A 48,319-nucleotide genomic window follows, 5' to 3' on the forward strand; every position below is an offset into this window, starting at 1 on the left:
AGCGGTCGCACGTCTGCGCCGCCGCAAGCACCGCGAGGCGAAGGCACTCGCCGTGATGGCGGGGAGCTGCGCGGCAGTGCGCGCTCTCTGTCTCCTGTCGGCGGAGGAGGAGCGCCTCCTCACGTCCCCTGCGGCGCCGATTGTGCTCCTCGCGCGGCGCGTGGATGCGGTCCGCCCTGCGGCAGAGAGTGTCGCACCCGGGAATCCGTACCTCGGCGTGATGCTGCCGTATGCGCCCGTGCATCTCCTCCTGCTCGGGGCAGATGATCTCTGGGTGATGACGAGCGCGAATCTCAGCGGTGAGCCGATCCTCTATCGGGATGCGGCGGCAGAGGAGGGACTGGCGGGGATCGCGGATGCGATCCTCGTGCACAACCGTGAGATCGTGCACCGCGTGGACGACTCCGTCGTGCGCATCGGGGCGGGCGGGCCGCAGATCCTGCGCCGCAGCCGCGGCTATGCACCCGCGCCGCTCGCCCTGCCATTTGCGGATGGGCAGAGCGTTCTCACGGGCGGTGCAGAGCTGAAGAATACGTTCTGCCTGACGCGCAGCGGAGAGGCGTTCCTCAGTGAGCACATCGGCGATCTGACGAATGCGGCGGTGCTCGCGTCATACGCAGAGACGATGGCGCAGTATGAGCAGTTCTTTGAGGTAACACCGGAGGTGCTCGCCGTCGATCTGCATCCTGCGTATCTCTCGGGGCGGCATCTGGCGGCGCGCGCGGCGCGGGACGGCCTGCCGCTCGTGCGCGTCCAGCATCATCACGCGCATATCGCGGCGGTGCTCGCGGAGCACGGCTGCCATGCGCGCGTGCTCGGCGTCGCGCTCGACGGGACGGGCTGGGGCGACGATGGGACGGCATGGGGCGGGGAGTTCCTCGCGGCCGATCTCGCGGGCTATGAGCGGCTCGCACATTTTGCCCCCATGCCGCTCCCGGGCGGCGACCGCGCGGCCGAGGAGCCGTGGCGGCTTGCCCTCTGTGTGCTCTATCGGCGCGACGGCGCGGGCTTTGCGGCGCAGTTTCCGCAGTTTGCGGCGCAGCTGCCGACGGGCTGGGAGCTCCTGATGCAGGCAACGGCGGCGGGGCTGTCCGCGCCGCTCACGTCGAGTGCGGGGCGGCTCTTCGATGCGGCGGCGGCGCTGCTCGGCGTCGCGTATCGCAGTGCCTACGAGGGGCAGGCGCCGATCGAGCTGGAGCGTCTCGCGCGCACGGCGCGGCGGGCAGGACGCGTCCTGCCGTACACTGTGGCGGAGGGCGCGCGGCTGACGGTGGACGTTCTGCCCGCGCTCTATGCGCTCGCGGATGGGGCGGAGGCGCTGACCGTGGAGGAGCGTGCGGGACGCGCGCTGGACTTTCACGTGACGATGGCGGCGGCGGTCGCCGAGGTGCTTGGCACTCTTTCGGTGCGGACGGGGCTGCGCACGGTCGCCCTCGCGGGCGGCGTGTTCCAGAACGCGCTTCTCCTGGAGGAGCTTCTGCCGCGCATCGGCGGCTATCATGTGCTCCTGCCGCACCGCGTTCCGCCGAACGACGGCGGCATTGCCTACGGGCAGGCGGCTGTGGCGCTCGCGCAGATGAGGTGCTCCTAGGGGCGCGCAGCACGCACAGCGTGACTTGCGGCAGACCAAAGCCTCCCCGCCTCGGACGGGGGAAGCTGCATGCCGTAAACCAAAAGCCTCCCCTGCCGCAGCGGGGGAGGTGGCACGCGCTAGCGTGACGGAGGGGCGCCTTGGACGCTATCGGTGTTCTATCGTGAGAAATGTGTATGAGCAACGAGCGCCCCTATCGCCTCACGCTGCTCGGCACTTCCCCTGTCTTGGACGGGGGAAGCTGCATGCCGTAAACCGAAAGCCTCCCCTGCCACAGCGGGGGAGGTGGCACGCGCTAGCGTGACGGAGGGGCGCCTTGGACGCGCAGGGATACGTTTTGATTGAGATGGAATCGAACAATTTATAATATAGAGGAGAAACTATGTGTTTAGCAGTTCCGGCGAAAGTCGTTGCCATAGAGGATCAGCTTGCTTCGGTGGAGGTGCAGGGGGTACGCCGTGCGGCGAGCCTCATGCTCCTGCCCGAGGCGAAGGTGGGAGACTTCGTGCTCGTTCATGCGGGCTTTGCGATGCAGATCGTCGATCCCGCGGAGATGGAGCGCATTGAGGCACTGCGCGCGGAGATGAACGGCGCGCCGCGCACGGTGACGCATATCGACACGCCGCGCATGGAGCACATGGCATGACCCGCGCACAGGAGATGCAGGCAGAGAGCCGGGCGATCCTCGATGAGATGCGGCAGCTCCTTCACGGGCGGCATATCCGCATCATGGAGGTCTGCGGGACACATACCGTCGCGATCTTTCGCGCGGGGCTGCGCCAGATCCTTCCGCCCGAGGTCGAGCTGGTCTCAGGGCCGGGCTGTCCCGTCTGCGTGACGCCCGACAGCTACATCGACGCGGCGATTGCCTATGCGGAGATGGAGGATGTCATCATCACGACGTTCGGCGATATGCTGAAAGTCCCGGGGACAACGTCGAGCCTTGCCGCCGCGCAGGCAGCAGGGGCGGATGTGCGCATCGTCTACTCGCCGCTCGACGCGCTCCCGATTGCGGCGGAGCATCCGGAGAAAAAGGTGATCTTCCTCGCCGTCGGATTTGAGACGACCGCGCCGACCGAGGCAGCGGCAGTGCTCGCGGCAGAGCAGCAGGGCCTTTCGAACTTCTTCCTGCTATCGGCGCAGAAACTCGTGCCGCCCGTCATGCGCGCCCTGCTCGACGGCGGTGAGACGCACGTGGACGGATTTCTCCTGCCGGGGCACGTCGCCGTTGTGACGGGGACGGAGGCGTTCTCCTTTCTCGCGGAGGACTACCATGTGCCCGGTGTGGTCGGCGGCTTTGCGCCGCTGGAGATTCTCACCGCCCTGCAGATGCTTGTCCGCCAGATCGCGGACGGCGCGGCACGCATCGAGAACGCCTACCCGTCCGTCGTGCAGCCTGCGGGGAATCCGGCAGCGCGCGCGGCGATGGAGCGCGTCTATGAGCCGGCGGAGACGGCATGGCGCGGACTCGGCATGATCCCTGCCTCGGGACTTGCTATGCGCGAGGCGTACCATGCCTATGACTTTGCCGCTGTGCGCCCGCTCACGATCGAGACGCGCATCGAGGGGCGGCGCGGCTGCCGCTGCGGCGAGGTGCTGCGCGGGGCGATCCTGCCGAAGGAGTGTGCGCTCTTTGGCAAAGCATGTGTGCCGGAGCACGCCGTCGGCCCCTGCATGGTGTCGGTCGAGGGGACGTGTGCCGCGTGGTACAAGTACGGCGGAGGGAGGTTCCACTATGGAGCATGATGTGATTACCATGGCACATGGGGCGGGCGGACAGCTCTCCCATGCGCTCATGGAGGAGGTCGTTCTGCCCGCGCTCGGCAATACGCTGCTGAACGTTCTGCACGACGGTGCGGTACTGCCGCTCACGGGCCGCACGGCGTTTACGACGGACTCCTATGTTGTACAGCCGCATTTCTTCCCCGGAGGGAGCATCGGGCGGCTCGCCGTCTGCGGGACGGTCAACGATCTCTCTATGACGGGAGCGGCGCCCGCGTATCTCTCGCTCGCCGTCATCCTTGAGGAGGGCTTTCCCATCGCCGCGCTGCGCCGCATCGTGGCGGACATTGCGGCGGCGGCAGAGGAGGCGGGCGTCTCCATCGTGACGGGCGATACGAAGGTCGTGCCGCGCGGCTGCGGCGACGGCATCTACATCAATACGGCAGGCGTCGGGACGATGCTCGCGGGGGCGGATATCGCGCCGACGAACATCACGGCGGACATGGACATCATCGTCTCGGGCACGCTTGGCGACCATGCGGCGACCGTGATGGCGGCGCGCCACGGTCTCACCCTGCCGCCCGAGATACAGAGCGACTGTGCGCCGCTCTGTCACCTGACGGCGGCAATGATCGCGGCGGCAGGCGACGGCATCGCCGTCCTGCGCGACCCGACGCGCGGCGGTGTGGCGGCGTCGCTGAACGAGCTGGCGGGCGCGGCGGGCGTCGGCGTCTTGCTCGATGAGGAGCAGATCCCCGTGCGTCCCGCCGTGCAGGGCGTCTGCGAGATGCTCGGGTTCGACCCGCTGACGCTCGCGAACGAAGGCAAACTCCTTGCCTTCGTCCGTCCCGAGCTCACGGCGCGTGTTCTCGATGTGATGCACGAGAACACCTACGGACGCGAGGCGTGCGTGATCGGACACACGACGGCCGATGCGCCCGGTACGGTGGGGCTCAGGACGGCACTCGGCGGCATCCGCGTCGTGGATTTGCCGCTTGGGGAACTGGTGCCGCGCATTTGCTAGGATACGGCAGGAGCACCCACCTCCATGGATGATGTTTGCATGATTTTTACTGACATGATTTTTTACGAACAAAAAAGCGAGCGGATCGTCCGCTCGCTTTTTATAAAAATGTGGAAACCCCTTACTTCGTCAGATGTACGTCGGGAATCTCGACCGTATCATGATGCGTGTCCGGGTCGACGTTGGCATACACGCCCGGCTTCGTCTCATACGCCTTCAGATTGTCCTCGTTCGCCTTGAGCATATCCTCGACAAAACGCTCCACTGCATCTGCACAATATACCTTCATCGTAAAACCCCTTCCTATGACCGTTGATGGTGATCTTTATTTCGAACCGAGCATATCATTTTTTGGGACTTGTGGAAAATATTTCTTTCTGATAAAATAATAGTGTAACTTTATTAAAAAAATCTATTGGACAAATGTGATATTTGAAATATTGTCCCGGTTTTTTATATAGTAGACTAATGATGATATAGGAATACACTACGTTCTGCCGCCGCAGAGGCGCGGAAGGAGATGATCGGATGACGCTGGTTCAGATGCGGTATTTCTACGAGGTATGCCAATGGCAAAACATCACAAAGGCCGCAGAGCATCTGCACGTCTCACAGCCGACCGTCACCGTCGCCATGCAGGCGCTCGAGGCGGAGACGGGGCTGAACCTCTTTCACCGCGAGGGACGCAAGATCACCGTAACGGCGGATGGGGCAAAGCTCCTCAGCAAGGTCTCCTACATCCTCACGGAGGTCGCGCGGCTCGACGATGAGATCCGCGACATGGCGCACCGCCACGCAAAGGTGCGCGTTGCCATGCCGCTGCAGCTCGGCGTCGTCTTTCTGCCGCACATCTTCGGTGAGTTCCGCGCAGAGCACCCCGAGATCGAGCTCGAGATCATCGAGACGGGCGGCGTGAGCGCCCTGCAGATGGTTGAGGAGGAGAAACTCGACTTTGCCCTGACGAACTATACGGCGGATTTCAGCGCGCGGCTCTCCTATGCGAAACTCTTTGACTGCGAGTGCACCTTTGTCACGCGCCCCGATCATCCGCTCGCCGCGCGGCATGCGCTCAGCATCAGCGAACTCAAGGACGAGCCGCTCATCATGCTCGACAGCAAATTCTTCGTCGATCGCCTCGTGCAGGACGCGTACGGGCGTGCTGGCGAAAAGCCGAACGTCGTCCACTACTCGCCCTACCTCCACACCGTCAAAAATCTCGTTCACGCGGGCATCGGCTCGACCTTCCTCGCGCGTCCGTCCGTCCTCCCGACCGACGGCTTCGTCCAGATCCCCCTCATCGACCCCCTCTTCATCAACAGCGGCCTCGTCACGAAAAAGGGACGGCAGGCATTCGACGACGTCCGCCTCGTCATGAACTACCTGCGCGCACTGACGAAGAAACTGCTGGGCGACGACAAGAAAGACGAATAAATAAACCCTGTGGGTGTCATGGCCCACAGGGTTTTTCTATCCTTCTATAGTTTTCCCATGATATTCAGGAGACTCTGGTAGCTGTCCACCTCATGATACACTACGTCATCATCGGTGAGCCTGGCAAAGAGTTTTTTGGCGCATTTGATTTTTGCCTGCTCGATGGGTTTTAAATTCAGGCTCTCCATCGTCCCTTTGGTCTCTGCGATAAAGAAAATGTGTTTCACTGCCCCCTTATTGAAGGCAATCGCCCAGTCCGGGGAGTAATTTCCCATCGGCGTCGGGATATAGAACCCCTTGGGCAGCTTCGCGTAGACGCACACCTCCTCGGCGACGTCCACGTCCTCCGCCATGCGACGCTCGACACTTAGGCCATCCTTTGCATAGCCATCGGCGAAGAGGTAGTTCTGCACATTCTTCTTCGCACGGTAGGCACGGGCGTAATCTCGGTTCTTCTCATCGGTGAAAATGGAGCTCTCGAAAACCTCATTCGTCCGATTATAGGTAATCTCCTCCACAACCATCGCAGCCTTTTCCTCATTGATCAATCGGATCGCCTTGACGATAAATTCCTCTGGGTTGTTCTGGAGCATCGCAAAGACAGGTCGCTTTATCCCCGCCACAATTTTTGCAGCACTGCGGCGGGTCAATTTCGCACCTTCGGCGATCTTGCCGATCACATCATACTTCACGCTAGAGCCTCCACTACGCTCGAGCGTAAGAGTCTGACGTCGCTCTTCCTTAAAGGCGGTTCCATTTTTGAGATCGTCTGCCGTAAGGTGTTCCTCCTGCTGCCCGCTTGTCACCGTGTACTGGAGGCGGGTCACGAACATTTTTTCGTCAATGTGTGCAATGGCCTTTTGGATCAGCTCCTCGTCATCAAACTCCACCGTATAGGCGTACTTGTGATGGATCAGCTCCCACAGACGTTTGAACTCTGCCTTGTAGAAATTATCATTGAGCGGGTTCTCCATCACCGTCGTCTCGCGTCCGTCTCGGATCATGCCATCCAGTGCATGCGGATCGAAAATACTGCCGATCAGGGCGTGCACCCCGTCACTGATGTCCTCGACGGATTCCGGCAGAGGGACGAGCGTATTCGCTTCCTTATCATTTCTGTACTTGTCGGTGATATGCCCGTCATCGTCTACGTAGTCATTGCGAACGAGATAATTGTATATGCTGCGTCCTTGTTTTTCACTGATCGTTACATCTTGGCCATTCAGTATCAGCGTCTTGCCGATAAAATACTCTGCGGTCGCCTCGGTGGGACGGTCGTAGAGATCCTCTCGAATACCGCGCTGCAAATCCGCGACGAACTCCTTGTACCCGTCGGCGGCGATGACCGTCAAATGGTTCACCCTCTGCACCTGGCTGCCCAAAACATGGACGTCCTGTCGATCGCCGTTTTGATTGACACACAGCCGCAGCCCGCGTCCGACCTCCTGTCGCTTTTGCGTGGCACTGCTGCCGCCGTGTTTCAGCGTACAGATCTGGAACACATTGGGCTTGTCCCAGCCCTCGCGGAGTGCCGAGTGCGAAAAGATAAACCGCACGGGATTTTCAAAGGAGAGCAGTCGTTCCTTGTCCTTCATAATGAGATCGTAGGCAGAAATATCGGTACTTTCGTCGCTCTCATTTTTCAGCGTGCTGTTTACCTTAGGGCTTTTTTGTCGATGGCGAAATAGCCGGCGTGCGTCTTCGCCACTTCGATATCCCTCAGGTATTCCTCGTAGGGGGAAGAAAAAAGAGTCAGGTATTCATTGAGGATCGCCGTGTATTCTTCCTCGAAAATATCGCCGTACAATGCGTTGATCTCGTTGCCGTCCTCGTCATACTTCCGATACTTTGCCACCTCGTCGATGAAGAATAGAGACAGACACTTGATGCCCGTGCCGAACAGCTCCTTCTCCTTCTCAAAATGAGAGCGGATGGTCTCCCTGATCTGCACGCGGCGAAGCGTCTCCTCCGATACATCCCCCTGCACCTGCCCAACATGGATTTCCTCACCATTGGTAAAAGAGAGCATTCTCCCGATGGGATCGATCTGATTGATGCGGTAGCCACGGTACTGTTCCATGTTTTCCGACATCGCAAAAATATCGTCGCCTGCTGTCACGAGACGTGTTTCTCGCTTGATGGCCTTATGATGCTTGATCTCAAACTCGAGACGCGCCGTGGGCGGCTTGTCCCCCGCGATGACGATGCTCTCTAAAAACAGGTAGCGGTTCATCCCGCCGAGATTCTTGATGTCAAATCCCTTGACCTCGATCTGCTTGACCAGTTTCTTTTGGTAGGCGTCCAGAGCATCCAATACATAGACCAGATTATGACAATCCTTGTGCGTCGCGGAATAGTTCAGGCAAAAGAGCGGATCAAACTCCTTGAGGCTCTTCTGCGTAGCTTTTCCGCTTATTTTTTGCGGCTCATCCAATATCACAATCGGACGGCATTTTTTGATTACATCAATGGGACGACGGCTGCCGAACTCATCCCGCTCGGACGTAAGAGATTGACTTGGTTGTCGGTCGCAAAGGGACAAAGCCGGTAATTTTAACATTGGTCGAACGGCAGACGAGGAAATCACTCTATGTTCTGATAAAGAACAAGAGCCAAAAAGAAGTACTGCAAGCACTTCGTCGGTTGCAGCGGCGCGTCAAAGGAGACTTTACGCACGTATTCAAGAGTATCACGGCGGACAACGGGTCAGAGTTTTTGGATAGCGAAGGAATGAAGCGTGCCGCCAAATGCGGCGAGGTGTATTACGCGCATCCGTACAGCAGCTGGGAGCGTGGAAGCAACGAAAACGGAAATCGGATGCTGCGCAGGTTTCTTCCCAAGGGAACGGACTTCAGCAAATTGAAGCCGAAGGAACTGCAGCGGATCGAAGATTGGGTTAACAACTATCCGCGCAAGATTTTCGGATATAAGTCAGCAAATGATATGTATGCTGCGATGATATAACTCGCTAAAAGTTTAACGAGACCTTGCGACAATTAAACTTGCAATTTGCCCACGAACGGGGGCTCTTGAAGATTTCTTGTGCAAAGACGTTACCGTGTGCTATAATGAAACGAATACTGTCTTTCAATCGGTTTATGGTGACCAGCAGCACAGGAGTGTGAAATATTTGTTCGGCATATCTTCGATTCTCAAGCGATTCCTCGGCGACAACAACGACAAGGAGATCGCGCGCTACCGCGGCATCGTGGAGCAAATCAATGCGCTCGAGCCGTCGATGGTGAACCTCACGGATGACAAACTGACGGGCTATACGCAGAAATTCCGTGAGCGGCTCGCGCAGGGGGGGACGATGGAGGAGATCCTCCCCGAGGCGTTTGCGGTCGTGCGCGAAGGCTCGCGCCGCGTGCTCGGCATGCGGCATTTTGACGTACAGCTGATCGGCGGCATCTGCCTCCACGAGGGGCGCATCGCCGAGATGCGTACCGGCGAGGGCAAGACGCTCGTCGCGACGACGGCGGTCTACCTCAACGCACTCGCGGGCAAGGGCGTCCACATGGTCACGGTCAACGACTACCTTGCACGCCGCGACAGCGAGTGGATGGGCAAACTCTACCGCTACCTCGGGCTGACGGTTGGCCTCATCGCACATAACATGGACTTCCCCGAGCGCAAGGCGGCGTATGCCGCCGACGTGACGTTCGGCACGAACAACGAGTTCGGCTTTGACTATCTGCGCGACAACATGGTGCTCTCCGAGAGCCAGATGGTGCAGCGTCATCTGCACTATGCGATCGTCGACGAGGTGGACTCCATCCTCATCGACGAGGCGCGCACGCCGCTCATCATCTCGGGCCCCGGCACGAAGTCGACGGACAACTACCGCGTCATGGCGGAGGCCGTCCGCCACCTGAAGGAGGGCGAGGACTACACCGTCGATGAGAAGGCCAAGACCGTCGCACCGACGGACTCCGCCGTTCCGAAGATCGAGAAGATCGTCGGCATCTCGAACCTCTACGCCCCCGAGAACATCGAGCTCTCGCACTGCTTTACGGCAGCACTGCGCGCCAAGGCACTCATGCACCGCGACCGCGACTACGTTGTGAAGGGCGATGAGATCATCATCGTCGATGAGTTCACGGGCCGCCTCATGGAGGGGCGCCGCTACTCCGACGGTCTCCATCAGGCGATCGAGGCGAAGGAGGGCGTCAAGATCCAGCGCGAGTCGCAGACGCTCGCGAGCATCACATTCCAGAACTATTTCCGCATGTATGACAAACTTGCGGGCATGACGGGCACGGCAAAGACGGAGGAAAACGAGTTCCTCAAGATCTACAAGCTGCCAGTCATCGTCATCCCGACGAATAAGCCCATCCGTCGCGTCGACGAGCCGGACGTCATCTACAAGACCAAGGCGGGCAAGTACCGCGCCGTCGGACAGGCGGTCAAGGAGATCCACGAGACGGGGCAGCCCGTCCTCATCGGTACGACCTCCATCGTGCAGTCCGAGGAGATGTCGCACGTCCTGAAGAAAAACGGCATCCCGCACGTCGTGCTGAACGCGAAGTTCCATGAAAAGGAAGCCGAGATCGTCGCCAATGCAGGACAAAAGGGCGCGGTCACGATCGCGACCAACATGGCGGGCCGCGGCACGGACATCAAGCTCGGCGAGGGCGTCGAGGAGCTCGGCGGCCTCTACATCATCGGCACGGAGCGGCATGAGTCGCGGCGCATCGACAACCAGCTGCGCGGCCGCTCGGGCCGTCAGGGCGACCCCGGTGCGTCGAAGTTCTTCCTCTCACTGGAGGACGATCTCATGCGCCTCTTTGCCTCCGACCGCATCGCGGGCATCATGGATCGCCTCGGCATGGACGAGGACGAGCCGATCGAGCATGCGATCATCACGCGCTCGGTGGAGCACGCGCAGAAAAAGGTCGAGGCACGCAATTTCGACATCCGCAAACACGTCCTCGAGTACGACGACGTCATGAATCAGCAGCGCGAGGTCATTTACGGCGAGCGCAAGAAGATCCTGCTCGGTGAGAACCTGCGCGACAACATCCTCGCGATGGTCAAACACATCATCAAGGACGAGATGGCGCAGTACGCGAACGAGAAACTCTATCCCGAGGAATGGCAGCTCGACGCCCTCATCGAGGACGCGGAGAAGGTCTACGCCCCGAAGGGACGCCTCAAGAAGGCGGAGCTCGAGGCGCTCGCGCGCGACGAGATCCAAGAGGAACTGGAGAAGGTCGCCGAGGAGGGCTACAAGAACCGCGAGCTGATGTTCGGCGAGGAGAATATGCGCGAGCTCGAAAAGGTCGTCATGCTCCGCGTCGTCGATCAGAAGTGGATGGATCACCTCGATCACATGGACATGCTGCGCGAGGGCATCAACCTGCGCGCCTACGGCCAGCGCAACCCTCTCGTCGAGTACAAGATTGAGGCACTCACGATGTTCGAGGAGATGGAGGCGGCGATCATGGATCAGATCGCCTCGCTCATGTACCATGTGAGCATCGTCACGCCGGTTGGGCCCGCACAGGAGGGCACGGTGGACGGCAGTGCGCCGGCTGCGGCGGAGGGGGCAGCGCCCCTGCCCGCGCCCGTCGTGGATGCGGCGGCACAGCAGCGCGCCGAGCAGCTGCTCGCACGCGAGCGCTCGAAGCTCGAGAACCATCTCATGAACGCACGTGTCTCGCACGGCGATGAGTCTGCGCCTGCCGAGGCAAAGGCGGAGAAGAATGAGGACGGCAAAAAGATCGGGCGCAACGATCCGTGTCCCTGCGGCAGCGGCAAGAAGTACAAGAACTGCCACGGGAAGGATAAATGATGATTAGGCTTTGCGACGGATGCTCAACGCAAACGCCTCGTTGCGCAAGTGATCGCGTGCTCGTTCGCCTAAATACCGGCGCACTTCTTAAACGCGCTGCGCTTGAACGAAAGAAGTACGCCGGGGGCGAGTCGCCCGAGCGGTCAACGTCATCCAATCACACTTCGCTGACGCTTGTGTTCTTGGGACGTTTTCCCATACGACCTGTTTCCCAATCAGCTTCGTCCTACGGACTTGCTTCTTGGACAGGTCAGTATTTACTCACTTGCTCCACTAGGGTTTGCTTATGAGCATCCTGCCGCATTCTACTAAATACGAAAGCCTCCCCCCGTCGGTACGGGGGAGGTGGCGAACGGAGTGAGCCGGTGGGGGCGCTTTGCACGGTCCGTTGTTATATCACGTTGAACTTACATTTTAAGGAATAAACTATGCTGGAAGATCTGAAACCGACACTGAATGATCTGGGCGAAAAGCTCGATCAGATGCGCATCTCGCTCGAGATCCCCGCGAAGGAGGAGAAGATCGCCGAGCTCGAGTACAAGATGGGCGAGCCGTCCTTTTGGGATGACGCGGCGGCGGCGCAGAAGCTGAATCAGGAACTCGCCGCGCTGAAGGGCGGCGTCGATACCTACAAGGGGCTTATGGCAAAGTACGAGGATGCCGAGACGCTCTACGAGATGGGCATCGAGGAGGGGGATGCGTCCATGGAGGACGATATCCGCGCCGAGCTCGACCTCATCACGGAGGGGCTTGAGACGCTGCAGCTTGAGGTGCTGCTCTCGGGCGACTACGATGCAAACAATGCCATCCTGACGCTCCATGCGGGCGCGGGCGGAACGGAGGCGCAGGACTGGACGCAGATGCTCCTCCGCATGTACGGACGCTGGGCGGAGCGGCATGGCTTTACAGTGGAGACGGCTGACCTGCAGCCGGGCGATGAGGCGGGCGTCAAGTCCGCGACGCTCTTTATCAAGGGGCACAACGCCTACGGCTTTTTGAAGTCGGAGAAGGGTGTTCACCGTCTCGTGCGCATCTCACCGTTTGACTCGCAGGCGCGGCGGCACACGTCGTTCTCTGCGTGCGATGTCATGCCCGAGATCGACGACGCGGTCGAGGTGCCGATCAACATGGACGATGTGCGCGTCGACTACTATCGCGCGAGCGGCGCGGGCGGACAGCACATCAACAAGACCTCGTCCGCCGTGCGCATGACGCATGAGCCGACGGGCATCGTTGTGCAGTGCCAGAACGAGCGCTCACAGCTCCAGAACAAGGAGCAGTGCATGAAGATGCTCCGCGCGAAGCTCTTTGAGCTCGAACAGGAGAAAAAGGAAGAGGAGATCGCAAAGCTCGAGGGCGTCCAGCAGAAGATCGAGTGGGGCAGCCAGATCCGCTCCTACGTGTTCCAGCCCTATACGATGGTGAAGGACGTGCGCACGAACGCCGAGACGGGCAACGTGCAGGCGGTCATGGACGGCGAGCTCGACCCGTTCATCCGCGCGTATCTCAACGCCAAGGCGAATCACGAGTTTTAAGAGAAGTTTGGCTTCCCCCATCGCAATGGGGGAGCGGTCAACGTCGACCAATCGTATTTCGCTATCGCTTATACTCTTGGGACGTTTTCCCGTACGACCTGTTACCCGAATCGGCTGCGTCCGATGGACTTGCCTCTCGGACAGGTCAGTATGTGGCACGCTTCGCGTGCCGATAGGGGCGCCGGTGCCTGAGGAACATCTGCATCGATGCAGACGCATCATTGCAGTCGTCTGAGGTGCCCCTTCCACCGCTTGCGCGGTTCCCCTCCCCCGCTGTGGCAGGGGAGGCGATTATTGACAGGAGGGTTCATCATGTGGAAGGCAGTCACGGCCATTCTCATCCTCGCGCTGATTGCGGCGGGAGCGGTATTCGTCCTGCCGACCGTCGTCGAGGAGCACATCGTCGATGCGCTGAAGCAGCAGACGGCGGCGGAGGATGTGCAGATCTCCATTACGGACAGCCCGCGTCTTGTCTTCGGCGAGATCGGCGCCGTCGACGGCGTCATGCGGCAGGGGCGCGTCGGTAAGCTCTTCGTGCGAGAGCTGACCGTCAGCGGCACGGGACTCAAGGTGGATATGATGACCCTCCTGCGCGAGCACAAGGTGGAACTCACCTCCGCCGACAGCGTCCAGATGCGCGGCGTCGTCGATGCCGATGCCGTGCGCGAGCTGATCGGCAGCTCCTCGGGCAAGTTCGAGGGCGTCGAGGTGAAGGTGGAGCCCGGCAAGGTGCTCGCAACGGCAGAGACGAAGGCGCTCGGGCAGACGTTTGACGTGACCATCGACGGCGCGTTCAGCGTCGCGGACGGCGATCTCTACTACAAGGCACGCCGCATCTCCGCGCGCGGGCTCGGACTGAATGCACTGAGCCTCGACAGCATCCTCCCCGACATTCTTGTCGCGCGTGCCAACAGTCTGCCTCTCGGGCTCGCCTTTGAGAGCGTCGAGGCGCGGGACGGCGTGGTGGTGCTGACGGCTGGAAAGTAAGGCTTCGGTGCGGTAACATCGCAAACGCCTCGTTGCACGAGCGATCACGTGCTTGTACACTTAAATACCGACGAATTTCTAAACGCGCTTCGCTTGGACGAAGAAATTCGTCGGGGTGTACCGCACGTTTTCCTCGCTCGTTCCACTAGGGTTTGCTGCTGTCACCGCAGCCTGCGTGGGAATAGATACCATTATTTTTCACCCTCATTTTCACACTTATTTGATACAGAGCGCGCAGCATGGACGCTGCATTATATCGAAGGACTTATTTTAGATGAAGAAATTTTACTATCATCCGATTCTGCTGGCGGCGATTCTCATCGGCTTTGTCGCGAGCGTTGTGATCGGCTTCCAGCGGCACGCCGTCGAGGTGAACTCGCGCACGGTGGAGCTCGCCATCGACTACGAGGGGCTTTTGGAGCTCGCACAGCGCGAGGGGCTCCCCGCCGATGAGGTGCTCGCTCAGGCAAAGGAGGCGGGCATCACCTCGCTCGCCGTCTATGAGACGACGTTCAAGAAGTTCAACGCGAACGGCAAGGCGGCCGTCCTCTCGGGCGCGGACATCCTCGCGCGCTATCACAGCGGGATGCTCATGGATCCGCGCTGGCGCGCGCTGGTGGACGAGGGGAAGATCGTCGGCACGGAGGTCTACGTCGTGGGGAGCGACCCCGAGACCTACGCACAGCTAAAGGATGACCTCCTGCGCCGCTTCGGTGCGGATCGCGTCACCGTCGATACGGTCGGCGACGAGGAGGTCATCGCGGTCAAGGCGTTCTACGAGGGGTTCCTGAAACAGAACATTGGGATGCCGGCAGACGAGATGCGCGCCGTCAACGCAGCAGGTTTTGACGTACTCGCGCGCCCGTCGAACTACCACGACTGCACGCCGGACGATGTGCGCGCCGTCTTTGACCGCATGGAGGGCATCCGCATCTCTGCCATTGTCTTCTCGGGACAGGAGACGCTCGGTGCGCCGAAGACACTGCAGACGACCATCGACGAGATGAAGGAGCGTCGCCTGACGCTCGGCCTGATCGAGGGCATCACGCAGCTGCAGTTCTACCGTCAGCAGGGCATGGACGAGATCGCAAAGGGGCTCGGAGAGGAGCACGTCGCGCGTCTCTACGCCATCCCGCCCGATGAGCAGAAAAAACTCAAGATCGCCGAGGCGGTCGAGCGCTGGGTGACGACGGATGAGGAGCGCAACATCCGCATCAATCTCCTGCGCATCTATGATACGCCTGCGCCCAATATGTCTCTCCTTGAGACGAATATGCAGTACTTCACCGATACGCGCAAGGCACTTGAGGCACACGGCTTTGCCATTGGCCATGCGGGGACGTTTGTGGACTACGCGCCGTCCCGCCTCCTGCGCGCACTCGTCATCATGGGTGTCGCCGCGGCGGGCGTGCTCTATCTCTCGCTCGTCATTCCGGCGCTGAACCGCCGCCGTCGCGTGGTGCTCCTCGCCTTCGTCGTGCTCGCGCTCATCGGTATGATGCCCGTCCTGCTCGGCGCGGGGAGCAAGATCCGCGTGCTCGCGGCGCTGGCAAGCGCAAACCTCTTTCCGGCACTCGCCATCACGGGGCTGCTCGATCTCCTCGGCGGACGGCGTTTCGCAAAGGATACGCCCACATGGCGCATCATCGTCGCGGGCTGGGTGCTCCTCGGCATCACGAGTGCGCTCTCCCTCGTCGGCGCGGGCTATCTCTCAGGCTCACTCGTCGATACGCGCTATCTCCTCGAGTTCGACATCTTCCGCGGGATCAAGCTGACCTTTGTCCTGCCGATGGTGCTCGTGGCGATTGCGTTCATGCAGCGCTTTGATATCTTTGATGGGCAGTTCGACGCGTCGGCGGGCGTCCTCGGACAGGTGCGCGAGATACTCGCGACCCCCGTGCGCATCGGCTCGCTCCTCGGCGGCCTTGTCCTCATCGGCGCGCTCATCGTCCTCGTCCTGCGTAGTGGGCACACCTCAGGAATGCCCGTGCCCGGGATCGAGCTGAAAATGCGTGCGGCGCTCGAGCAGCTCTTCTACGCACGTCCGCGCACGAAGGAGTTCATGATCGGACACCCCGCCTTCCTGCTCGCACTCTGCGCGGCGGTACGGCGGTGGCGGACGTGGATCATCTTTGCCCTCGTCCTCGTGGCAACCATCGGACAGGGCTCCATGGTCGAGACGTTCGCACACATGCGCACGCCGATCGAGATGTCGCTCGTGCGCGGCATCGGCGGCATTTTCCTCGGCGGCGCGATTGGCGCTGTGCTCGTGGCACTTGTTGCGGCATGGAATCATCTCTTGGAGCGGGTGAAGCGGGCTGGTTGAACTGCTGCCGTAAACGAAGCCTCCCCTGCCACAGCGGGGGAGGTGGCGAACATTGTGAGCCGGTGGGAGCGCCATGAGCGGCAGATGCGATTCTATGCTGACCGCTCCCCCGTAGCGACGGAGGAAGCTAGTTGCCGTAGACGCAGCCTCCCCCGTGCGACACGGGGGAGGGGGACCATGCGGAGCATGGTGGAAGGGGCGCCATGAGCGGCGCAGGAAATTGTCATAGGAATGGGAAACGGAGGGCGCTTTACCTGATGAAGCGGATCGTTGTATCCGGGTACTACGGTGCGAAGAACGCGGGCGATGAGGCCATGCTCGCGGCGATGCTCGAGGTGCTCGGAGATTTGGACCCGGAACTTCATATCACGGTCATCTCAGCCAACCCTGCCGACACTGAGCGGCGCCACGGCGTCCATGCGGTCGGCTCGCTTGACGCGCGCGGAATCTTCCGCGCCATGCGGCACGCCGACCTCCTCATCAGCGGCGGCGGCAGCCTGCTCCAGAACGTCACGAGCCGCCGCAGTCTCTACTACTATATGGCGGTCATCCTGCTTGCCCTCCTCCTCGGCAAACGCACGATGCTCTACGCGCAGGGCATCGGTCCCGTCACGGGAAAATTCGCCTGCCGCTGCATGCGCTGGCTCGGCAACCGCGTCTCCCTCATTACCGTGCGCGACGAGGGCTCCATGGCAGAGCTGCGCCGCCTCGGCATCCGCCGTCCGCCGATGGAGTGCACCGCCGACCCCGTACTCGGCATCCATCCCGTCGGGCGCGAGGCAGGGCGCGCCATCCTCGCTGCCTGCGGAGCGGACGGCGCGCGCCCCGTCGTTGGCATCTCCGTACGCGACTGGCAGGGCTGGCAGCACTACAAGGAAATCCTTGCCGAGATCAGCGACGCCATCGTCCGCGAGCTCGATGCACGCGTCATCTTTCTCCCCATGCAGTACCCCGAAGACGTGCGGACGGCGGAGACCGTCGCCGCATGGACAAAGGAGGACTGCACCGTCCTCACGGGCGAATACACGACCGCAGAGCTCCTCTCCCTCGTCGCGAACATGGACCTCATGATCGGCGTGCGCCTGCACGCCCTCATCTTTGCGGGCGTCATGGGCGTCCCCATGATCGGCATCTCCTACGATCCGAAGGTCGACCGCTTCCTGCGCTCCATCGGGGAAAAACCCGTCAACGACCTGCAGGACATCACCACCGCGAGCGTCCTCAAGGAAGTCCGCCGCAAATGGGCGGCACGCAGCGAATTTACGGCGGCGAACGCCGACCTCCTCGCACAGATGCGCAGCCTCGCCGCACGCAACGCCGAGCTCGCATTGGGACTAATTCACGGGAAAAAGTAATGTTTCATTTTCTGCTTGTCAATGGGGGAGACTATTGCTATAATAAGAAAAGAAAGAACGCCCCGGCGGCGCCTTTCCAAGCATAACGAATTATTTTTTAAGATAACCGCACGACTTGTCAGGGACGGCGGTTATTTCTTTTGGGTTATTGCGAGTATATAGCCAGTCGCTGCGACAAGCAATACGATAGCGTCAGCTTCCGTCATCTCACTCACCCCCTTTCGGGGGAAAGACACCGCCTCTTTGCTGGGACGTTCCAACCTGATTATAAATAAAATCACATGGAAAAGCAAACAAAACTTCTTATATTAAAAGAGCACTGCACGGGTGATTCGCCAATGCAATGCTCTTTTTTTATTCCCGTAGTGTCCGCATCAGAGCTTCCTTATTCTCCGTCGGCGTTGTTGTCGGACGGCCGAGGTCAGCGCGCGAGCCGATGGCGGTGCGCACCTCGAGGAAGGTGAGTGCATCACTCCTCCCTACCGCAGGGAGTATCTGCGCAAGCTCTGCCGCATCCGCTGCCGTCTGCACTAGGCGGTAGCCGACGGCACGCGCGACGGCGGGGAAGTCTACGGTATGTGCCGCTGTCGGCGCGCCGCCGACGCTCTCATGTGCCTCATTGTTGAGGAGGACGTGGACGATATTCGCCGGTGCAGCGGCACCGATGGTGGCCATCGCGCCCATGTGCATGAGGGCTGCCCCGTCTCCGTCGAGGAGAAAGACGCGCTGTGACGGGCGGTGGAGGGCGATGCCGAGAGCAATCGCCCCCGCGTGCCCCATCGAGCCGACGGTGAGAAAGTCATGGGCGTGATCCTCACCGCGTGCCGCGCGCAGCTCAAATAGCTCACGCCCCGTCTTCCCCGTGGTTGCGACGACGACAGCGCCCTGTGCCGCATCGAGGATCCGTGCGATGGCATCCTCGCGCCGCAGGGGATTTTCATTTGCGTATTTGTGTTTCGGATGCGTGAGCGCTCCCTTGCGGACGAGGAGCGCGCACTGTCCGCCGGCAGCGAGATGCGGGCGGATCTGCTCCATCCACGCGGAGACATCCTCCGGCTGGGACGCCTCCGTGAGCACCATCGTCTTGACGCCTATCGTCTCGAGGAGCGGCAGCGTGAGGCGCCCCTGTACGAGATGCTGCGGCTCGTCGTGGAGGTCTGGCTCGCCGCGCCAGCCGATGACAAAGATGCACGGGATGCCGTAGACCTCCGCATGGAGGAGGGAGAGCAGGGGATTGACGATGTTGCCGAGCCCGCTGTTCTGCAGGTAGACGAGCGGCACCTTGCCCGCTGCGAGATGATAGCCCGCCGCGAGTGCCGCCGCATTCCCCTCATTCGCCGCGATGATGTGTGACGGGCTGTTCGCCCCATAGGTATCCATCAGGCAGTCGACGAGGGGGCGCAGCTTCGAGTCGGGCACGCCTGTGAAGAACTCTGCCCCAAGGGCGGCAATGAGATCGTTCGCGTTCATAGATGCTCCTTTGTACTGCTTCCAAACCACTCAGGTCTCGCCTCGCGCATCGCGGGCCAGAACTCCCCGTTGTTTGCGATCGCGCGGGCAATGCTGCGCGCACGCGGGTAGAAGAATGCGCGCAGTTCCGCGCTGTCGACGGCGCAGTCCTCCTCGAGCTCGTGGGTGCGCGGATAGATCCCTACACGCGCATCTGCAAAATTCACCGTACCGTCCTCGTCGACCTTCTCCTGCGTCTCAAGGCGCAGCGCAAAGTCATGGGTGCGTACGGCGAGCTTATACGTCTGTCCCGGGAACATCGACATACTATATACAGCGTCGCGTTCTTTTCCGCCAAAGACCGCCGGCAGATTGCCGTCGATGTCGTCTGCCGCGGGGAAACCGCAGAGCGCACCGAGTGTCGGATAGAGATCCGCCGAGCTGGTCAGCTCGTTTACGATGCGCCCCTCGGGGACACCGGCACCGCGCATCATCCAGAGGGCACGCGTTGAGTTCTCGGCGATCACGTCCATCACGCCGTTCACGGGGGCGCTGAAGATCGAGTTGCCGTGGTCGGAGTAGACACTGACAAGATATTCTTCCTCCGCGTAGTGCTCCTCGATGTAGGTGAGGAGCTGCGCCAGATTGCGGTCTGCGCGGCGAAGACTCTGCCAGAACTGCTCCTGATAGATCTTGAGCTTGGGCAGGCGTACACTGGCGATATGCTCATCAGTATCAAACAGGCGCTCTGAGAGCGGCAAATGCGTTTCCACCGCAGGGTGAAATTTGAACCCCTTGGCATTCCACGGATGCACGTCCGCGACGTGCAGATGGAGGAACTGATCTGTCTCATCGAACGCCTCGAGCTGCATGATGGTGCGGTCAACTGCCTCAGCAGAAAGGAGCTTCCACCCGGTGGTATTCAGCTGATCGTAGCCGCGCAGTGTGCCGCTGTAGATGGGGTCCGCTGCCCCCATCGGGGCGGCGGCATAGTAGCCGAGATCCGTCATGCACTCCGAGAGGGTCATCATATCGAGCGGAAGCTCGTGGCTGTTCCTCTCGTTGAATACCTGTGTATGGGTCGGATAGCGTCCCGTCTCGATCACGGGGAGGGATGGATAGGTGCACTCCGATGTGGAGAAATGCTGGTCGAAGATTGTGCCGCGCGCGAAGAAGTGTGCGATGTTCGGCATCGCATCGGGAAAGTGCGTGCGCGCGATATTCCACGCGAGCCCGTCGATGAGAATATTCAGCACGAGTTTTCGCCGCGCGGGGCTGTGCCCAAGGCGGATCGGCGTGCCGACAGCATAGACGGCATCAGAGGCAGGTGTGATCTCGGTCGTCTCCGTGAGGCGGAACTGACTGAACGCCCACTTGCCGAGATAGGCGGATGCCGGCGGCTGGGACTTGGATGCGATGGTCAGCTCCTGCAGGGGCTCCGTCCCCGCGATGGGGAGAATGACCTCCGCCCCCTCCGGCACTTCGATCGTCACACGGCCGCGTACCTCTTGTGCCCTTTGCAGACAGAACGGGTAATCCCGCTGCATCCTATCGACGAAGACGTCGGTGTGCCGCATTTTCTCGATCAGCTGACTTTGATCCGAGAGGAACGCATTATCGACATAGGCAGCGACCCAGTAGCGTGCACTTCCCTCGGGCGGTGTGAGCGGGAGATACTCTCCCACGAAGGCGTCGAGCTGAAACTCCAGTGCATGATCTGCGCCTGCAAGGAAGGCGCGGTTCTGTGTCATCGGGGCACCTGTTCCGATGCCTGCGGCGATGGAGAGCCGGTCAAGACCGTCCTTTCCGCCGCGCATGAGCAGCTCCATGGGAATCTCAGGGGAGAGATAGAGCCCATAGGCATATCCATACATCGTGAGTGCATCGACGGGACGATCCAGCCGGGCGTATGACTCGGCCAACAGCAGCCAGATCTCGCGGTTCACGGGGCGCTTTCGGTAGGCGCGTTCCGCGCATACCGCCGCATTCTCCGCATCCCCGTGATGGAGGAGATACTTCGCCGCGAAGATATCCGCGCGCTCACTCGTGGGCGCTGCCTCCCGATAGGCGGCGAGCTGCATGAGAAAGTTGTCGTCGTAGGCATCCTGCTCCGACCGCGCGAGAAGATCATAAAAGAGCGCAGAAGCCTGTTCGTTGTTGTGCCAGAATACGCGGTTGTCTTCGTTCATCTCATGACTCCTTCAGCGGAGAGAATGTCTCCCCGTTGCTTGCGATTCCCCTTAGAAAATCCCGCGCGCGCGGGTAGAAGAATGCGCGCAGGGCTGGGTCGTCGATTTCATATCCTCTTTCCCGCTCGTGCTCACGCGGATAGATGGCGACGTTTGCTCGAGCGAGATCGACGGTGCCGTCGGTGTGGACCGGTTCCTCTGTTTCGAGGCAGAGCGTATGCGATGCCGAGCGTACCGCGAGAAAGTACGGTTTGCCGGGGTAGAGGGAGTTGCTGAATGAAACATCCCGTCCTGAGCCGCCCAATACGCGCGGGAGTACGCCGTCCACATCGGCATCGCCGGGGAAACCCAGCAGATGCGCTATCGTCGGATGGATGTCTGCCGTGCTGGTCAATTCCTCGGTGATAACTCCCTCGGGAATACCCGCGCCGCGCATCATCCATGCCGTATGGGTCAGCGGGCTGTCCACGATGTAGGGCGTTGGGCTGAAGATGGAGACGCCGTGGTCGGAGTAGAGGTTTACGAGGTACTCCTCCGGCGCATAGTGTTCCTCCAGATAGGAAAACAGTGTGCCAAGAGCCCGATCCGTACTGCGCACCCCATAGCGGAACGATGCCTGATTGATGGGGCTCGGACGGAGATAGGGGCTATGCGGCGCGTGAATCTCATCCGTCATACGTGCGGCAAGCGGCAGCGAGGCCTGCACTGTGGCTGCCTGCTGAAAGAGCGGCGCAGGCCATGGGTGGGCATCTGCCGTGTGAAAATAGATGAAGTGATCTGCGTCGGGCATGCCGTCCAGATGGCGGATGATGCGCTCTGTCCCCTCGTAGGCAGGCGTACGGTACATTGCTGCGATGAGGCGATCATAGCCGCGCATGCACCCGTCGTACAGCCCCATGCCGAACCCCATCAGCTGTGCCGTTGCATAGCCGTGGTCCCGTGCACGCTCCGAGATCGTTGCGATGTCAGGGGACAGCTCCACGGGGATCTTGTCGTGGAACATCTTGCTGTGGTGTGGATAGAGCCCGGTCTCGATGGTCGCCAGCGACGGATAGGTGTATTCGGAGACAGAGAATTGCTGATTGAAGATCAACCCGCGCGCAAAAAAGCGTGCCGTCTGCGGCATCATCTCTGCGAAGCAGCTGCCGACGATCTCCCAGGGGAGCGCATCGACGAGGATATTCAGTACCAGACGGCGGCGTCGTGGATGATGTCCGATCTGGATCGGGGGGCCGACGAGAAACGCATGATCTGAGGAGAAGTCGGTCGTCTCACGAAGCCGATAGAAATTGGGCGTGGCAACGTTCAGCCAGCCGGGCTCGTCGACCGATGCGGAGCGCACGTGGATCTGCTGTGGCTGGCACACGCCGACAGCGGGGAGCACGGTGCCGATGATGGGGAGGACGACCTCCTGTCCGGGAGCGAGCTCTATATGTGCTGCCCCGGGGGCACGCTGTGCGCGCATCAGATCAAAGACAAAGTCTCCTGCGGCGAAGTAACCGACGCCCTGTGCATCACGAATGTTCTTCAGCTGCCATGCCTTATCGCCCTGCTGCCCTTGCTCCGCGTAGACACCGACATAGTAGGCGCAGTGGTGATTTTGGGATGCGGGGAGAAACTCGCCGGCAAAGAGCCCGTCCATCGTGGTGATGCCCGCCTCTGGATCATAGGACGCGCGTGTGGCGAGCGGCACGAACGAAGGATGAGACAGGACGACGGACAGACGGTCAAGTGCCTCCTGCGTGATCGCTTCATGCGGGTAGTCATCCACCGCGATTGGCACATCGGTGAGCCGGTTGGTGTAGCCCTGCATGAGGAGTGCGTCAGCATAGCGGCCGAGCGCCTTGCAGGCACGCGCGAGCACCTCGAAGATCGGCGCTTGGAGCGGGCGCAGATGAAAGGCGCGTTCCGCGCAGATAACGGCGTTCTCTGCATCTCCATTCGTGAGAAGATATTGCGCCGCGAAGATGTCGGCGTGTGCCGCATCCCCTCCCGTCTCGCGGTACGCGGCGAGCTGCGCGAGAAAGTCGTCGTCGTAGGCGTCCTGCTCCGCGCGTGCGAGGAGATCGTAAAAGAGCGCAGAAGCCCGCTCGTTGTTGTGCCAGAATGTGCTGAAATCATCGCTCATAATATCTCTTTTCTTTGTTAGGGCTGTCCGCTGAACCACTTCGGGCGTGCGGCGCGCATCGAGGGCCAGAACTCCCCGTTGTTCGCGATCTCACGGACGAAGTCACGGGCACGCGGGCAGAAGAATGCCCGCAGCTCCGCACTGTCCACGACATGGTTTTCATCGAGCTCATGGCCGCGCGGATAGATCCCCACACGCGCATCTGCGAAATCCACCGTACCGTCCTCATCGACCTTCTCTAGCGTCTCAAGGCGCAGCGCATGGTCGTGGGTGCGCACGGCGAGCTTATACGTCTGTCCCGGGAACATCGACATACTATATACCGCATCGCGTTCTTTCCCGCCGAAGACCGCCGGCAGATTGCCGTCGATGTCGTCTGCGACGGGGAAGGTGCAGAGCGTCCCGAGCGTCGGATAGAGATCTGCCGTGCTGGTCAGCTCGCTTACGATGTGTCCCTCGGGGACACCTGCACCGCGCATCATCCATACGGCGTGCGTCGCATTTTCGGCGATGACGTCCACACTGCCGTTCACAGGCATGGTAAATACCGAATTCCCATGATCGGAGTAGAGACTGACGAGGATATCGCGTTCGTCAAAGTGCGCCTCAATGTAGGAGAACAGATAACCGAGGTGGCGGTCAACACAGGAAAGGCTGCGCCAAAAATGATCCTGATAGACGGGCAGCTGCGCCAGATGCACACTCGTCACATTTTCATCCACCTCAAAAACGCGCTGTGTCAGTGGGAGGTGCGTTTCTGTCGCCGGGTAGAACTTGAACCCCTTGGGGTTCCATGGGTGAACATCTGTTGTGTGCAGGTACAGGAACTGATCTGTCTCGTTAAATGCCTCGATCTGGCGGATGGTACGTTCCGCCATATCGGCACTTGGCAGCGTCCATGGCTCTGCGTTGAGCGTCCGATAGCCGCGCATGGCTCCGCTGTAGATGCAGTCCGCTGCACCCAGCGGTGCGGCGGTATAGTAGCCGAGATCCGCCATGGACTCCGAGAGAGTCTTGATGTCGAGGGGCAGTTCGTGACTGTCGTTCTCGTTAAATACCTGCGTATGCGCCGGATAACGTCCCGTCTCGATGGTCGGCAAAGAGGGATATGTGAATTCCGATACGGAGAAATGCTGATCAAAGATCGTGCCGCGTGCAAAGAAACGGGCGGTATTGGGCATACATTCGGCAAAACATGTACGGATGACGCCCCAGGAAAGTCCATCGACGAGAATGTTCAGCACGAGCTTTCGCCGTGCGGGGCTGTGTTCCAGTGGGATGGGCGTGCCGATGGCGTAAGGACGGTCATCCGCGGGGGTGATGTGCGCGGATCCCTCCAGACGAAAAAGACTGAACGCCCATTTTCCAAGGTACAGCGGATGGGAGGCTCCTGCATTTGTGATGGTCAGCTTTTGCAGATGGCTTGTGCCCGCGATGGGAACGATAGCGGTTGTTTCTGCCGGGATCTGTATCTCCGATGGACCGCGCACCTCCTCTGCCTGCTGCAGCTGGAACGAAGCGGCGCGGTAGCCGTATGTGCTGAATGCGTCCGTGTGGCGGTTGTGGTCAAGCATGATGCCCTGATCGGAGAGATAGTAGTCCGTATAGGATGCCGCCCAAAACCTGGAGTAATGCGGCGGCATGGTGAGAGGGAGCGGCTCGCCGATGAAAAGATCCGTAGAGAACTGGAGTCCCTGTTCTCTGATGACCGCGCGCACCTTTGTCAAGGGAGCCCCCTTGCCCATGCCCAGCGCAATCGACAGACGCCCCAACCCCTCGCGGAGCTGATCCTCGTCGAGGTGAAAGGAGAACTGCGGCGCACCGTAGAGACCATAAGCATATCCCTGCATGATGAGCGCGTCGATCGGGCGGTTCAGTCGTGCATAGAGATCGGCCAGCAGCAGCCAAACTTCGTAATTGACGGGGCGCTTGCGGTAGGCACGCTCTGCGCAGACCGCCGCATTCTCCGCATCCCCGTGATGGAGCAGGTACTTCGCCGCGAAGATATCCGCGCGCTCACTCGTGGGCTCTGCCTCCCGATAGGCGGCGAGCTGCGCGAGAAAGTCGTCGTCGTAGGCACCACGCTCTGCTCGCGCAAGGAGGTCGTAAAAGAGCGCAGAAGCCCGCTCGTTATTGCGCCAGAATACGCTGAAATCGTCGCTCATCATATCTCTTTTCCTTTTAGGGCTGTCCGCCGAACCACTCCGGGCGTGCGGCGCGCATGGCGGGCCAGAACTCCCCGTTGTTCGCGATCTCGCGGACAAAGTTACGGGCACGCGGATAGAAGAACGCATTCAAATCCTCTTGGTCGACGGCGCAGCCTGCCTCAAGCTCATGGCCGCGCGGATAGATACCGGCGCGCGTAATCATAAAGTCCACCGTTCCGTCCTCATCGACGGGGTCCTGTGTCTCAGCGCGCATCGTGTGATCGTGGGTGCGCACGGCGAGCTTATACGTCTGCCCCGGATACTGCGATGCACTGTATACCGCGTCGCGCGGCGTACCGCCGAAGACGGCAGGGAGGCGTCCGTCAATATCGTCGTTGACGGGGAACCCGCAGAGGTGGCCCAGGGTCGGATAGATGTCCACCGTGCTCGTAAGGTCGTGAACAACAGTGCCTTCGGGGACGCCCGCACCGCGCATCATCCACGTGGCACTGGTGGAGCGTTCGCTGAGGATGTCGATGCTGCCGCCGATGGTATCACCGAACATGGGAATCCCGTGATCCGAGTACAGGTTGATGAGGTACTCATCCTCGTTAAAATGCTGCTCTAGGTAGGAGAACAGCAGCCCGAGTGTGCGATCCGTCTGCCGCATCTGCTCCAGATACTGCTCCTGGTAGATGCGGAGATTGGGCAGACGGACACTCGCCACATCTGAGTCATGCGGGAAGAACCGTTCCGCAAGCGGCAGGTGTGCCTCAACGGCAGTATCGCACTTGAACCAGCGTGCATTGTACGGATGCACGTCCAGCAGATAGAGGAAGAGGAACTGATCGGTCTCGTCAAAGGCGTCGATGTGGCGGAGGACGGAGTCCACGCCGACCGCCGTGTGCAGCGTCCATCCGGCGGCGATGACACGGTCGAACCCGCGCAGCAGACCGTGAGCGATCCCCTGTGTCGTCGCCATGGGGGCAGCGCAGTGGTAGCCGAGGCCTTTCATCCGCTCTGCGATGGTCGGCATACGGAGCGGCAGTTCGTATCCGACGCGCAGATTAAATATATTGGTATGATGCGGATAGTATCCGGTCTCGATGGCGGGGTAGGCGGGCAGGGTATACTCCGAGCTCGAGAACTGCTGGTCAAAGATTGTTCCGCGCGAGAAGAAACGCATGATGTTCGGCAGATGCGTCTCTGCATAGGGGCGTGCGATGGCCCATGACAGCGCATCGACAAAGATGCTCAGGACGAGCTTTCTGCGCTGTGGGCTGTGCCCCAGGCGGATTGGCGTGCCGACCGTATAGGGGCTGTCCGCAGGTGCGTGCAGAGTAGCATTTTCACTGAAGCGAAAGAAATTAAACGACCATTTGCCCAGACAGGTTTCCTGTGTGCCGCTAGATGCCGTTGTTACGGCGAGTGGCTGCTCCGGTGCTGTACCAGCGATGGGGATGATCGCCTCCTCCCCCGGCGGAAGCTGGATGGACACCGTGCCGCGCACCTCCTGCGCCTTTTGCAGATCGAAGAAGAAGTCGTGGTAGCCATGACGACTGAAGGATCGCTCATGCCGCAGATCGGTCAGCACATAACTCTGATCCGACAGACAGGCGTTCTCAGCGTAGATCCCACCCCAAAAGGAGGCACTTCCCTCCGGCATGGTGAGGGGGAGTGCCTCACCGACAAAGATATCAGGACGAAATAAAAGTTCCCCATTTTCCACATAGGCCCGGCTCGTGGCAGTCGGTAGATTGAGACATGTTCCCATGGCGAGGGAGAGCCGATCCAGTGCCTCTGTCAGCGACGGTGATTCCATATCCAGCGATGGCATCGGCGCGCCGTAAAGGCCGTAGAGATGGCCCTGCATGGCGGCCGCATCGCTTTCGCGGCCGAGGGCCTTATCGGCCGCGGCGAGGAGCTTCCAGATCTCAGCGTTGAGCGGGCGCCTTGCGTGGGCACGCTCTGCGCATACGGCGGCATTTTCCGCATCGCCGTGATGGAGCAGGTACTTCGCCGCAAAGATATCGGCGCGCTCACTCGCGGGCGCTGCCTCACGATAGACGGCGAGCTGCATGAGAAAATCGTCGTCGTAGGCATTACGCTCTGATCGTGCGAGGAGATCATAGAAGAGCTCCTGCGCGTGCTCATCATTGTACCAGAATATGCTGAAATCGTCGTTCATCTCATGCCTCCTTTGGCGGCGGGAATATCTCCCCATTGCTTGCGATGCCCATTAGGAAATCCCGCACGCGCGGGTAGAAGAAGGAACGAAGCGCTGGATCGTCAATTTCACGTCCCACGATCCCCTCCTCGCCGCGCGGGTAGCATGCTGTGACAGCACGCGCGAGATCCACCGTCCCATTCGGCAGGACAGCATCTGCTGACTCGAGATGAAATGTGTGCTCCCGCGTGCGTGCGCGCAGACAGTAGGTCCGCCCCGGGTAGAGCGAGTTGCTGAACGCGATCTCACGTCCTCTGCCGCCAAAGATCTGCGGCAGGACGCCATCCACATGTTCTCCGACAGGGAAATGGAGAAGGTATGCGAGTGTCGGATAGATGTCCACCGTGCTGGTCATTTCGCTCACCGTGATCCCCGCGGGAACGCCTGCCCCGCGCATCATCCATGCAGTGTGTGTCATGTCCGGGCTGACGATGTAGTGGTGCTTGCTGAATATGGGAACGCCGTGGTCGGAGTAGAGGCTGACGAGGTACTCATCCGGTGTGTAGTGCTGCTCCAGATAGGAAAAGAGTGTGCCGAGAGCCCGGTCGAGATCACGGATGCCCTGGATATAGGCAGCCATGCTCAGTTTTGTGGACTGGAGATAGGGACTGGGAGAGGTGCTCCTTGCCCCCGACAGACGATCCTCGAGCGGCAGACGTGCCTGCGTGCTCGCAGTGATCTGAAAGCGCGGATAAGGCCATGGATGCACATCCAATGTGTGCAGGTAGATGAAATGATCGGCGTCGCGGAGCCCCTCCAAATAGCGGATGGTTCGTTCCGCAGCCTCGTAGGCGAACAGGTGATAGGGCGCGATCACAAGCCGGTCAAAGCCGCGCGTTGCCCCGTTATAGACTCCGCTTCCCTCCCCCATGAGATTCGTCGTGGCATATCCGCATGTACGTATGCGCTCGGAGAGCGGGATATATGCGGGGTTGAGGAGGACGGCAAGCGTATCGTTGAAGATCTGATTGTGGTGCGGATACATCCCCGTTTCAATGGTCGAGAGAGACGGATAGGTATACTCCGATGCGGAGAAATGTTGATCGAAGATCGTTCCCTGCGCGAAGAAGCGGGCCGTATTCGGCATCCATTCGGCAAAGTGAGTACGCACAACCTCCCATGAGAGTGCATCGGTGAGGATGTTCAGCACGAGCGGACGGCGCGTCGGGCTGTGCCCGATTGCGATCGGTGCGCCGACGAGAAAATCATGATCCGAGGACAGCTGGGTGTCTTCACACAGACGGAAAAAATTCGGTGTTGCGGGCGCAAGAGGCGTGTCCTGATCCACCGATGAGGTCTTTATATGGAGATTTTGAAAGGCTGATACGCCGATGATGGGGAAAACGGTCTCTCCTGTGCAGTGAATCTCGGCGTACCCGGGAGCACGGCTGGCGCGAATGAGTTCATAGGTGAACCCTCCGCCGACATTGTAGGCAAAGCCCGCTGCATCCTGAATCGTCTGCAGCAGCCAGGCTTTGTCCCCCTGCTGTTCCTGCTCGGTATACGCAGCAACGTAGTAGGGCGGGTGTGAAGCGTGCGGTGCGGGAATGTATTCACCCGCAAAAACGCCTTCAGATGCGCAGAGACCATGTTCCCCATCGCAGCTGATACGGCTGAGCGCCAGCGGGGCAAATGATGGTGAGCCCATGGCAACAGACAGGCGATCGAGCACCTCGGGCGTCAGCACGCTGCGCGGAATATCCGCCGGGAGCGTGAGCGGATGGTCCAGCAGTTTCGCCGTATACGCCTGCATGACAAGCGCATCCGCATAGCGTGCCGTCGCTGTGTACGCACGGCGCAGCACCGCCCAGAGTGCAGGCTCGACAGCGCGCAGGCGAAAGGCGCGCTCCCCGCAGATGACGGCGCTTTCTGCATCCCCATTCGCGAGAAGATACTGCGCGGCAAAGATGTCGGCGTGTGCCGCATCCCCACCCGCCTTACGATACGTAGCGAGCTGGATGAGAAAGTCGTCGTCGCAGGCGCCCTGCTCCACACGCGCGAGGAGGTCGTAAAAGAGCGCAGAAGCCTGCTCGTTATTGTGCCAGAATGTGCTGAAATCGTCGTCCTGCATGGTGGATCCCTTTCCTCAAAGCCGCGATCGGGCTCCTGTTGCTATGCCTTCAGTGCTTCCTCGAATACGCGGAAGAACGCCGCGATGTCGGGCGCATCGATCGCGCCGAGTGCACACAGGCGGAAGGTCGATGCCGTCTGCATCTTGCCGGGATAGATGGTGTAGCCGCGCTCATAGCAATAGTCATGCACCCGGGTGAAGTCAAAGTCTGCCGACGGATAGTTGACGGCGACGACGAGTCCCGACTGGATCGCACGCGGGATGGTCTCGGTGAGCCCCAGACGGGCGATTCCCTCGTGGATGGCATTGATCGTGCGTGTATGACGCGCCCATTTCTTCGTTTCTCCCTCGGCGAAGTATTCGGCGAGCGCGCGCTTTGCCGCGTATACGGTCTGCACGGGTGGGGTAAAGCGCATCTCGCCCGTCTCCTCGAAGCCCTCGTACTGCATGACGAGGTTCGTATAGTAGGAGCGCACGGGATAGTCCTTTGCCGCCGCGAGCAGGGATTTTTTGGCGATGACGAAGGAGAGCCCCGTCATGCCCTGGATGCCCTTCTGCGCCGAGGACATGCAGACGTCGACGTTCATCTCGTCGGCGGAGAAGGGGATCATGGCATAGGTCGAAATGGTATCGGCGATCATGACCGCGCCATGCGCGTGGGCGAGCGTACCGATCTCGCGCACGGGGTTCAGGATGCCCGTGCCCGTCTCCTGATGCGTCGTGTAGACGGCGGCGATGTCGGGATTCTCTGCGAGCGTGCTCTCCACCGCATCGAGGTCGGGCAGACCGTCCGCCGGGAAGGTCAGGTTGATGTGCGGCACGGAGTAGGCACGTGCGACGGCTGCCGCGCGTGCGGAGTAGGCGCCGTTGTTGATGATGAGGAGTCTTTTCCCGGCGGGGACGAGCGAGCTGACGCACGAATCAATGCAGAGCGTGCCCGATCCACAGAAGAGAACGGTCGCCCAGTCCGCCGCATCGGCGTGGACGACCTTCAGGAGGTCGGTGCCGAGCGCGCGCATGAGCTGACCGAATGCACGCTCGCGCGGGCAGATGTCGGGGACGATCTGCGCCATCTTGACGGTGTCCGTCGTGGTCGCAGGTCCCGGGTTGAGGAGGACGTTGCGCTGGATGTTCATGGTTTACTCCCGATACATAAAGCAGTGAAAGACGAACGCGTTGTTCCAGTATCCCTTGAGCTCCATGGAAGGAAATGCGATGCGCAGTCCATGTGCCGATGCATAGTCGGTAAAGAGGCTGTGTGTGTAGAAGTGCCGCTGCAGATCCTTATACAGCTCGTCGTAGTTGGGAATATTTGCCCGACGGAAGGCAAGGTAGTCTTCGCGTTTTTCAATGTCGTGCAGCCCCATGATGCCGATGGCGCCGCGGCTCTTTTCCCGCATGAGGTCGAGGACATGGACGGCGTAGTCGTCACTGGGGAAATAGGGGAATACGCCGCTGGCAAAGATGGCGTCGTATTTCTGATCGACGGCGATGGCGTCTGCCTCGCCGGCGTATAACTCTACCGGGGATGAGAGCACCGCACGTGCGGTCTCGATGAGCCCCTCGGCGTAGTCCGTTCCACCGACGGTCATCCCATCGCGCTGCATCAGATAGAGGTTTGCACCTGTCCCGCAGCCGACCTCAAAGACGCTGGAATCATTGGTGAGGCAGAGCAGTTCTTTCGTTTGTGCGTATTCGTTGAGGAAGGCATCCAGTGAGATGCCTTCCCCCATCACGTCGTAACCGTTGAGGCGCTTGAGTTCGAGGAAAGTGTCCTCCCAGTTCCCCGACAGCTTGCCCGTGTCGGGCTTTCTGCGGTTCCAAATCTCTCTCCATTTGTTGTCCATGGCGACCTACTTTCGATACAGAAATACGTGAAAGACGAACGGTGTATTCCAGTACCCTTCCATCTCGATGGCGGGGTACTCGATCCTGAGGTTGTGCGAACGGGCAAAGTCCGCGAAGAAGCTGCGGCGGTAGAAGAGCTTGCTGAGTCCTTTGTAGCGCTCGTCATAGTCGGGGATTGCCGCGCGGCGGTAGGCGAGAAAATCCTCTTTCTTCGCTGCGTCGTGCAGGTCGATGAGGCCAATCGCTCCCGCTGCCTTTTCGAGCATCCGCGTGAGCACGCGCTCCGCGAATGCCTCGTCAGGAAAGTAGGAGAAGACGCTGTTGGAGAGTGCCGCATCGTAGGTCAGCGTTGTATCAAAGGCGTCTGCCTCGCCGCACGTGAGCTCCCGTGCCTCGGGAAGCACGCCGCGTGCCGCCTCGACGAGAGCAGCAGAGTAGTCCGTGCCGCCGACGGCAATGCCGTCACGCTGCAGGAGATAGAGGTTCGCGCCCGCCCCGCAGCCGACGTCGAAGACACTCATCCCTGCTGTGAGGTGCAGCAGCTCCTTGATGCGCCGTGCCTGCATGAGGAGAGAATCGAGCGGTATGCCGCCGTCCATGACGTCGAAGCCGTTCATGCGCTTGAGCTCGAGGAAGATATCCTGCCAGCTGCCCGAGAGGGCAGCTTTGTTTGCGTGCCGTCGGTTCCAAACGTCTTTCCACTTGTTGTCCATGTGACCTTCCTTCCATACAGATGACGCAGCGCTCAGACGACCTCGATCAGTCGGATGATGTCCTTGATCGGCAGGAGCTCCTTGTCGATCTCGTGGGCGCGGTGATGGACGAGGATGGAGCGTGCCGCATTCTCCATAGAGGGGAATGCCGCGCGCGTGAGCTGGTTGGCGTAGATGACGATGCGGACGCCATGTGCCGCGAGCTCCGCCTCCGTGATCGTGTTGTAGGAGGAGGGGACGGCGACGATGGGGACGTCCGGGTGGCTCGCGTGGAAGGCGTCGCAGAACGCGATGACCTCATCGGGCGATTTGGCGCGCGAGTGGATCATGATGGCGTCTGCACCCGCCGCGACGTACGCTTCGGCGCGTGCGAGGGCATCCTCCTGCCCCTTTTCGAGGATCAGGCTCTCGATGCGCGCGATGATCATGAACTCCTCCGTGCGCTGTGCCGATTTGCCCGCCGCAATCTTTTCGGAGAAATTTTCGATCGTGTCCTGCGTCTGCGCGACCTCCGTGCCAAAGAGGGAGTTGCGTTTTGCGCCCGTTTTGTCCTCGACGATGACGGCGGAAACGCCGATGCGCTCAAGGGTGCGGACGTTGTAGGCGAAGTGTTCTGCCGTTCCGCCCGTGTCCATGTCGAGGATGATGGGCTTCGTCGTGACGTCCATGACCTCGTTGATGGTCTGGATCCGGTCGGAGAGGTCGACGAGCTCGATGTCGGGCTTGCCGCGTGAGGTCGAGTCACAGAGACTGGAGACCCACATGGCGTCGAACTGGTCGAGGCCGCCGTCATTCTCGACGATGGTTTTCTCCGCGATCAGTCCCGTGAGGCCGTTGTGCACCTCGATGGTCTTGACGATGGGGACAATATCGAGGAGACGGCGCAGACGGCCGCGGCGCGCCTCGGGCATAGCGAGCTGCTCGCGCATCTGCCAGTCGATCTTGCGCACCTCGTCATTATAGGTATAGGATGGTTCGATCAGTTTTCCGCCGTAGCGCGCGAGCGCCGCGAGGACGTTCTTGCGGATGGCGGACTCAGGACCCTGCGCCCAGTTGCTCCCGTGGACGACGTAGTCGGGGCGCAGACGGTCCAGTACCTCGTCGTACATGATGTGATCCTGTACGATGACCTCCGCGACCTCGGGCAGCTCGCTGAGCATTGTCATGCGCTCCTCGAGTGTCTTCGTCGGGAAGCGGTTGTAGCGCACCATCTCCGCGTCGGAGAGGACGCCGACAGTGACGCGGCCGAGCTCTGCCGCCGCGCGCAGGAGGTTCTTGTGCCCCGCGTGGATGATGTCCGTGCAGAAGCAGGTATAAACGTTCTTCATATCTTTCCCTCTATTTCGTTTTTGCTGATTTTTACGGTGCATCCTCTTCGCAGAACCTCGTTACGCAAGCGGTCGGGTACTTATCGCCGAGGGGAACACTGACCCAATGAGACCTATTCAGATAGGTGCAGATTTTTTGTCCTATCAAGGAAATAAACCGGAAGCATAGCGGTGGCTATGCTGAGGATTTATCGACACAGAGAGGGCGAAAAAGATACGCCTAGATGAATGGTTAAATGGGCCAGCGTTCCCCTAATACCTGCGGATTCCAAACGCGCTTCGCTTGAACGGTAGAAATCCGCAGGGGGGCAGAACGTACCCTTTTCTCCGCTTGCTTCACTAGGTTTGCTACAGGGGATGCACCGCCTTCTCGGCAGAGAGAACCTCCTGTAGCTTCGCTTCGGACGTCCTCGCAGACGGGCACCCAGCAGACGGGGCTCAATTATGTCTTATCCGCGCCTCCAGCGCCCGCAGATCCGCCACGGTGTCGATCTCCCACACGTCCTCGCGCGTGCACTCCCTGATATACACATCGCATGTGTCGGGATTGTATTTCAAAATGATCTCGTCCCAGTAGAGCTGGCGGTACTGCTCCTCGGCGTAGAGCGCATTCGCGCAGCGCGCCAGCCGCGCCCCGTCCTCTGCCGTCCAGTAGGAGAGACCGAGCATCTGGTGACAGGGGTGTGAGCTTTCTGTAGCGATGTGCGTGATCCTCCCGTCGGCATCCGCGTCGAAACACCAGTCGTCCGTCGCCGTCACGGGGAAGGCGATGTAGTTCGTGCGCTCCTGTGTGGGCGTGATGATGGCGGGATGCGCGAGGTAGAGATCACCCTCGATGACGTAGCTGTCCTCAAGCAGCCCTGCACGCCCCGCGAGCGCGATGGAGGATATGTTGTTTGCCGCCGCCCAGTCCGGATTGTCGAGAAAGGCGATGTGCGGGTACGCGTCCTTGAGCGTGTCAAGCGCCGCACCGCAATAGCCCCGTATTATAGTAATCGACGAAATCCCCGCCGCATTAAGCGCATCTAAAATGGTTGCGATGATCGGCACGCCGTTCACGGGGACGAGCGGCTTCGGCAGGTGATCGGTCAGCGGCGCGAGCCGTGACCCGCGCCCGGCTGCGAGAATGACGGCGCGCGTCACACGATGTGCATTCATCAGCACAGCCCCATTTTGCGTTTCGCCTTCGCGAGCGTCTTTTCGGCGATGTGTGCGGCGCGCTCCGCCCCCCGCGCAATCTCTGCGTCGAGGTACGCCTTATCCGTGAGCAGCTCCGCATAACGCTCACGGATGGGGCGCAGCTCATCGGCGACGACCGTCCCAACGGCCGTCTTGAAGTCGCCGTAGCCCTTTCCTGCAAACTCCGCCGTGATCGCATCGCAGGATTTCCCGGTGATGGCGGAGTAGATCGTCATGAGGTTGTTGATGCCGTCCTTGCCCTCGCGGAACGCGACCTCGGCATCGCTGTCCGTGACGGCAGACTTGAATTTTTTGAGGATCGTCTTCTCATCGTCGAGGATGAAGATGGTCGCCTTGGCGTTCTCGTCGGACTTGCTCATCTTCGCTGTCGGCTCGGCGAGACTCATGACGCGCGCACCCGCCTTCGGAAAATAGCCCTCGGGCAGGCGGAACGTCTCGCCGTAGACGTGGTTGAACCGCGCGGCGACGTTTCGCGTAAACTCAAGGTGCTGCGTCTGATCTGCACCGACGGGCACGTAGTCTGCCTGATAGAGAAGAATGTCGCCTGCCATGAGCGCAGGGTAAGTGAAGAGCCCCGCGTTGATGTCCTCGGGATGCTTCGCCGACTTGTCCTTGAACTGCGTCATGCGGCTGAGATCACCGAACGGGCTGAGACAGGAGAGCATCCAGCCCATCTGCGCGTGCGCACTCACGTGGCTCTGGATAAAGACGAGACTCTCCTCCGGATCGAGTCCGCACGCGAGCAGGAGGGCAAACGCCTCGCGGCTTGCCTTTCGCCGCATCGCAGGCTCGTGATAGACGGTGAGCGCATGGAGATCGGCGACGAAGTAGTAGCAGTCATATTCCTTCTGCAGCTGCCGCCAGTTTTTCACCGCGCCGAGATAATTGCCGAGCGTGAATGTGCCGGTGGGCTGGATGCCGCTCAGGATGATCCTGCGGCGGGCTGGATCGTTTTCGTTCATGGATATTCCTTCCTTATACACATAGAATCTCTTTCATTATATCTCATGAGAGAAAGATAAGCAAAGCCGCGGAGCAATGAATTTCCCGTTAAGGATATAGTAAGATGCGGAAATAATTTTATGCCCGTAACATTCGTTACAGAAAACGACCGCCAATACCCAGTAGAATGATGCTGAGAATCGTTCTATAATCGATCAACGGAGGTGTTATGATGACAGAACAGAAGCAAAACGAGATGGGCCATGAGTTCCTTGCACGCCTTGGCAAGACGCGCCTGCGTCCCGGCGGGCGTGAGGCGACGGAGTGGCTCCTTTCCCATGTGGATTTTACCATTGACACGCGCGTCCTTGAAGTCGCCTGCAACATGGGCACGACGATGATCGCGCTGGCGGAGGAGCATGGCTGCCGCATCACGGGCCTCGATATGAATCCCGCCGCCCTCGCGAAGGCGCGTGCCAATATCGAGGCACACGGGCTTTCCGATGTGGTCGACGTGGTCGAGGGCAACGCCATGGCGCTGCCGTTCCCCGACGCGGCGTTCGACGTCGTCATCAATGAGGCGATGCTCACCATGCTGCCGCGCGAGAACAAGGCAAAGGCGATCGCCGAGTACTTCCGCGTGCTGAAGCCGGGCGGCGTACTGCTGACCCATGACGTTGCCCTGCGCACGGACGACGAGGAGCAGGCGGCGGAGCTGCGCGCGGGGATCTCGCGTGCGATTCGCGTAAACGTCGATCCGCTCTCTGAGGGCATGTGGCGCCAGCTCTTTCAACAGGCGGGATTTACGACGGAGGTGCAGACGGGGCGGATGACGCTGCTCGATCCTGCCGGATTGGTGCGCGACGAGGGGTTCGACGGTGCGATGAAGATCATCCGCAACGGGCTGCGCACGGAGAACATCGACCGTTTCCGCACGATGTTCAATTTCTTTTTCGATCATGGCAAAGAGTTTTCCTATATTGCCGTCGTCAGCAAGAAGTAACGAAAAGCAGCGAGGATGCTTCGCTGCGCACATGGGCAGCGGTATGTCATATTGTGACGTACCGCTGCCTTTTTTGCGTGAAAAATACCTTGCCAAGAATCTTCCTCTCTGTTACAATATCTTCCGTAGCAAAAAATGCGAACCACAAGATATAGTATTATGTATGGATAAAGGAGCGAAATCTATGACAGTGACGACGGTGACAAAACGCGCGGGCAATGCGGTGCCCTACGACCGTTCGAAGATCCTCAATGCCATTACCTCGGCGAGCAAGGAGTACGTCCACCCGATGACGGCACTTGAGATCGACACGGTGACGAAGAGCGTCGAGGAGGCATTTGGCGACCGCACGGAGATCAGCGTCGAGGAGATCCAGGATCTCGTCGAAAAACAGCTGCTCGCGCACGGGCACTATGACATTGCGCGCCGCTACATCACCTACCGCCAGCGGCATGCCCAGCGCCGCCGCGCGCAGAAGCACCTCATGGAGAGTTACCGCGACATCTTCTTTGCCGATGCGGTGGACTCCGACCTCAAGCGCGACAACGCGAACATCAACACAGACGCGTCGATGGGCATCATGCTGAAGCTCGGTGCGGAGGGGGCAAAGCACTTCGTCGACAATTACGTTCTCGACGAACGCTATGCGACTGCTGACCGTGAGAACTTTATCCACATCCATGACAAGGACTTCTCACTCATCACGTTCAACTGCTGCCAGATCGATCTTCTGAAACTCTTTCGCGGCGGCTTCTCGACGGGACACGGTTTCCTGCGCGAACCGAACTCCATCCGTGCCTACGCGAGCCTCGCGTGCATCGCGATCCAGTCGAATCAGAACGACATGTTCGGCGGGCAGAGCATCAACGCGTTTGACTACGCCATGGCAGACGGCGTAAAGAAGTCCTTCCGCAAGGCAATCCTCGAGGAGGCGTGGAAGGCACTGCTCTACCACATCGGGCATGGTTATTTTACCCACGAGGCGTTCAAGAAGGCACTGCGCGCGGAGCTCGACTTTGCCGTCTGCGTCTATGCGGAAAAGCAGGACGACGCGCGTGCGGAGCGCGCCCGTGCCGAACTCATGCGTGCACTGAACATCGTCTACAGTGCAGCATTCGACACCCCGGCGGAGCAGGAACTCGAGGCGGACGTGCGGACGATCTACCAGCTCGCCTGCGAGAGTGTCGAGGAGGAGACGCATCAGGCGATGGAGGCGCTCATTCACAACTTCAACACACTCCACTCGCGTGCGGGGGCACAGGTGCCGTTCAGCTCCATCAACTACGGCATGGATACCTCGCCCGAGGGACGGCTCGTCATCCGCGAGGTGCTGAGCGCGATCTGGCAGGGGCTCGGCAACGGCGAGACGGCGATCTTCCCCATTTCTGTCTTTCAGCTTAAGGCGGGTGTCAACTACAACCCCGAGGATCCGAACTACGACCTCTTTATCGAGTCCTGCCGCGTCAGTGCGCGCCGCCTGTTCCCGAACTACGTCAACCTCGATGCGCCGTACAACCTCCAGTACTACAAGCCCGGCGACTATAACAGCTGCGTCGCAACCATGGGCTGCCGCACGCGCGTCATGAGCAACGTCAACGGCCCCGAGCAGTCGGGCAGCCGCGGGAATTTTTCCTTTACGACGATCAACCTGCCGAAGCTTGCGCTCGAGGCCAAGGGCAATCTGGGGAAATTCTGGGAACTCTACGATTACTATATTGACCTCTGCCACGACTATTTGCTCGATCGACTGAAGATTATCGAGGAAAAGCACATCTACAACTATCCGTTCCTCATGGGGCAGGGCGTCTGGCTCGACAGCGAAAAGGCGAGCCCCGTCGACTCCATCAAGGAGGTGCTGAAGCACGCCTCGTACTCGATCGGTTTCTGCGGACTCGCCGAGTGCCTTGTTGCACTCATCGGAAAGCACCACGGCGAGAGCGAGGAGGCGCAGAAACTCGGGCTCGAGATCGTCGGGCACATGCGCGAGCGTACCGATGCCTACACTGAGGCGGAGCACCGCAACTGGTCGACGTTCGGCACGCCCGCCGAGAGCACGGCAGGACAGTTCCAGCGTGCGAACAAGCGCGTCTATGGGACGATCCCCGGCGTCACCGACCGCTCTTACATGACGAACTCAAGCCATGTGCCCGTCTACTATGACATCAGCGCCTACGACAAGATCCGCATCGAGGCACCGTATCACGCGCTCGAGAACGCAGGGCATATCGCCTACATCGAGATGGACGGCGACCCATCGAAGAACGTCAAGGCCTTCGAGAAAGTCGTCCGCGCCATGCACGACGCGGACATGGGCTACTTCTCCATCAACCACCCCGTTGACCGCGACCCCGTCTGCGGCTACACGGGACTCATCGAGAACGAGTGCCCGCACTGCCACCGCAAGGAGACCGCCTTCGGCACGATGACCGTTCCGCGCATGAAGGACTGAGAAAGCATATCCTTAGCTTCCCTAGCCCCTTCGTAAATGGGGAAGCTGCTATGCCGTGATTTCGCTAAAGCCTCCCCCGCTGTGACGGGGGAGGGGGACCGCGAGCGGTCAACGTCAGCCAATCACACATCGCTAACGCTCGTGTTCTTGGGACGTTTTCGCATACGACCTGTTTTCCAATCAGCTTCGTCCTACGGACTTGCTTCTTGGACAGGTCAGCAAGCGGTGGCGGGGGCACAAGAAAGGACTGCCGTACGAGGCTTGACTCGTTCAGCAGTCCTTTTTATATGGAAACTTGTCTACAGTTGAACCACGGGCATACTTTTGCTAAAATATTCTATCGAGGAGGGGGATCTCTGTGCGTGAAAAAGAGTGGCACACCTGCGCGATGACCGTCAACGGACTGCCGCAGCGTGTTCGTTACCGTACCGACACGGTTGAGCATCTCTTCCTGCCGCTGCTGCGTCGTCTCAGAGAGCTGCAACATTGCCGCGGGCAGCGCCGCATCGCCTTTCTTGCCGCACCGCCCGCCACAGGGAAAACGACGCTCGCGCAGTTCTTGGAGCGGCTTTCACGCACCGAGGCGGGGCTCACCTCCGTGCAGGCACTCGGCATGGACGGCTTTCACTATTCGAATCGCTATCTCGCGGCGCATACCATCCGGCAGGGTGGGGAAGAAATCCTCCTGAAATCCATCAAGGGTGCACCCGAGACCTTTGACGTCGCCGCCCTCGCGGCAAAACTTGGCGCAGCGCGGGAGAGTAGCGTGACATTCCCCGTCTACGACCGCCGCATTCACGACGTCGTGCCTGATGCCGTCACGGCGGATGCACCGATCCTCCTCGTCGAGGGCAACTGGCTCCTCTTGGACGAGGAGCCGTGGAGCGGCCTCCGTCCGCTCGCCGACTATGCCGTCCGTATCGACGCACCCGCCGCGTTCCTGCGGGATCGCCTCATCGCCCGCAAGGTGCAGGGGGGACTCTCCGAGGCGGAGGCGACCGCCTTCTGCGAGGCGAGCGATGCCCGCAACGTCGAACGCTTTGCCGCACATGCAGGTGCGGCGGACGAGATCTGGCGTATGGAGGCAGACGGCGATTTCGTGCGGGTATAAATTTCCATATGAAAACTCCCACTGCGGCTGGCATCGCAGTGGGAGTTTTGTCGTCCGTTGTGTTATACTGAAGCTGCCACGGCCCAACCAAGCCAATCCGGCAAGGAAGGGAGGTTGTCACGATGACCATCGGAGATGTTATGCTTTCCCTGCTGACCAGCGTACTCGGGAGTATTCTCGGGGCGCTGATTCTGCAGAGGCTGGGGCGGTAGAAGCGACCGCCGTTGTGGCACCAGCCAGATGCGACCTCACCAGTTGCAAAGAAAGACCCCTGCGGTAACCAGCCGCAGGGGATTTCTTTCTTTTGGTTGTCAATGACCATCGTTGACTTCTACACACAGTATAACACGTTTATGCTGTTTTGCAAGGATAAATTTATCACCCCGCCGCTGCGTTCTCCACGGTCGGCGCCGCGCCCTCGGTGATGCATTCCTTCGTCACGGTGACGCGGCGCGGGGCGGTCTCACGCGGGATGTCGAACATTACGTCGAGCATGACCTCCTCGATGATGCCGCGCAGGCTGCGTGCACCCGTCTTGCGCTCGATTGCTTTTTTTGCGACGGCGCGCAGAGCGTCCTCGGTAAAGACAAGCTCCACGCCGTCCATTGCGAGCAGCTGCTGGTACTGACGTACCGGTGCATTGACCGGCTCCGTGAGGATGCGCAGGAGCGCGTCCTCGTCGAGGGTTTCGAGTGTGCAGATCACGGGCAGACGGCCGATGATCTCGGGGATGATGCCATACTCCATGAGGTCCTCAGGCGTGACCTGATGGATGAGTGCGTCGTATTCCTTTTCGAGATCCTTGCCGCGCACCTCCGCGCCAAAGCCCATGGCGACGCTGCCTTTCTTGAGCCGCTTGGCGATGATCTTCTCGATGCCGACGAATGCGCCGCCGACGATGAAGAGGATGTTTTTCGTGTCAACCTTGATGGTCGGCGCCTCGGGGTGTTTGCGCTGGCCGCGCGCCGTGAACTCGACGACACTGCCTTCGAGCATCTTGAGGAGTGCCTGCTGGACGCCCTCATGACCGGGGTCGGCAGTGATGGAATTGTTCGCACCGGATTTGCGCGCGATTTTATCGAACTCGTCGAGGTAGATGATGCCGTGCTCCGCCTTCTCCACATCCTTGTCCGCCGCATAGTAGAGGTTGCGGACGGCGACCTCGACATCCGCGCCGACGAAGCCCGCCTCGGTGAGGCTGGAGGCATCTGTCACGGCAAACGGCACATCGAGGAGCTTTGAGAGATGGGAGAGGAGGGCGGTTTTGCCGCAGCCCGAGGGACCGAGCATAATGACGTTCGACTTCTCGATCTCCGTGCCCTCGTCCTCTTTCTTTTCGTAGCCGTATTTCATGCGCTTGTAGTGGTTGTAGACGGCGACGGCGAGGATTTTCTTCGCGCGGTCCTGATTGATGATGTAGGTGTCGAGATACTCCTTGATGAGGTGAGGGCGCGTCTTTTCCAGTACGTCGCCCAGCTCCTTGCGGAACGTCGTGCGCTCCTCCGAGGAGACGGATGCGTCGTGTTCGTCGAGGTAGCGGTTGATCTCGCGCACGCAGTCCTTGCAGATGGCAAAGCCCGTATTTGGATCGTAGATCGGCATATCGTATTGGTCGCGCACGTCGATGATGCGCTTGCAGAAGGTGCATTGATGCTTGACCGGATTTTTCGGCATTTCAAATTCCTTTCAGGGTATTTCATCTAGGAAATCGCTGATAAACAGTCTCTCAGATCGGCGTAGATTTTTGTCCGATTGAGGCGGCAAACCGGATGCATAGCAAGGGCTATGTGGAGAATTTGCCGACGACAAGCGGACGAAAAGATGCGTCAAGATGGTCGTGCCGAACGTATCAGTACGTCCCCCAGAATAAATTCTATCATAGAATACCACAGGAAGGGGGAAGAAACAAGGAACAATCATCTGGGGAAATATAATTATGGATAGAAATTTTTTCTGCTACCTATCTTGTTTTATGGTAGAATGATTTTATACTCAATGAAATGATTTTTCGTTCAATGAGAAAGGACGTAGAGAGATGAGGAAGGGGATCCTGTTCGGGCTTATTCTGGGAGCGCTCATCTATTTTTTCGGCCCCGGCTTGGGGCTTTGGAAAAAAGATGCGCCTGCTGCACAGCCGATGACAGCGACGCAAACAGAAAAGACGGATGCCAAAACCAAGGAGAATGGGGAGCGCGGCACAAAGAAGGGCAGCGAGAAAACCACGGGGGGCTCTCTGCGTACGGACCAACCTGCGGCGCAGAGTGCATCTGCACAGAAGCCTGCGCTTGTCGGGCGTGTGGAGTCCATCTCGCGCCCGTCCTCGCTGACAGGTCCGATGGGCACCGTGCAGGGGCCTTTTGCTCTCGTCAAACTGACGCTTGCGAACCGAGGCTCGAGCAGTATCCACATCGTGAGTTTTAACATACGCATGGTTGATACGGATGGCAACAGCTATGCGGTCTCGGACAGCGGCATGGGCGTGCTCTTTCACAACAGGGTTGCCACGTTCCACATGGAAAACATATCACCAGGGATGCAGATGACAGCAAGTGTTGTTTTTGCCATGCCCGCGGGAGCAACTCCCGCAAAGATACTGGTGCAGCCGCATGGGCCGAATCAGCCGATATCGGAGATCAAATTATAGGACGGGGCTGCGCGAGGGCGCGCAGCCCGCTGATAGAGGAGGAATATATATGAATATCCGAACCTATTATGAAGAGCAGCGTGGGCTCATGTGTACCGCCATGCAAGAATCTCTGCCGTACCTGCGGCGTCTCCTGCGAATGGATGCGAAGCAGTTTGCGGCAGTACTGGGTATCCACGAACAGGAGATGGCGGACATCGAGGTGGGAGGCGAGGAGCTCGGTGCGACGATGTTCCTCGCGATTGCCGCTGTGTTGGACGGCGCTGTGCGGGAGAGGCCGGAGATTGCCGTGCGGATGGAGACAATTCTCTCGCTCAACGCACCTGAGGACGCAGGCCTTTTCGATCACCTCGGTACGCTCTCACTCACACAGCGGTGGCTCGACACATTCCCTGCGCCTCTCGATATATATGCACAGGACAGTAAACGCGACTGGCTGACGGAGGAGGATTACCATGCCTTCGCGACGGACTGCCGCATCTTCCTTGACCACAGCGTCGTCGCATCGGAGGGCTTCTTTGCGGCAGCAGAGCCGCTGATCGCTGCATTGCGTGAACATGGCAGTGCTTTCTTCATCTCCCTCGCGACTGTGCGAGCTCTTGAAGGGGATATGCGCAGCACGGATGATGCCGTGCGCAGAAGAGCCAAGCACGGTATGCAGCATTTGGTGCAACTGCAGGAGGAGGGGCTGATCGACCTGCGCGGTGAAGATGACGATGGGTCGGAGCTCAGTACTTTCTTTTCCGTGTTTGCGCGATTCAAAAATGCCCATCAGATTGTACTCTTTACGAACACGTCTGACTGTGCAGCACAGATCGCACTGCTGAATCGTGCTCACCTCGGCGGTGCGGAGATCGACCTTGTCGGATATCAGACCGATCACGGATTTTATCGCTGGCAGGTTTCGGGTGCAGACTGCGGCATGCCCTCCTATGCAGACGAGGAGGATGATGCGGACGTGCGGGAACCGGTGATCGGATGGGATGACCTTGACGGTGTGTTTGCGGAACCCTCCGGTGCGCCCCTTGCGAACCTTGAGGAGATTGAACGTGTGCCGCCTTCCACTGAGGAGATACCTCCGTGTTCGGACGAGGTAATTATCTTCGACGAGCCGGATGCTGCGGAGCTGGAGACTATGGAAGCGGATATGCGGGCGTTCGAGAAAGGTATGATAGAGAGCAGCGCACCCGCTGCCGCAGCGGACGATGTCGCGACAGCTGAGCTCGTGGACCGGCAATGCGGTGATAATAGCAATGACAGCACTCCGTTCACGCCGAAGAGCAACGTACCGGAGCATGACCGCAGTGCTTTGCCGCGTGGATGGGACGAGATCGGCTGATGAGAAAAGACGTAGGGGGTGGAGAGCGCGTGCGCGTAGGGACGGGACGCAACATGAAGGAGCGGCAAGAGAAGCTGCTTGATATGTATTTCAAGGACTGGAAGGTGTTCATTGACACCTGCAGTCTGCTCAAGGAGGCTGCGCCGACGTTCTGGGAACGCGCCAGACCCTATATTTTGAAGTACAACAACCCCGTCATCGTTCCGGAGCGTGTGCTTCACGAACTGCAGAAAATTTACAGGAACGCCGCGGGGGTATATGATCCTGTGGATGTGCGAAATGCGGAACGCTGTTTGTCAGAGTTTTTGCCACGGTATCAGCAGGAGAACCTGCTCGAATTTCGTGGAGAGCCGGTCGATCGGGAAGGTCACGCAGACAACGTCTTCATCACGCAGTTTACGCGTCACCGTATGACGTACAACCTTCTTCTCATCACGCAGGATGCAGACCTCGGCGCGGACATCCGCAACCTTGTCAACCAGCGTTCCGTTCAGCGCGGCAAGAAAATCCATGTGCGGCGCATCGATGGCGGCGGCAACCTTTTCCCGCAGGATGGAAAGAAGCCGCATACGAAAAGGACGGACTCCGCGCGCGCACAGACAGACGGTGACCGTCGACCGCATGGTGGGCATGAGCACACGGCAGGGCAGAGGCCCGCGTCGCAGCGCACAGACAGCCGCTCGTCCGCCATGACCACTGCGCAAAAGACCGTCGTCACGGCCATCGCCGATGATCCGCTGCCTGCAGCACACATCCCCATCGAGGGCGAGATGGTCTTCCGCGTACAGAACGGCGTGCCGGAGCGCATACGTCTCGGCAAGGAGATCGGTAAGGGCGGCGAGGGCAGGATCTACGAAACGGGCACGCCATACGTTGCGAAGATTTACGCGCGGGACTGCCTGACTGTACGGCGGCGGGAAAAGATTCGCCGTATGCTCAGCTGCAGCATCTCCTGCGCAGGTATCTGCTGGCCCATTGCGGAGCTCTCGGACAAGAGCGGGAACTTCGTCGGCTATCTAATGCCGCGTGCACAGGGGCAGTCCCTGCAGATTGCCGTCTTCAGTCCGCGGCGGTTGCAGAGATTTTTCCCGCACTGGAAAAAGGTCGACCTCGTTATCCTTTGCATTACCATCCTTGAGAAGATCAAGTACCTTCACGACCACGACATTCTCATCGGCGACCTGAATGACCAGAATATCCTCGTCGTTTCCGCGACCGAGGTCTACTTTGTTGACACAGACAGTTACCAGATCGAGGGCTTTCCCTGTCCCGTAGGCACCCCCGTTTACACCGCTCCCGAGGTACAGGGACAACCGTTCTCAAGCTTTCTGCGCACGAAGGGGAATGAGGCATTTGCTATCGCGACCCTGCTTTTCCGCATCATGCTCCCGGGTAAGACGCCTTACTCCCAGCAGGGCGGCAACGATCTGCAGGAGAACATTGCACGCGGTGATTTCTCCTATCCCTGCGGAGAGAACTCGAATCGCCGTGCTCCCGACGGCCCATGGAGATTCATCTGGAGCCATCTCCCGCGCCGTGCGATGAAAGAACCGTTTTATCAGACCTTCCGCAAGGGCGAGGCACACTACGAAGAGCGCGACCGCCTCGATGTGAACGCGTGGCTTGCAAACTTGCGCGAGTACAAGAACCTCCTCACGAATGGGAAGTATGCGGAGCAGGATGCCCTCTCACTTGAGATTTTTCCGAATCGCTACAAGCACATTGAACCAAATGCAGACGCGAAGTCCCCGCAGCAAACGAAGACATGGGGGCACTCAACGCCGCATACAAAGTCTGGAGCGAAGCAGTCGAAGTCACCAGAAAAACGCCCGTGCCGCGTTTGCAAGAGCGAGGTGCCGGTCACGCAGCTCGACCACGGCGTATGTTCCTCGTGCAGAGGAGAAATTTATGAATGGAAGCAATGTAGAACGTGCGGCAGCCGTTTCTGCATCACCGCTGCCGAGCACGCCTTCTTCGTGGATAAGGGGCTGGCTCAGCCCGAGAACTGCAGGGAATGCCGCGAGGCGCGAAAGAAGGAGCGCGAGACGTGGCTCACGACACCACAGCAAAACACCTCTTCGCGCACGCCCGTCCCGCAAAGTGACCGTGCGGAGGAGAGCTCATCATTTGAGACCGTTGCCGGAATCGGCATCGGGCTTGCCATTGCCTATGCCGTCGTTCATTTTCTATTATAATATGGGAGAAATACCATGAAAGACCTGCACCTCATCCGCATGGACGACCTCGTCACCAATCCGACGCCGCGTGTACCCGTCTGCCTCTGCCTTGACACGAGCGGCTCCATGGCAGCAGTCGAGGCGGGCAGCTACGTCGGTACCGGAGAGACCATCCGCCAAGACGGCAAACTCTGGCAGATCGTCGAGGGCGGGAAGAGCCGCATACAGGAGCTTCAAAAGGGCATCGAAATGTTCTTCGAGGCAATCCGTACCGACATACTCGCCGCCGACTCTGCTGAGATCAGCATCGTCACCTTCGACAACGAGGCAAAATGTCTGCTTGACTTCGCCAACATTGAACGGCAGACCGTCCCACAGCTGCACGCAAATGGACTCACGGCGATGGGGGAGGGGGTCAACCTCGCCCTCGACCTGCTGGCGCAGCGCAAGAAAGAGTATCAGGATAAGGGGGTCGACTACTATCAGCCGTGGCTCGTCCTCATGAGCGACGGCGAACCGAATGGCGATCCTGCTGAGCTGCGCCGTGCCGCCCAGCGCGTCACGGAACTTGTGAATGCCGGTAAGCTGACCGTCTTCCCTATCGGCATTGGGAGCGAGCCGGGCATGGACGCGCTTGCTGCACTCTCGCCGAAATGGGAGCCGCTGCGGCTCGACGGTCTGAAATTCCAAGAATTCTTTGCATGGCTCAGCAGCAGCATCAAGGTCGTATCGAACTCCACACCAGGAGATAAAATCAAGCTCGATGTCGATCGTATCAAAGACTGGAGCACACTCTCTTGAGCGAAGAACGCGGTATTCTATGGAACTTTGCAGAGTGTGCCGTTACAGGGCGGCGGCACCGTGCCGGAGACCTGCCGTGCCAGGATAAGACCTATGCCTGTGAATCGGGGGGCACTGCCGTCATCGCTCTCGCTGACGGCGCGGGCTCTGCTGCATTCTCCCAAGAGGGGGCAGAGACTGCCTGCCAAGAGATTGCGGCAATATTTTCTGGTTCCTTTGATGCTTTTGATGCGGAGACAGACGGGGCACGTGTCAAACAACAGATCCTTACACAGCTGCGTACGGCACTCGCCGCACGGGCGGACGAATGTGCGTGTCATGTTGATGCTCTTGCCTCTACGCTGCTCGCTGTTGCCGTCAAGGGGGATCGCTTCATTCTCCTTCATATTGGTGACGGTGTCATTGGCTGCCTACGCGAAGACCAGCTCGTCGTCCTCTCTCAGCCGCTTAACGGTGAGTTTATCAATACCACGGTATTCATCACCTCGCCTGAGGCGACGGACACCATGAAACTTGTCAAAGGGGATGTGGCAGATATATGCGGCTTCGTCCTTCTCTCCGACGGCGCAGAAATGAGCCTCTATGATCGCCGACAGAAGACCCTCGCGCCTGTCCTGCACCGTGTCTTCAACACAGCCCGCGGAGAGGATCGCGCGAACATGGAGGAAATGCTGCGCAGAAGCTTTGAGAACAGTGTTATTCAGGCGACTGGTGATGACTGCAGCATCGCGCTGATGGTGCGAATGTAAAAAAGTTGACAAAAAGTCGAAAAGAGGGGTTGACGGGAG

Annotated in this window: 35 protein-coding genes (1 of these 35 running past the window's edge); 19 read left to right on the forward strand and 16 right to left on the reverse strand. The window is 59.8% G+C overall.

Annotation, left to right across the window (positions count from 1 at the left end; all coding sequences use genetic code 11):
* The 4 genes from hypF to hypE all read left to right on the forward strand — a co-directional run.
* Positions 1-1,591: the 3' portion of a carbamoyltransferase HypF gene (gene hypF / locus ADJ74_RS04585; RefSeq protein ID WP_050344205.1), read on the forward strand. It extends 737 nt beyond the left edge of the window; the window shows 1,591 of its 2,328 coding nt (coding positions 738-2,328); its start codon lies off the left edge, out of view; its stop codon occupies positions 1,589-1,591.
* A 382-nt stretch (positions 1,592-1,973) separates the two neighbouring features.
* The gene (locus ADJ74_RS04590; protein WP_050342278.1) at positions 1,974-2,237 is read left to right on the forward strand and encodes a HypC/HybG/HupF family hydrogenase formation chaperone; all 264 of its coding nucleotides are present in this window, start codon (positions 1,974-1,976) and stop codon (positions 2,235-2,237) included.
* Entirely contained in the window at positions 2,234-3,337 is a 1,104-nt protein-coding gene (hypD, locus tag ADJ74_RS04595) for a hydrogenase formation protein HypD (RefSeq protein WP_050342280.1), read from the forward strand. Before ADJ74_RS04590 ends, hypD begins: the two co-directional genes overlap by 4 nt.
* Positions 3,327-4,337, forward strand: coding sequence for a hydrogenase expression/formation protein HypE (gene hypE / locus ADJ74_RS04600; RefSeq protein ID WP_050342281.1), 1,011 nt, complete (start codon positions 3,327-3,329; stop codon positions 4,335-4,337). Before hypD ends, hypE begins: the two co-directional genes overlap by 11 nt.
* A 121-nt stretch (positions 4,338-4,458) precedes the next feature.
* Here hypE and ADJ74_RS11360 read toward each other — a convergent pair whose 3' ends face one another.
* Positions 4,459-4,626, reverse strand: a complete 168-nt coding sequence (locus ADJ74_RS11360) for a hypothetical protein (RefSeq protein ID WP_006690846.1) — start codon at positions 4,624-4,626, stop codon at positions 4,459-4,461.
* Positions 4,627-4,865: 239 nt separating this feature from the next.
* On the opposite strand from ADJ74_RS11360, the gene ADJ74_RS04610 reads away from it, so the two are divergent.
* Positions 4,866-5,768 (forward strand): LysR family transcriptional regulator, encoded by a 903-nt coding sequence (locus ADJ74_RS04610; protein ID WP_050342283.1) that lies wholly within the window; start codon positions 4,866-4,868, stop codon positions 5,766-5,768.
* A 44-nt stretch (positions 5,769-5,812) separates the two neighbouring features.
* Here ADJ74_RS04610 and ADJ74_RS04615 read toward each other — a convergent pair whose 3' ends face one another.
* Both ADJ74_RS04615 and ADJ74_RS04620 read right to left on the reverse strand, forming a co-directional pair.
* Positions 5,813-7,363, reverse strand: coding sequence for a hypothetical protein (locus ADJ74_RS04615; RefSeq protein ID WP_050342285.1), 1,551 nt, complete (start codon positions 7,361-7,363; stop codon positions 5,813-5,815).
* A gap of 59 nt (positions 7,364-7,422) precedes the next feature.
* A complete protein-coding gene (locus ADJ74_RS04620; protein WP_172664510.1) occupies positions 7,423-8,208 on the reverse strand; it encodes a hypothetical protein in 786 nt (261 codons plus the stop codon).
* A 77-nt stretch (positions 8,209-8,285) separates the two neighbouring features.
* Here ADJ74_RS04620 and ADJ74_RS04625 point away from each other — a divergent pair, with 77 nt between their 5' ends.
* The 6 genes from ADJ74_RS04625 (at position 8,286) to csaB (ending at position 17,765) form a co-directional block, all read left to right on the forward strand.
* Positions 8,286-8,732 carry an IS30 family transposase gene (locus ADJ74_RS04625; RefSeq protein ID WP_050342287.1) on the forward strand — a complete coding sequence of 149 codons (447 nt, stop codon included), beginning with the start codon at positions 8,286-8,288 and terminating at the stop codon, positions 8,730-8,732.
* Between the two features lie 166 nt (positions 8,733-8,898).
* Positions 8,899-11,562 carry a preprotein translocase subunit SecA gene (gene secA, locus ADJ74_RS04630; RefSeq protein WP_050342289.1) on the forward strand — a complete coding sequence of 888 codons (2,664 nt, stop codon included), beginning with the start codon at positions 8,899-8,901 and terminating at the stop codon, positions 11,560-11,562.
* 428 nt (positions 11,563-11,990) lie between these two features.
* On the forward strand, positions 11,991-13,097 hold the full coding sequence (gene prfB, locus ADJ74_RS04635) for a peptide chain release factor 2 (RefSeq protein WP_050342291.1): 1,107 nt from the start codon (positions 11,991-11,993) through the stop codon (positions 13,095-13,097).
* 312 nt (positions 13,098-13,409) lie between these two features.
* Complete coding sequence (locus ADJ74_RS04640; RefSeq protein WP_009753382.1) at positions 13,410-14,084, forward strand: DUF2993 domain-containing protein; 675 nt, start codon at positions 13,410-13,412, stop codon at positions 14,082-14,084.
* A gap of 274 nt (positions 14,085-14,358) precedes the next feature.
* On the forward strand, positions 14,359-16,410 hold the full coding sequence (locus ADJ74_RS04645) for a DUF5693 family protein (protein ID WP_050342295.1): 2,052 nt from the start codon (positions 14,359-14,361) through the stop codon (positions 16,408-16,410).
* Positions 16,411-16,667: 257 nt separating this feature from the next.
* Entirely contained in the window at positions 16,668-17,765 is a 1,098-nt protein-coding gene (csaB, locus tag ADJ74_RS04650) for a polysaccharide pyruvyl transferase CsaB (RefSeq protein WP_050342296.1), read from the forward strand.
* 354 nt (positions 17,766-18,119) lie between these two features.
* Here the strand turns inward: csaB and aepY are convergent, their stop codons facing one another.
* From aepY to trpS, 12 genes are all read right to left on the reverse strand, one after another.
* A complete protein-coding gene (aepY, locus tag ADJ74_RS04655; protein ID WP_050342298.1) occupies positions 18,120-19,235 on the reverse strand; it encodes a phosphonopyruvate decarboxylase in 1,116 nt (371 codons plus the stop codon).
* Entirely contained in the window at positions 19,232-21,403 is a 2,172-nt protein-coding gene (locus ADJ74_RS04660) for a sulfatase-like hydrolase/transferase (protein WP_050342300.1), read from the reverse strand. The genes aepY and ADJ74_RS04660 overlap by 4 nt, the downstream gene beginning before the upstream one ends.
* Position 21,404: 1 nt before the next feature.
* The gene (locus ADJ74_RS04665) at positions 21,405-23,531 is read right to left on the reverse strand and encodes a sulfatase-like hydrolase/transferase (RefSeq protein WP_050342303.1); all 2,127 of its coding nucleotides are present in this window, start codon (positions 23,529-23,531) and stop codon (positions 21,405-21,407) included.
* Positions 23,532-23,548: 17 nt separating this feature from the next.
* Positions 23,549-25,696 carry a sulfatase-like hydrolase/transferase gene (locus ADJ74_RS04670; RefSeq protein WP_050344207.1) on the reverse strand — a complete coding sequence of 716 codons (2,148 nt, stop codon included), beginning with the start codon at positions 25,694-25,696 and terminating at the stop codon, positions 23,549-23,551.
* A gap of 16 nt (positions 25,697-25,712) precedes the next feature.
* On the reverse strand, positions 25,713-27,866 hold the full coding sequence (locus ADJ74_RS04675; protein WP_050342304.1) for a sulfatase-like hydrolase/transferase: 2,154 nt from the start codon (positions 27,864-27,866) through the stop codon (positions 25,713-25,715).
* 1 nt (position 27,867) lies between these two features.
* The gene (locus tag ADJ74_RS04680; protein ID WP_050342307.1) at positions 27,868-29,976 is read right to left on the reverse strand and encodes a sulfatase-like hydrolase/transferase; all 2,109 of its coding nucleotides are present in this window, start codon (positions 29,974-29,976) and stop codon (positions 27,868-27,870) included.
* A 41-nt stretch (positions 29,977-30,017) separates the two neighbouring features.
* Positions 30,018-31,112: a 2-aminoethylphosphonate aminotransferase gene (locus ADJ74_RS04685; protein WP_050342309.1), complete on the reverse strand. Its 1,095-nt coding sequence runs from the start codon at positions 31,110-31,112 to the stop codon at positions 30,018-30,020.
* 3 nt (positions 31,113-31,115) lie between these two features.
* Complete coding sequence (locus ADJ74_RS04690) at positions 31,116-31,823, reverse strand: bifunctional 2-polyprenyl-6-hydroxyphenol methylase/3-demethylubiquinol 3-O-methyltransferase UbiG (protein ID WP_050342311.1); 708 nt, start codon at positions 31,821-31,823, stop codon at positions 31,116-31,118.
* Positions 31,824-31,829: 6 nt separating this feature from the next.
* Positions 31,830-32,537 (reverse strand): bifunctional 2-polyprenyl-6-hydroxyphenol methylase/3-demethylubiquinol 3-O-methyltransferase UbiG, encoded by a 708-nt coding sequence (locus ADJ74_RS04695; RefSeq protein WP_050342313.1) that lies wholly within the window; start codon positions 32,535-32,537, stop codon positions 31,830-31,832.
* A gap of 32 nt (positions 32,538-32,569) precedes the next feature.
* A complete protein-coding gene (aepX, locus tag ADJ74_RS04700; RefSeq protein WP_050342316.1) occupies positions 32,570-33,865 on the reverse strand; it encodes a phosphoenolpyruvate mutase in 1,296 nt (431 codons plus the stop codon).
* A 438-nt stretch (positions 33,866-34,303) separates the two neighbouring features.
* Positions 34,304-35,023 (reverse strand): phosphocholine cytidylyltransferase family protein, encoded by a 720-nt coding sequence (locus ADJ74_RS04705; RefSeq protein WP_050342318.1) that lies wholly within the window; start codon positions 35,021-35,023, stop codon positions 34,304-34,306.
* Positions 35,023-36,027, reverse strand: coding sequence for a tryptophan--tRNA ligase (gene trpS / locus ADJ74_RS04710; RefSeq protein ID WP_050342320.1), 1,005 nt, complete (start codon positions 36,025-36,027; stop codon positions 35,023-35,025). The genes ADJ74_RS04705 and trpS overlap by 1 nt, the downstream gene beginning before the upstream one ends.
* A gap of 212 nt (positions 36,028-36,239) precedes the next feature.
* On the opposite strand from trpS, the gene ADJ74_RS04715 reads away from it, so the two are divergent.
* The 3 genes from ADJ74_RS04715 to ADJ74_RS04725 all read left to right on the forward strand — a co-directional run bounded on the left by ADJ74_RS04715 (position 36,240) and on the right by ADJ74_RS04725 (position 40,570).
* Positions 36,240-37,010 (forward strand): class I SAM-dependent methyltransferase, encoded by a 771-nt coding sequence (locus ADJ74_RS04715; RefSeq protein WP_172664511.1) that lies wholly within the window; start codon positions 36,240-36,242, stop codon positions 37,008-37,010.
* A gap of 184 nt (positions 37,011-37,194) precedes the next feature.
* Complete coding sequence (locus ADJ74_RS04720; RefSeq protein WP_050342322.1) at positions 37,195-39,459, forward strand: anaerobic ribonucleoside triphosphate reductase; 2,265 nt, start codon at positions 37,195-37,197, stop codon at positions 39,457-39,459.
* A 358-nt stretch (positions 39,460-39,817) separates the two neighbouring features.
* On the forward strand, positions 39,818-40,570 hold the full coding sequence (locus tag ADJ74_RS04725) for a nucleoside/nucleotide kinase family protein (RefSeq protein ID WP_050342324.1): 753 nt from the start codon (positions 39,818-39,820) through the stop codon (positions 40,568-40,570).
* Positions 40,571-40,948: 378 nt separating this feature from the next.
* Here ADJ74_RS04725 and clpX read toward each other — a convergent pair whose 3' ends face one another.
* Complete coding sequence (gene clpX, locus ADJ74_RS04730) at positions 40,949-42,244, reverse strand: ATP-dependent Clp protease ATP-binding subunit ClpX (RefSeq protein ID WP_050342326.1); 1,296 nt, start codon at positions 42,242-42,244, stop codon at positions 40,949-40,951.
* A 361-nt stretch (positions 42,245-42,605) separates the two neighbouring features.
* Here clpX and ADJ74_RS04735 point away from each other — a divergent pair, with 361 nt between their 5' ends.
* From ADJ74_RS04735 to ADJ74_RS04755, 5 genes are read left to right on the forward strand one after another with little or no spacing between them, the layout of a single operon-like run.
* Positions 42,606-43,214, forward strand: a complete 609-nt coding sequence (locus ADJ74_RS04735) for a DUF4352 domain-containing protein (RefSeq protein ID WP_050342327.1) — start codon at positions 42,606-42,608, stop codon at positions 43,212-43,214.
* A gap of 49 nt (positions 43,215-43,263) precedes the next feature.
* Positions 43,264-44,553, forward strand: a complete 1,290-nt coding sequence (locus tag ADJ74_RS04740; RefSeq protein WP_050342329.1) for a hypothetical protein — start codon at positions 43,264-43,266, stop codon at positions 44,551-44,553.
* Positions 44,553-46,748: a zinc-ribbon domain containing protein gene (locus ADJ74_RS04745; RefSeq protein WP_050342331.1), complete on the forward strand. Its 2,196-nt coding sequence runs from the start codon at positions 44,553-44,555 to the stop codon at positions 46,746-46,748. Before ADJ74_RS04740 ends, ADJ74_RS04745 begins: the two co-directional genes overlap by 1 nt.
* Positions 46,749-46,763: 15 nt before the next feature.
* Positions 46,764-47,531 carry a VWA domain-containing protein gene (locus ADJ74_RS04750; RefSeq protein WP_050342333.1) on the forward strand — a complete coding sequence of 256 codons (768 nt, stop codon included), beginning with the start codon at positions 46,764-46,766 and terminating at the stop codon, positions 47,529-47,531.
* Positions 47,528-48,280, forward strand: a complete 753-nt coding sequence (locus ADJ74_RS04755) for a PP2C family serine/threonine-protein phosphatase (protein ID WP_050342335.1) — start codon at positions 47,528-47,530, stop codon at positions 48,278-48,280. The genes ADJ74_RS04750 and ADJ74_RS04755 overlap by 4 nt, the downstream gene beginning before the upstream one ends.
* Positions 48,281-48,319 lie beyond the last annotated feature (39 nt).

It is taken from the genome of Selenomonas sp. oral taxon 478, from assembly GCF_001189555.1.
Lineage (GTDB): Bacteria > Bacillota > Negativicutes > Selenomonadales > Selenomonadaceae > Centipeda > Centipeda felix.

What these genes read in the sequence shown, in the direction of transcription:
- ADJ74_RS04720 (WP_050342322.1), top strand. Translation starts at nt 37,195, where the DNA reads ATGACAGTGACGACGGTGACAAAACGCGCGGGCAATGCGGTGCCCTAC.
- hypE (WP_050342281.1), top strand. Translation starts at nt 3,327, where the DNA reads ATGGAGCATGATGTGATTACCATGGCACATGGGGCGGGCGGACAGCTC.
- ADJ74_RS04590 (WP_050342278.1), top strand. Translation starts at nt 1,974, where the DNA reads ATGTGTTTAGCAGTTCCGGCGAAAGTCGTTGCCATAGAGGATCAGCTT.
- ADJ74_RS04680 (WP_050342307.1), bottom strand. Translation starts at nt 29,976, where the DNA reads ATGCAGGACGACGATTTCAGCACATTCTGGCACAATAACGAGCAGGCT.
- ADJ74_RS04695 (WP_050342313.1), bottom strand. Translation starts at nt 32,537, where the DNA reads ATGGACAACAAGTGGAAAGACGTTTGGAACCGACGGCACGCAAACAAA.
- ADJ74_RS04610 (WP_050342283.1), top strand. Translation starts at nt 4,866, where the DNA reads ATGACGCTGGTTCAGATGCGGTATTTCTACGAGGTATGCCAATGGCAA.
- ADJ74_RS11360 (WP_006690846.1), bottom strand. Translation starts at nt 4,626, where the DNA reads ATGAAGGTATATTGTGCAGATGCAGTGGAGCGTTTTGTCGAGGATATG.
- aepY (WP_050342298.1), bottom strand. Translation starts at nt 19,235, where the DNA reads ATGAACGCGAACGATCTCATTGCCGCCCTTGGGGCAGAGTTCTTCACA.
- ADJ74_RS04645 (WP_050342295.1), top strand. Translation starts at nt 14,359, where the DNA reads ATGAAGAAATTTTACTATCATCCGATTCTGCTGGCGGCGATTCTCATC.
- ADJ74_RS04690 (WP_050342311.1), bottom strand. Translation starts at nt 31,823, where the DNA reads ATGGACAACAAATGGAGAGAGATTTGGAACCGCAGAAAGCCCGACACG.
- ADJ74_RS04615 (WP_050342285.1), bottom strand. Translation starts at nt 7,363, where the DNA reads ATGAAGGACAAGGAACGACTGCTCTCCTTTGAAAATCCCGTGCGGTTT.
- ADJ74_RS04705 (WP_050342318.1), bottom strand. Translation starts at nt 35,023, where the DNA reads ATGAATGCACATCGTGTGACGCGCGCCGTCATTCTCGCAGCCGGGCGC.
- clpX (WP_050342326.1), bottom strand. Translation starts at nt 42,244, where the DNA reads ATGCCGAAAAATCCGGTCAAGCATCAATGCACCTTCTGCAAGCGCATC.
- ADJ74_RS04675 (WP_050342304.1), bottom strand. Translation starts at nt 27,866, where the DNA reads ATGAACGACGATTTCAGCATATTCTGGTACAATGATGAGCACGCGCAG.
- ADJ74_RS04665 (WP_050342303.1), bottom strand. Translation starts at nt 23,531, where the DNA reads ATGAGCGATGATTTCAGCACATTCTGGCACAACAACGAGCGGGCTTCT.
- ADJ74_RS04735 (WP_050342327.1), top strand. Translation starts at nt 42,606, where the DNA reads ATGAGGAAGGGGATCCTGTTCGGGCTTATTCTGGGAGCGCTCATCTAT.
- ADJ74_RS04640 (WP_009753382.1), top strand. Translation starts at nt 13,410, where the DNA reads ATGTGGAAGGCAGTCACGGCCATTCTCATCCTCGCGCTGATTGCGGCG.
- ADJ74_RS04685 (WP_050342309.1), bottom strand. Translation starts at nt 31,112, where the DNA reads ATGAACATCCAGCGCAACGTCCTCCTCAACCCGGGACCTGCGACCACG.
- ADJ74_RS04740 (WP_050342329.1), top strand. Translation starts at nt 43,264, where the DNA reads ATGAATATCCGAACCTATTATGAAGAGCAGCGTGGGCTCATGTGTACC.
- ADJ74_RS04660 (WP_050342300.1), bottom strand. Translation starts at nt 21,403, where the DNA reads ATGAACGAAGACAACCGCGTATTCTGGCACAACAACGAACAGGCTTCT.
- prfB (WP_050342291.1), top strand. Translation starts at nt 11,991, where the DNA reads ATGCTGGAAGATCTGAAACCGACACTGAATGATCTGGGCGAAAAGCTC.
- ADJ74_RS04745 (WP_050342331.1), top strand. Translation starts at nt 44,553, where the DNA reads ATGAGAAAAGACGTAGGGGGTGGAGAGCGCGTGCGCGTAGGGACGGGA.
- csaB (WP_050342296.1), top strand. Translation starts at nt 16,668, where the DNA reads ATGAAGCGGATCGTTGTATCCGGGTACTACGGTGCGAAGAACGCGGGC.
- hypD (WP_050342280.1), top strand. Translation starts at nt 2,234, where the DNA reads ATGACCCGCGCACAGGAGATGCAGGCAGAGAGCCGGGCGATCCTCGAT.
- ADJ74_RS04670 (WP_050344207.1), bottom strand. Translation starts at nt 25,696, where the DNA reads ATGAGCGACGATTTCAGCGTATTCTGGCGCAATAACGAGCGGGCTTCT.
- ADJ74_RS04715 (WP_172664511.1), top strand. Translation starts at nt 36,240, where the DNA reads ATGACAGAACAGAAGCAAAACGAGATGGGCCATGAGTTCCTTGCACGC.
- trpS (WP_050342320.1), bottom strand. Translation starts at nt 36,027, where the DNA reads ATGAACGAAAACGATCCAGCCCGCCGCAGGATCATCCTGAGCGGCATC.
- ADJ74_RS04750 (WP_050342333.1), top strand. Translation starts at nt 46,764, where the DNA reads ATGAAAGACCTGCACCTCATCCGCATGGACGACCTCGTCACCAATCCG.
- aepX (WP_050342316.1), bottom strand. Translation starts at nt 33,865, where the DNA reads ATGAAGAACGTTTATACCTGCTTCTGCACGGACATCATCCACGCGGGG.